Below are 56,558 nucleotides of genomic sequence, written 5' to 3' on the forward strand. Positions count from 1 at the left end.
TGCCAGCGTGATCGGCTGAGGTAGCCCAGCGGCCACCTCAGCCTCCCAACCACCACGATCAGGCGCCGCTCTGGTGCCGTTGCGACAGATGCTACCCCTGGCTCAAGGTCGTGGCAGGTTGTTCGAGGTGCCCTGAAGTCCCTCCCACATCCTCATGCTCACCGGCGCGGCAGGGGCCGGTGGCCGACTGGCAGCAGCGGATGCCCGGTCGCGGCTGAAGCCGCTCCTGCGACGATAGTCCCAGCTTACTGCGCGTCGGGCTGGTGTTCCGGGCGCGCCGCGTCGAATGCCGGCAGCGCCAGGCAGGCGCGCTCGATCCGCTCCAGGGTCGGGTAGGCCTGCAGATCCACGCCGAAGCGGCGCGCGTTGTAGAGCTGCGGCACCAGGCAGCAGTCGGCCAGGCCCGGCTGCTCGCCGTGGCAGAAGCGTCCGGTGTCGGGCGACTCGGCCAGCAACTGCTCCAGCGCATCGAAGCCGGTCTGCATCCAGTGCCGCATCCACTCTTCGCGCTCGGGTTGCGGCACGTTCCAGGCGCTCTCGAAGAACTGCGTCACGCGCAGGTTGTTGAGCGGGTGGATGTCGCAGGCGATCAGTTGCGCCAGGCCGCGCACGCGGGCGCGATCGATCGGCGCGTCCGGCAGCAGCGGCGGCTCCGGCCAGCGCTCGTCCAGGTACTCCAGGATCGCCAGCGATTGGCGGATCGGCTGGCCCTCGTGGCACAGGGTCGGCACCAGTTCCTGCGGGTTCAACCGCGCATATTCCGGCGAGTGCTGCTGTCCACCGTCGCGCACCAGGTGCACCGGCAGCGACTGGTAGGCCAGACGCTTGAGCTCCAGCCCGATGCGCACCCGGTACGCGGCGCTGGAGCGCCAGTAGGTGTAGAGCTGCAGTGCCTCGTCCATGCCCGCCTCCGTCTGCGCAATCGACAACGATACCGGTGGACACCCGGGCTGCGGCGCCGCCGGTCGCCCCGGCACCGCCGCCGGCCGGGTCAGGGCAGCGGCGCCTGCTCGATGCGCTGCTCGATCGCACCGAAGATGCTCACTCCGTCACGGTCCAGCATCTCGATCCGCACCACGTCGCCGAAGGACATGTACGGCGTGCTCGGCTTGCCGTCGCGCAGGGTTTCCACGGTGCGCTGTTCGGCGAAGCAGGAGGCACCGCGCGTGGTGTCCTGGTTGGCGATGGTGCCCGAGCCGACCACCGCGCCCGCCGCCAGCGGCCGGGTCTTGGCCGCGTGCGCGACCAGTTGCGCGAAATCGAACTGCATGTCCTCGCCCGCCTCGGGCGCGCCGAACCAGGCGCCGTTGATATGGGTCAGCAGCGGCAGGTGCACCTTGTTGCCCTGCCAGGCCTCGCCCAGTTCGTCGGGAGTGACGAACACCGGCGACAGCGCCGAACGCGGCTTGGACTGCACGAAGCCGAAGCCCTTGGCCAGTTCCGGCGGAATCAGGTTGCGCAGCGACACGTCGTTGACCAGGCCGATCAACTGGATGTGCGCGGCGGCCTGCGCCGGGCTGACCGCCATCGGCACGTCGTCGGTGACCACCACGATCTCGGCTTCCAGGTCGATGCCGTAGTCCTCGCTGACCACCTTGACCGCATCGCGCGGGCCGTAGAAGCCGGCGCTGACCGCCTGGTACATCAGCGGGTCGGTGTAGAAGCTCTCCGGCACCTCGGCGCCGCGCGCGCGGCGCACGCGCTCGACGTGCGGCAGGTAGGCGCTGCCGTCGAGGAACTCGTAGGCGCGCGGCAGCGGTGCCGCCAGCGCGGCCATGTCCAGGTCGAACTGGCCGTCGGCGCTGCCGTCGTTGAGCGACTCGGACAGCGCGTTCAGGCGCGGGGCGAGGTTGCTCCAGTCCTCCAGCGCGCGCTGCAGGGTCGGCGCGATGCCGGTGGCGCGCACGGCGCGGGTCAGATCGCGGGACACGACGATCAGGGTGCCGTCGCGACCGCCTTCCTTCAGAGAACCTAGCTTCATGTCCGTCCAGTGCTGGGGGCTGAGCCGGCGATTGTACGGCCAGACGCCGGCTTGGTTTCAACTGAAACGGACCCGGATTTTGTGCAGCGCGCCAATTCAGGTACACTGCGCCGGTCTGCATGCGGCCGTCCGTTTCCCTCAGGGATCGCCGGCGAGGCCAGGATCGCAACGATCCGACTCGCCCGCCCCGCCCGACGCCTTTCGTGGTGCCGACGAACCCCAGCCTCGCGCTGCGGGTTGATCCACCCTCTCGCAGCGCGGTTCACGGGAACGCTCCGAGCCTCACCTACTTGCGTCTGCGCGCCGGGTCCGTCCCGGCGTCGGCGCGTTATCCGGAGCATTCTCATGTCGTTCGAATCCCTGGGCCTTGCGCCCTTCCTGCTGCGCGCGTTGGCCGAGCAGGGCTACGAAACCCCCACCCCGATCCAGGCGCAGGCCATTCCCGTCGCCCTGGAAGGCCATGACCTGATGGCCGGCGCGCAGACCGGCACCGGCAAGACCGCCGCGTTCGGCCTGCCGCTGCTGCAGCACCTGGGCACTTCGCCGCAGTCGGTGGGCCCCGGCCCGCGCAAGCCGCGCGCGCTGATCCTGACACCGACCCGCGAACTGGCCACCCAGGTCCACGACAGCCTGCGCGGCTACAGCAAGTACCTGCGCATCCCCAGCACCACCATCTACGGCGGCGTGGGCATGGGCAACCAGCTCGACGCGCTGCGCCGCGGCGTGGACCTGCTGATCGCCTGCCCGGGCCGCCTGCTCGACCACCTCGAGCGCCGCAGCGTGGACCTGTCGGGCATCGAGATCCTGGTGCTGGACGAAGCCGACCGCATGCTCGACATGGGCTTCCTGCCGTCGATCAAGCGCATCCTCGCCAAGCTGCCCAAGCAGAACCGGCAGACCCTGCTGTTCTCGGCCACCTTCGAGGAAGGCATCAAGCAGCTGGCCCGCGAGTTCATGCACGACCCGCAGGAAATCCAGGCCACCCCGAGCAACACCGTGGCCGACACCATCACCCACCGCGTGCATCCGGTGGACGGTGCGCGCAAGCGCGAACTGCTGCTGCACCTGCTGGCCGCCGACTCGCGCAAGCAGACCCTGGTGTTCGCCCGCACCAAGCACGGCGCCGACAAGCTGACCATGTTCCTGGACAAGTCCGGGCTGAAGACCGCGGCGATCCACGGCAACAAGAGCCAGGGCCAGCGCCTGCGCGCATTGAGCGACTTCAAGGCCGGCCGCATCACCGTGCTGGTGGCGACCGACATCGCCGCGCGCGGCATCGACATCGACCAGTTGCCCAAGGTCATCAACTACGACCTGCCGATGGTCGCCGAGGACTACGTGCACCGCATCGGCCGCACCGGCCGCAACGGCTCGACCGGCGAGGCGATCTCGCTGGTGGCGCAGGACGAGGCCAAGCTGCTGCGCGCGATCGCACGCATGCTCAAGCGCGAGATGGACATCCGCGACGTGCCGGGCTTCGAGCCGGTCACGCCGATCCGCTGGGGCAACAACAACCCGCCGGACGAGCGTCCGGGCGGCCAGCGCCCGCCGCGTCGCGGCAGCCACGCCCGTCGCGGCCATGGCGATGCACCGGCGCACGCGCATGCGCACGCCGGCAGCAAGAAGCCCGGCGGCAGCCACGCCGACGGCGCGCGCCGCCAGGGCCAGGGCCGCCGCCACGGCAACGGCGGCGGCAACCGCCCCGCGGCGCCGCGCTGATCCGTCCGCGGCCACGCGCTGCGCACGCACTCAGGCCGCCCTTCGGGGCGGCCTTTTTTGTCCGCTCCACCCGGCATCGCGCATGTCGCGACGCCCTGCCGCACGACGGCGCCGTTGTCGTCGCGCGGCACCGGCAGCCCGCCATGCCGCTCCACCCCTGACCGTACAATGCTCCCCATGGATATCTTCAAAGTCTTCACCCTGGAAGCCGCGCACCGCCTGCCCAACGTGCCGCCCGGCCACAAGTGCGCGCGCCTGCACGGGCATTCGTTCCGCATCGAGCTGCACGTCAGCGGCGAACCCGGCGCCGAGAGCGGCTGGGTGATGGATTTCGGCGACATCAAGGCAGCGTTCCGCCCGCTCTACGACCAGCTCGACCACCATTACCTCAACGACATCGAGGGCCTGGACAATCCCACCAGCGAGCGTCTGGCGGTGTGGATCTGGGACCGGCTCAAGCCGGCGTTGCCGCTGCTGAGCGAAGTGGTGGTGCACGAGACCTGCACCTCCGGCTGTCGCTATCGCGGGCCGGGTTGAAGAAGGCCGGGAATGGGGAATGGGGATTCGGGAATCGTAAGAGCGGCACCGCGCCGGCTGAGGGTTTGCGTGCTGCCCACGTTGCGTCGTTGCGCGCATCTGGCGCTTTCCAGGCCAGCAGAGGCGTCCGGCAAGGGCTGGCGGAATTGCGCCAAGTAATTGATCAGAAAAGCAGTTTGAACGAATCCTGAGCGGCTTCAGAAAATTTTGTTGCATCGCAGCAGAATGAGCGTATGTTGCACTGCAACAGCAGTCGGCATTCCAACGGAGTTGCATGATGTCCGCTCAATTCAACGATCAGTTCAGCAGCTACACCCAGCAGTTCGCCGCCGCCGCGGCGCGTGCCAACCGCCTGGCGCTGGAGAGCGCCGAGAGCGTGTTCGGCGTGCAGTTGAAGACCTTCGAGAAGAACGTGTCGGCCACCACCGGCTTCCTCGGCGAACTGACCGAGGCGCGCGATCTGGGCACCGTGCAGGCGCTGTGGCCGAAGGGCCTGCAGATCGCCCGCGACAACTTCGAGCGGCTGGCCACGGCCAACCAGGAAGTGTTCGGCCTGGGCCTGAAGGCCTCCGAAGCCATCGGCCAGCTCGCCAAGCACCAGTTCGAAGCGGCGACCGAACAGGCCGCGCCGAAGGCCAAGCCCGCCGCCAAGTAACACTAGTTTTCGACGTCGCTGCGGTTCGCCGCCCGACGCACGCTCGGTCTGCATGGGTCCCTCCCCCCGTGCAACCCAAGGCCCGGTAGATCCCTCCCTCTACCGGGCCTTTTTTATGGGCGGGATTCGGGAGTGGGGATTGGGGATTGGTCGATCGCGTGCGTCTTGGCGTTCCTGCCTTTCCTGATGAGAGAGGCTTCAGCTCCGGTGCTTTGCCAGGAGCCGGTAGATCGCCTCTTCGACCGGGCTTCTCCATGCGCTTGCTTCGGGAGTGAAACCCGGCATTCGGGATCAGCCCATCTTGCGGATCCTGGACGTCGTGATCTTGTGGGAGGGGCTTCAGCCCCGACGCGGCATCGGTCAGGCGTCGGGACTGAAGTCCCTCCCACAAAAGCCGGCAGCGCAGTGCCACCGGCAGTTGCTCAGCCGGGCGACATGCCCGCCCACGGCTGCAGTTCCGCCGCCAACTGCTCGGCCTGCGGTTGCTGCCGGTACGGCAGGCGCCCCCAGCACGGCATCGGCAACCGCGCGCGCAGCATCGCCATGTTGTCGTCGATGCGCTCCATCGCCGGGTCGATCTCGTTGCCGATCCAGCCGATGCACTGCAGGCCGTCGGCGGCGATCGCCGCGGCGCTGAGCCGGGCGTGGTTGAGGCAGCCCAGGCGCAGGCCGACCACCAGCACCACCGGCAGCCGCAGCGCGCGCGCCAGATCGGCCTGGTCCAGCGTCGCCGACAGCGGCGCCGCCCAGCCGCCGACGCCTTCCACCACCACCACGTCGGCCTGCGCGCGCAGGCGTTCGAACGCGGCCGCGATCGGCGCCAGCTCCAGCTGCACGCCGGCATCGGCGGCGGCCAGTTCCGGCGCCAGCGGCAGCGGCAGCGCGTAGGGATTGAGATCGTCATAGGCCGGCCGCGGCGCGCTCGCATCCTGCAGCGCCAGCGCGTCCTCGTTGCGCCAGCCGTCGGCCTCGCGCGCGCAGCCGCTGGCCACCGGCTTCATGCCCACCGCGCGCTGGCCGCGCGCGCGCAGGGCGTGCAGCAGCGCGGTGCTGGCGATGGTCTTGCCGATGCCGGTATCGGTGCCGGTGACGTAGAAGGCGGGAACAGCCATGCGAAACCCTGTCGGTTGGCCGGCGGGACGCGCGGCGGCGCGCAGGATAGCCGGGTGCGTCGCGCGCGTCAGCCGCCGCGGTGCCGGCGGACGCAGCGCGCTGCTAGACTCGCGCGATGTTCGCCTCGTCCTCGCTCACCGGCAGCAAGCCGGAACAGTACGCCCAGTTGCTCGACCAGGCCCGTGCCCTGGTCGCCGGGGAGCCCGACCGCATCGCCAATGCCGCCAACCTGGCTGCGCTGGTGTATCACGCGCTGCCGCGGCTGAACTGGGTCGGTTTCTACTTCTACGACGGCAAGGAACTGGTGGTCGGCCCGTTCCAGGGCCTGCCCGCCTGCGTGCGCATTCCGCTGCACAAGGGCGTGTGCGGCGCGGCCGCCAGCAGCGGCCAAACCCAGCGCATCGACGACGTGGAGGCGTTCCCCGGGCACATCGCCTGCGATGCGGCCTCGCGGTCGGAACTGGTGGTGCCGCTGCTGCGCGACAGTGCGCTGGTCGGCGTGTTCGACCTGGACAGCCCCGACCTCGCCCGCTTCGACGCCGACGACCAGCGCGGCCTGGAAGCGATCGCCCAGGTCTTCGTCGACAGCCTGCGATGAGTACCACCAAGCTGCGCAACATCGGCCCCAAGAGCGCGGCCTGGCTGCGCCAGGTCGGTGTGCGCACGCAACAGGACCTGGAGGCGGCCGGTGCGGTCGGCGCCTTCGTCAAGGTCAAGCGCGCCGGCTTCAAGCCCAGCCTCAACCTGCTGTATTCGCTGGAAGGCGCGCTCAGCGGCTGCCACTGGCAGGAACTGTCCGAGGCACGCCGCGCGCAGTTGCTGGGCGAACTGGAGATCGCGACGGCGGCGCTGCCGGCGCAGCGCGGCCTGCCGGTCGCCGGGCCGGTGGCGACCACGCACTTCGACCGCGACGACACGCGCGACGACGACGCTGCCGACGGCGCCTACGCGCAGGACACGCACGACACGCCGATGGGCGACCACTACGGCGACGACGAGGGCCACGGCACTCACGCCGACTGAGCCGCGCAGCCAGCGGCGATCGCGTACAATCGCGCCGCTTCAAGGTGACCCGCCGGCTCCGGCCAGCGGGTTGAAACGGGAAGCCGGTGCGTCTTGCGACAAGGCCGGCGCTGCCCCCGCAACGGTAAGCGATCCGCGCTGACGACCTGCGCCACTGTGCCCTGGGCATGGGAAGGCGTCGCAGCCGGGAGGTCCGCCTCCCTGATCGCGAGCCCGGAGACCGGCCTTGCAGTTCACTGGTTGCGATGCGGAGGGCGTCGCGGCGTGCCGCGCCGTGTCCGGCGCCGTCCGCTTGCACCTTCCGTTCGCGACTCCCTTGCCGTCACAGCGCGCAGCCGCGCGCCGGAGTTGCCACCCATGTCGTCCCGCCTGCTTTCGGTCGCGATCGCGTCCGCCCTGTCCCTGCCCGCGCTGGCCCACGCCGCCGATGCCGCCACCGACCTCGACCAGGTCCTGGTCACCGCCACCCGCACCCAGATCTCGGTGGAGGACAGCGTGGTCCCAGCGCAGGTCATCGACCGTGCCGAGATCGAGCGCAGCCAGGCCACCTCGCTGGCGCAGCTGCTGCAGGGCCGCGCCGGCATCGGCTTCTCCAACCAGGGCGGCCTGGGCAAGCTGACCACGCTGAACCTGCGCGGCAGCGAGTCGGACCACGTGCTGGTGCTGGTGGACGGCGTGCGCATCGGCTCGGCCAGCGCCGGCCTGGCCGCGTTCCAGGACCTGCCGCTGAGCCAGATCGAGCGCATCGAGATCGTGCGCGGCCCGCGCTCGAGCCTGTACGGCTCCGACGCGATCGGCGGCGTCATCCAGATCTTCACCCGCCGCGGCGGCCAGGGCTTCCAGCAGAACCTGAGCCTGGGCGGCGGCAGCCACGGCCTGCGCGAGGCCGGCGCCGGCTTCAGCAACCGCGGCGAGCGCGGCTGGCTGGCCGTGCAGGGCGGCTACCAGAAGACCGACGGCATCAATGCCTGCAACGGCTCGGCCACGCTGTTCGCCGGCTGCTTCGTCGACCAGCCCGACCGCGACGGCTACCGCAACGTCTCGCTGAGCGCGCGCGGCGGCTACGCGCTGACCGACACGCTGCGCATCGAAGGCCAGGCGCTGAACATCGACAGCCGCAACGAGTACGACGGCGACGCGCTGTTCGCCGGCAACGAGGCCGACAACACCCAGCAGGTGTTCAGCGGCAAGCTCGACTGGACGCCCTCCGATCGCCTGCACCTGGCCGCGCAACTGGGCCGCAACGTCGACGACGCGGACAGCTACTACCGTGCGCCGGGCGCACGCACCCGCAGCTTCGTCAGCACCTTCGACAGCCGCCGCGACACCGCCGCGCTGCAAGGCGACATCACCCTGGCCGAAGGCCATCTGCTCAGCGTCGGCAGCGACTGGCAGCGCGAGCACGTTGCCAGCAGCACCGCCTTCGACGTCGACAGCCGCGACAACACCGGCGTGTTCGCCGAGTACCAGGGCCGCTTCGGCGCGCAGCAGGTGCAGGCCAGCGTGCGCAGCGACGACAACGAACAGTTCGGCGAGCACACCACCGGCAGCCTCGGCTGGGGCCTGGCGTTGGCGCATGGCCTCAAGCTCACCGCCAGCGTCGGCACCGGCTTCAAGGCACCGACCTTCAACGACCTGTACTACCCGTTCGCCGGCAATCCGGAACTGAAGCCGGAGCGCTCCAAGAGCGGCAACCTCGGCATTGCGCAGTATGCCGACAGCTGGAACTGGACCTTCAACGCCTACGAGACCCGGGTGAAGGACCTGATCTCCTACGACGCGGTCAGCTTCCTGCCGGTCAACGTGGACGAGGCGCGCATCCGCGGCGCCGAACTGACCGGCTATGCATTGCTGGCCGGCTGGGAACTGTCGGCGCAGCTGAGCCACACCGACCCGCGCAACCGCAGCGACGGCGGCAACCGCGACAACTGGCTGGCGCGCCGCGCGCAGAACACCGCGCGCCTGGACGTGGACCGCGGCATCGGCCCAGTCAAGCTCGGCGTCAGCGTGTTCGGCAGCGGCCACCGCTTCGACGACGCGGCCAACCGCGTGCGCCTGGCGGGCTACGGCACCGTCGACCTGCGCGCGGAGTACGCGTTCACCCCGGACTGGACGCTGCAGGCCAAGGCCAGCAACGTGTTCGACCGCGACTACCAGACGGTGAACTGGTACAACCAGCCGGGCCGCGAGTACGCGCTGACCCTGCGCTACGCGCCGGCGGCGCGCTGAGTCGGCGTCCCGCGCTGCGCCGATGGCGTAGCGCGGGACGAAAGCGCAGAAACCACGCGTCCTTTTTTGTATGGGCGGCTTCAGCCGTGATCGGCTTTCCCGGGAAAGCCTGTCGCGGCTGAAGCCGTTCCTACAAGAGGCGGCATGTGCGACCACACCGGATGTAGATGCGTGCAGTCTCAAAGCAGGCATGCGCGACGCATCGCGCACGTGGTCGCTCGCGATCAGGCTGCTGGCCGCCGAACGCAAACGGCCTCCCTCGTGCTCATGCACCGCGGCACAAACCTGACAGTTCAGCGACCGCTACGCGCCCGGACCCTCACCCCAACCCCTCTCCCGGGGGGAGAGGGGCTTACTGCGTCCTGCGCTGTAGGCGCGGCCTCAGCCGCGACGGGCTTTCCCAGGAAAGCCTGGCGCGGCTGAAGCCGCGCCTACACCACATTTCCAGGATCTTCGCGCTATACCGAAGCGCTACGCGGCATCGCGTCAGGGCAACTGCAGCAGCTCGCGCAAATCATCCATCAGCAACACCACGTCGGCCGTGGCCAGATCCAGATCGCGCGGATAGCCGTAACGCACCAGCGCCACCGGCATGCCGGCGGCGTGGCCGGCCTGCAGGTCGGTCCCCGAATCGCCGACCATCAGGCAGCGCGCCGGCGGCTGCGCGAACTGCTGCGCCAGGTGCAGCAGCGGCGCCGGGCTGGGCTTGCGCTCGGGCAGGCTGTCGCCGCCGAGCACCGCAGAGAACAGATCGGCCACGCCCAGATGGCGCAACAGCGGCGGCACCATCGCCGACGGCTTGTTGGTGCACAGCGCCAGCGTCACGCCATCCGCATGCAACTGCGTCAGCGCCTCGGCCGCACCCGGATACAGCCGCGGACTGCGCAACAGGCATTCGGCGTAGTGACGCATGAAGGTCGGCATCACCGTCTCGAGCGGCGTGGCGTCGCCGGCATGCCGCCAGGCGCTCTCGACGAGTTTGCGCACGCCCTCGCCGATCCAGCCCAGCACGGTCGCCTCCGGCACGCGCGGCAGGCCGAAGTCGGCCAGGGTGCGGTTCAGCGCCTCGGCGATGTCGGCGCCGCTGTCGACCAGGGTGCCGTCCAGGTCGAACACCACCAATGCATAAGGAAATGTCATGTCGTGCCAACACAGGGAAACAAGTGCGCATTGTAGGTGGCGCAATGTCGGACGCGGTTGCGACGCGCGCGGCGCGGCGCGGCGCGGAAGCTGCCTTCGCTGACACGCGATTGCGACCACGCCACGACCGCTGCGGCGGCGCCGTGACGGCGACCGAGCGCGCGAACCGCGCTCACGCGATCCATCCCGGCCCGAGTCAACCGCTCGATCCCTGCGCTCGCGCGCACGACACCCGAGAACATCACCGGTTGGCGATCCCCACCCATGTTTCAATCCACGCATCCGTGAGGACGCGACCAGGTCGATCCGCGTGCCGGAGGATGAAGTCGCTGTTTCAACCCGAGCAGCATGCCCCTGTGGGAGGGACTCCAGTCCCGACGCGGGAGCGACGGCCAGGTTCTCGGCCTGCACCCACATCCCATGGTTGTTTCAACACACGCACGCGAGAGTGTGCGACCGCTTACGCTGTGCTTGCTGACCGACTCGATGTGCTTTCAATCCACGCCCCCGCAAGGGCGCGACACAGACCCGCCGTCGCCGCACCGTAACCCCAGGTGTTTCAATCCACGCACCGCTCAGGGCGCGACGATAGAGGGTACGACAGTCTCCCGTGGCACACGTTCCCATGCAATCAGCCGGGAAGGCAGTATCCCAGGCGACGCCACCGCCTCAACCGAACAAGCGCCCCTGCGCCTGCCCCGGCTCGCGCTCGTGGAAGCCGGACAGGCCGATGCCGACCAGGCGGTAGCGGGTGGATGCCGGCAGGTCTACCCGCTCGCGCAGCGCCAGGGCGATGTCGATCAAGGCCTGCAGCGAGTCCGGCGGCTGCTCCGGGGTGAAACTGCGGGTGAGGATGCGGAACTGCGCGGTCTTCAGCTTCAGCACCACGGTGCGCGCGATGCGCTCGGTGCGGCGGGTGGCGTTCCAGGTCTTCTCGGCCAGTTGCCGGATCGCCGGCTCCAGCGCCTCCAGCGCCAGGTCTTCGGCGAAGGTGTCCTCGGAGGAGATCGACTGCACCGGCTGGTCCGACTCCACCGGGCGTTCGTCGATGCCGCGCGCGCGCTGGTACAGGCGCAGGCCGAAGCTGCCGAAGCGCGCCTCCAGTTCCGCCTCGCTGCGCGCGCGCAGGTCGCCGACGGTGGCGATGCCCAGTTCCGCCAGCTTGGCCTCCATCACCTTGCCCACGCCGGGCACCTTGTTTACCGGCAACGGGGTCAGGAAGGCTTCCACGCGATGCGGGCGGATCACGAACTGGCCGTCGGGCTTGCGCCAGTCCGAGGCGATCTTGGCCAGGAACTTGTTCGGCGCGATCCCGGCCGAGGCGGTCAGTTCGGTTTCGGCGCGGATCTGCGCGCGGATGGTCTGGGCGATCTCGGTGGCGGTGCGCAATTCGCCCTTGGGCTCGGTGACGTCCAGGTAGGCCTCGTCCAGCGACAGCGGCTCGATCAGGTCGGTATGACGCTGGAAGATCTCGCGCACCTGCCGCGACACCGCCTTGTAGCGGGCGAAATCCGGCGGCACGAAGATCGCGTCCGGGCACAGCCGCTCGGCACGCAGCGCCGGCATCGCCGAGCGCACGCCGAACACGCGCGCCTCGTAGGAGGCGGCGCACACCACCGAGCGCATGCCGCGCCAGGCCACCACCACCGGCTTGCCGCGCAGCGCAGGATCGTCACGCTGCTCCACGGACGCGTAGAACGCGTCCATGTCGACGTGAATGATCTTGCGCATCGACCCCATACCCTACGCCTGCGAACGGTGTGCGCATGATAAGCCCCACGCTGCGCACGGACTGAGAATGCGCGCCTTGATCCGGCGCAGTGCGCGCGCCACCGCCGCTGCCGACACTACGCGTGCGTACGGATAAAACGTTTGATTGAACGCGCGAAGCTCATGCACTCTTGCGCGCCTCGACTGTCTCGCCTGGGAATGTTCCGCTCATGAGTCGTCTGTCCTCCTATTCGCGCGAGCAATTGCTCGCCAGCGCACGCGGCGAGTTGTTCGGCGCCGACGCCGCGCGCCTGCCCAACGATCCGATGCTGATGTTCGACCGCATCGTCGCCATCGACGAGACCGGCGGCGCGCACGGCAAGGGCGTGATCCGCGCCGAACTGGATATCCGCCCGGACCTGTGGTTCTTCGGCTGCCATTTCATCGGCGATCCGGTGATGCCCGGCTGCCTGGGCCTGGATGCGATGTGGCAGTTGACCGGCTTCTTCCTGACCTGGCTGGGCGCGCCCGGCCGCGGCCGCGCGCTGGGCGTGGGCGAAGTGAAGTTCACCGGGCAGGTGCTGCCCACCGCCAGGCAGGTGGTGTACGAGATCGACATCAGCCGGGTGATCAACCGCAAGCTGGCGATGGCGGTGGCCGACGGCCGCATGTCGGTGGATGGGCGCGAGATCTATACCGCCAAGGACCTGCGCGTGGGCCTGTTCACGTCGACGGAGGCGTTCTGATGCGGCGCGTGGTCATTACCGGAATGGGCATCACGTCGTGCCTGGGCAACGATCTGGACAGCGTGTCGCGCGCCTTGCGCGAAGGCCGCGCCGGCATCCGCCATAACCCGCAGGCGGTCGAGGCCGGCCTGCGCAGCCAGATCGGCGGCGATGTGCAGCTGGACCTGGACGCGGCGATCGACCGCAAGCTCAAGCGCTTCATGGGCGACGCCTCGGCCTACGCCTACCTGGCGCTGCGCGATGCGCTGGCTGATGCCGGCCTGGACGAGGCGGCGATCAGCGACCCGCGGATCGGCCTGATCGCCGGCTCCGGTGGCGGCTCCAGCCATTGGCAGGTGGAAGCGGCGGATCTGCTGCGCAACCGCGGCGTGCGCAAGGTCGGCCCGTACATGGTGCCGCGCACGATGTGTTCGGCGGTGTCGGCGAGCCTGGCCACCGCGTTCAAGATCAAGGGCGTGAGCTACTCGCTGTCGGCCGCGTGCGCGACCTCGGCGCACTGCATCGGCGCGGCGGCGGACCTGATCCGCCACGGCCAGCAGGACGTGATGTTCGCCGGCGGTGGCGAAGAGCTGGACTGGACCATGAGCCTGATGTTCGACGCCATGGGCGCGCTGTCCACCGGCTTCAACGACACACCGGCGGTGGCCTCGCGGCCCTACGACGCCGCGCGCGACGGCTTCGTCATCGCCGGCGGCGGCGGCATGCTGGTGCTGGAGGACTACGACCATGCGATGGCGCGCGGCGCGCGCATCCACGCCGAACTGGTCGGCTACGGCGTGACCTCCGACGGCGCCGACATGGTGGCCCCGTCCGGCGAAGGCGCGGTGCGCTGCATGCGCATGGCGCTGCAGGGCGTGGACGCGCCGATCGACTACCTCAACACCCACGGCACCTCGACGCCGCTGGGCGACGTCACCGAGCTGGACGCGGTGCGTGCGGTGTTCGGCGACGCGGTGCCGCCGCTGTCCTCGACCAAGGCGCTGTCCGGGCATTCGCTGGGCGCAGCCAGCGTGCACGAGGCGATCTACTGCCTGCTGATGCTGCGCGACGGCTTCATCGCCGGCTCGGCCAATATCGACACGCTGGATCCGCGCGCCGAGGGCTTCCCGATCGTGCGCGAGAGCCGCGACGCGGACTTGCGCACGGTGATGTCCAACAGCTTCGGCTTCGGCGGCACCAACGCCGCGCTGGTGTTCGCCAAGGCCTGAGTGAGGCCATGCTCCGCCACTGCCGGCAACGGCAGCGTGCCGCGCGTCAACGCTCCAATTGCCGGACGTCGCGACGTCCGGCGTCGTCGTCCTTGTGCGCTTCCGGCTTGGTTGGTGGCGCTGAAGGCGGAGGCGGTGGCGGTGGCGGTGGAGGCGGTGGTGAACTCGGCTTCGGCGGATGCCGCTCGACCCACTGGATCGTCGCCGGCGACGGCGGCCAGGATGGCGATGCCGACGGCGCGGAGGCAGACGGCGGCACCGGTTGCAGTCCCATCGATTCGCGCTGGCGGCGGTCGCTGTCCTGGCGTTGCAGTTCCTTCGCCAGTTCCTTGTTGTAGCGGGGATTGAGCGCGTCCGGTGGCGGGATCCGATGCATCCGCTCGCCCGGCGGCGTCCATGGCGGCGTGGCGCTCACGGCCTCGGACGCGGACGCCTGCGGTGGAGGGGGCGCCCGCCATTGCGGCGCCAACTGCCGCTGCAGCGGTGCCGGGATCTGCGCTGGACCAGCGGCAGTCGCCGCGCTTTCCAGCGGGCGGTAACGCGCGCGTTCGCGTGCCCACGGCTGGCCGCGATAGTGCGTGTCCCAGTAGCGGTCCAGCGCGAAGCCGACCGTGGGCACACCGAGCGAGGCGCCGGGCGCGACGCCCTGCCCCTGTTCGTGAAAGTCGATCGCACCAGCCGGCAGCCAGCCACGTTTCTCGCGCCAGCTGACATCGCACCAGGCCCAATCCCGTGTGCAGCCATGCACCTGCAACGCGTCGTCGGTGGCCGGCGTAGCCACGCGCGGATACTCCGGCGCCGGGCCGGCGCGCAGACTGGCGCCGATGCGCACCGTGCCGCTGCCGTCCTGCGCCAATGCCGGCGCGGCCATGCCCAACAGCAACGGCGTCCACCACCCTGCTCGCTTCATGCGGTCCTCCTTGTGCAGTGCGGCAGTGCCCTGCGCCGCGATCGCGGCGGCGAAGATCGCCGTGCCGCTGTGCTGTGTTCTAGCACAGAGGAGCTGGGATTCGGGATTGGGGATTCGGGATGACCAGCCTGCGGCTGTTGAAAGCCGGGAATCGGGAATCGGGACGGCAGCGTAGTCCGCGGAGTACAACCGCTGCAAAGCGATCCAGTGCGCCGATAAAAAACAGCTGCTTTTGTGGGAGGGGCTTCAGCCCCGACGGGCTTTCCCGGGAAAGCCCGTCGGGACTGAAGTCCCTCCCACAGTGCAATCGCAACCACTACGCCTGCGCAGGAAAATCTCGAATCCCGGCTTTCAACAGCCGCAGGCTGTCATCCCGAATCCCCAATCCCGGCTTATCCGGCCATGCCGCTGTGCCGCAGCAACGCCTCCAGTTCCGGCACGCGACCGCGGAAGGCAGTGAAGTTCTCCAGCGCCGGGCGGCTGCCGCCGCGCGAGAGGATCTCGCGCAGGAAGCGCGCGCCGGTGTCCGCCAACTGGTCAGGCGCTTCCTCGAATGCGGCATACGCGTCGGCGCTGAGCACCTCGGCCCACTTGTAGCTGTAATAGCCGGCCGCATAGCCGCCAGCGAAGATGTGGTTGAACTGGTGCGGGAAGCGGTTCCACGCCGGCGGCCGGTTCACCGCCACGGCGTCGCGTACGCGCTCGAGCAACTGCAGCACGCTGTCGGCCTGCGCATCGAAGTCGTGGTGCAGCTGCATGTCGAACAGCGCGAACTCGAGCTGGCGCACGGTGAACATGCCGCTCTGGTAGTTCTTCGCCGCCAGCATCTTGTCGAACAGCGCGCGCGGCAACGGTTCGCCGCTGTCCACGTGCGCGGTCATCGCCTGCAGGCGCGGCCATTCCCAGCAGAAGTTCTCCATGAACTGGCTGGGCAGTTCCACCGCGTCCCATTCCACGCCGTTGATGCCGGCCACGCCCAGTTCGCCGACCTGGGTCAGCAACTGGTGCAGGCCATGGCCCATCTCGTGGAACAGGGTGGTCACCTCGTTGTGGGTGAAGGTGGCCGGCTTGCCGTCGCTGCCGCGGCCGAAGTTGCACACCAGGTACACCAGCGGGGTCTGCACGCCGTCGGCGCGTTCGCGGCGGTTGCGGCAGTCGTCCATCCAGGCGCCGCCGCGCTTGCCTTCGCGCGCGTACAGGTCCAGGTAGAACTGCCCGACCAGGCGCCCCTGCGCATCGCTGAGGCGGAAGAAGCGCACGTCCGGATGCCACACCGGCGCGCTGTCGGCCTCCACCCGCAGGCCGTACAGGTCGTGGATCAGGCCGAACAGGCCCTCCAGCACCTTGGGCTCGGTGAAGTAGCGCTTCACCTCCTGCTCGGAGAAGCTGTAGCGCGCCTGCTTCAGTTTTTCGCTGACGTAGGCCAGATCCCAGGCTTCCAGCGTGTCCAGGCCCAGGTGCTCGCGCGCGAATGCCTCCAGTTCGGCGCGATCGCGCTGCGCGTAGGGCTTGGCGCGTGCGGCCAGATCGTGCAGGAAGTCCAGCACCTGCGCCGGATCCTGCGCCATCTTCGTCGCCAGCGAATACTCGGCGTAGCTGGCGAAGCCGAGCAGCGCCGCCAGTTCGCCGCGCAGGGCGAGGATGCGCCCGATCGCCGCGCTGTTGTCCAGCGCCGCATCGCCGAACTCCGAAGCGCGGATCGCGTTGGCGCGGTACAGCGTCTCGCGCAACGTACGGTCTTCGGCATACATCTGCACCGGCAGGTAGCATGGCATCTGCAGGGTCAGCTTCCAGCCCGCCTGGCCGTCGCGCTCGGCCGCCGCACGCGCGGCGGCGATGCTGTCCTCGGGCAGGCCGGCCAGGCGCGCCGGGTCGTCGACCAGCAGCGACCACGCGTCGGTGGCATCGAGCACGTTCTGCGAGAACTTAGCCGACAGCGCCGACAGTTCTTCCTGGATCGCGGCGAAGCGCTGCTTGTCGGCCTCGCCCAGTTCGGCGCCGCCCAGGCGGAAATCGCGCAGCGCGTTGTCCAGCACCTTGCGCTGCGCCGGCGTCAGCGTGGCCGCCTCCGGCGATTGCGCCAGCGTGCGGTACTGCGCGAACAGCGCCAGGTTCTGCCCGAGCGCGCTGGAGAAGCGCGTCACCTTGGGCAGGTTGGCGTTGTAGGCCTCGCGCAGCGCCGGCGTGTTGACCACCGCCTGCAGGTGGCTCACCTGGCCCCAGGCGCGCCACAGGCGCTCGGTGGCATCGTCCAGCGGCGCCACGAAGCTGTCCCAGCGCACCGGCGCCACCGTCTCGGCGGCGGCCACGGCGGCCTCGGCCTGCGCCAGCAGCGTGTCGATCGCCGGGCCGATGTGCTCGGGCTGGATCGCATCGAAGCGCGGCAGGCCGGAAAAATCGAGCAGGGGATTGGTCATCGCGGAAGTCTCGGTAGCGGGGGAAGGACCGGCGCGGCCGGCCACGAAAAGCAGATGGCGGTCAGTCCAGCGCAGCACAAGGCAGCGGCGGCAGGCCGGCGCCGGCCACCGCCGCGGCCAGCTGCGCATCGGCCTGCTCCACGTCGATGCCGTGCTCGGCGTACCACTGCGGCCGGTAGTAGCTGTGCCCGTAGCGCTCGCCGCTGTCGCACAGGATGGTGACGATGGCGCCGCTGCGGCCCTGCTCGCGCATGCGCGTGGCCGCCTGCAGCACGCCGACGAAGTTGGTGCCGGTGGAGCCGCCCACGCGCCGGCCCAGGCGCGCGCTGACGTAGCGCATCGCCGCCAGGCTCAGCGCGTCGGGCACCTTGACCATCGCATCCACGCAGCTGGGGATGAAGCTCGGCTCCACCCGCGGCCGGCCGATGCCTTCGATGCGCGAGCCGCCGGTGCTTTCCAGGCCGGCGTAGTCGCGTCCGGCCAGGGCCTCGCGGTAGCCGTCGAAGAACAGCGACACCTCCGGGTCCGCGCACAGGATGCGGGTGGGATGGCGCCGGTAGCGCACGTAGCGCCCGAGCGTGGCCGCGGTGCCGCCGGTGCCGGGGCTGCACACGATCCAGGCCGGAATCGGATGCGGCTCCTCCTGCATCTGCCGGAAGATCGACTCGGCGATGTTGTTGTTGGCGCGCCAGTCGGTGGCGCGTTCGGCGTACAGGAACTGGTCCATGAAGTGGCCGCCGGTCTCGCGCGCCAGCTGCACCGAATCGGCATGCAGGTCGCAGGCGCGCCCGACCAGGTGGCAGCGCCCGCCCTGGAACTCGATCGCGGCGATCTTCTCCGGCGAGGTGGTGGCCGGCATCACCGCGATGAACGGCAGCCCCAGCAGGCGCGCGAAATACGCCTCGGAGACCGCGGTGGAACCGCTGGAGGCCTCGATCACCGGCCGCCCCTCGCGCAGCCAGCCGTTGGCCAGCGCGTACAGGAACAGCGAGCGCGCCAGGCGGTGCTTGAGGCTGCCGGTGGGATGGCTGGACTCGTCCTTGAAGTACAGGTCGATGCCGGGGAAACCGGGCAGGTCCAGCGGGATCAGGTGGGTGTCGGCCGAGCGGTTGAAGTCGGCTTCGATCTTCTGGATGGCGGCGGCCACCCAAGCGCGATGGGTCATGGCGGTGCGGGAGCGGAGAAATCGCGCCCACGATACACGCCCGGCCACGCGCCCGGGCCATGCGCGGCAGCGGCCGCCACGCCGGCGTTCACCTGGCGTGGCGCGGCGTCGGAGCGGCGTCGGAGCGGCGCTCAGCCAGCGGCCACGCTGAAGCCGGCGTCGGCGATCGCCTGCTCCAGCGCGGCCACGTCGATGCGCGCGGGGTCGTAGTCGATGCCGACGCGCCCGCCTTCCAGCACCACCGTGCTGGCGGCCACGCCCGGGCAGGCGTCGAGCACGCGCTGCAGCCGCGCGCTGCAGCCACCGCAGCTCATGCCATGGACGACGAGATCCAGATGGTGCATGTCATGCTCCAAAGTGAAGAAATCGCACGCGTGCTCACTGCGCACGCCAGCGATTCAGCAGCAGCGCGTTGCCCAGCACCGAGACCGAACTCAGCGCCATCGCCGCGCCGGCGATCACCGGGTTGAGCAGGCCGAACGCGGCCAGCGGGATGCCCAGGCCGTTGAAGACGAAGGCGAAGAACAGGTTCTGGCGGATCTTGCGCACCGTCGCCGCGGACAGGTCGATGGCGGCGGCGACGCCGGCCAGGTCGCCGTGCATCAGCACCACGTCGGCCGCCTCGATGGCGATGTCCGAACCGCTGCCGATGGCGAAACTGACGTCGGCCGCGGCCAGTGCCGGGGCATCGTTGATGCCGTCGCCGACCATGCCCACGCGTGCGCCCGGCACCGCCTGCAACTGGCGCACATGCGCGGCCTTGTCCTGCGGCAGCACCTCGGCCTGCACCTGCTCGATGCCGAGCCGCGCGGCCACCGCCTGCGCCGCGTGGCGGTTGTCGCCGCTGAGCATGGTCACCGCGATGCCACGTGCCTGCAGCAGGGCCACCGCCTCGGCGGCATCCTCGCGCAGCGGATCGGCGATGGCGATGTAGCCGGCCACCGCGCCATCCACCGCCACCCCGACCACGCTGTGGCCCTGCGCCTGTGCCGCCTCGGCCTGGCGGCGCAGCGCAGGGTCGGCCGGCGCGGCGACCAGGCCGTCGAGCCATGCCAGCGCACCCAGCGCCACCTCGCGCCCGTCCACGCGGCCGCGCACACCCTGCCCCGGCAACGTCTGCACCGCCTCGGCCGACGGTGCCGGCACGGCCGCGCGCACGCCCAACTCGGCGGCGCGCTGCACGATGGCGCGCGCCAGCGGATGCGCCGAGCCGGTCTCCAGCGCCGCGGCCAGGCGCAACAGCGGCGCGGTCTCGGCCGCGTCGGCAACCAGCACCGCGGTCACCTGCGGCTGGCCCAGGGTCAGGGTGCCGGTCTTGTCGACCACCAGCGCGGTCAGCGCGCGGGCGCGTTCCAGCACCTCGGCGTCGCGGATCAGGATGCCGGCGCGCGCGCCGACACCGGTGCCGACCATGATCGCGGTCGGCGTGGCCAGGCCCAGCGCGCATGGGCAGGCGATCACCAACACCGCCACCGCATGCACCAGCGCCTCGGCGAAGCTGCCGCGCAGCGCCCAGGTCGCGCCAAGGGTGATGGCGGCGATCGCCAGCACCGCCGGCACGAACACCGCGGCGATGCGGTCGACCAGGCGCTGGATCGGCGCGCGCGAGCCTTGCGCGGCGTCGACCATGCGCACGATCTGCGCCAGCAGGGTGTCGGCGCCGACACCGGTGGCGCGCGCGCGCAACAGGCCGAGCTGGTTGACCGTGGCCGCGTGCAGGCGACTGCCCGGCGCCTTGGCCACCGGCATGGCCTCGCCGGACAGCATCGCCTCGTCCACGCTGGAATGGCCCTCGAGCACCTCGCCGTCGACCGGCACGCGCTCGCCGGCAGCGACCACGAACACGTCGCCGACCGCCAGTTCCACCGCGTCCACCTCTACGATGTCGCCGTCGCGCTCGACCCGCGCAGTGGTCGGCGCCAGGTCGAGCAGCGCGCGCACCGCCGCGGTGGTGCGGCGCTTGGCGCGGGCCTCGAGCAGGCGCCCGAGCAGCACCAGGGTGATGACGCTGGTGCTGGCCTCGAAGTACACGTGCTGGCCGTGCAGGCCGGCCACGGTGACCACGGCGCTGTACAGATAGGCCATGCCGGTGCCCAGCGCGACCAGCACGTCCATGTTGGCGCTGCCGTTGCGCAGCGCGCGGTAGCCGGCGCGGTAAAAGCGCGCACCGATCCAGCACTGCACCGGCGTGGCGAGCAGCAACTGCAGCCAGCGCGGCAGCGGTTCGACGTGCGCGCCGCGCAGGGCGTCGCCATCCAGCATGCCGAGCATCTGCCCCCAGAACGGCAGGGTGAGCAACACCGCCGCAGCGAACAGGCCCAGCTCGCGTCGCCAGGCGCACCGCTCGCTGCGCTCGCGCTCGGCCAGCTGCGCCGGGTCCATGGCCTGGGCGACGCGCGCGCCGAACCCGGCGCGTTCGATCCGTGCGACCAGCTCCGCCGGCTCGACCGCACCAGGCACGATCTCCACCCGCGCCTTGGCCGAGGCCAGGTTGGCGTGGCCGGCGAGGACACCAGGGATTTTCGCCAGCACCGCGTCGATCGTCGCCACGCAGGAGGCGCAGTGCAGGCCGCTGAGCTCCAGGGTCAGGGTCTCGGTGGGCACGCTGTAGCCGGCCTGCTGGATGCGCTGCAGCAGCGTCGGCAGATCCACCTGCTGCGGGTCGTAGTCCACCTGCACGCGCGCGCCGGCATAGCTGGCCTGCGCCGCCACGCCGGGCAGGCGCTGCAGCGCCTTCTCCACGCCCGCCGCGCAGGCGGCGCAGGTCATGCCCTGCACCGGCAAGGTCAGCGAGGCGGTGGTGCGACCCGTGCTCATCGCGACGGCTCGCCGGCGGCATCGCCGCGGATGTCGCCCAGGATCGGGCAGGCGTCCGGCGCGCCGTGGCCGGGGCACTCCTCGACCAGGGCCGCCAGGGTCTCGCGCATCTCGGTCAGCTCGGCGATGCGCCGATCCAGCGCCTGCAGGCGCGCGCTGGCGCGCTGCTTGATGCCCTCCACGCCGTGCACGCGATCGTCCTGCAACGCCAGCAACTCGCCGATCTCCTCCAGCGAAAAGCCCAGTTCCTTGGCGCGGCGGATGAAGCGCACCCGCTGCACCGCCGCGGTGTCGTACTCGCGGTAGCCGGAGGCACGGCGCGGGGCGGGTGGCAGCAGGCCCTGGCGTTCGTAGTAGCGCACGGTGTCGATGGCGACGTCGGCCTGGCGGGCGAGCGCGCCGATGGTGAAGCGGGCGGTGGGGGGGTCGGATCGCATGCGCACACCCTACTCCCTGGAGTCGGGTCCAGAGTCAAGCCTTGCCGGATGGCGGTCGCTTGCCGCGCACGCCGGCTTCGGTATCCTCTTCCGTTCCCGACGCCACGCTGCCGCCTGTGCCGACTTCCGCCGTCCTGCTGCGCCTGCTGCTGTGCCTGAGCCTGCTGCTCAACGGCACCGCGGCCGCCATGGCGATGCCTGGCATGGCGACGCACGGCACTTCGACGCACGACACCGCTGCCACGGTCGCCAGCGCGGCGCCGGTGCATGCGGCGATGCCCTGTCACGACGCACCGCCACCGCCGCCGGCGGATCACGACGGCCACTGCCACGACCATGCCGGCAAGCACGGTGGCTGCGGCGGCATGGCCGGCTGCCAATGCCCGCACGCGCAGCCGCTGCCGGCCCTGCTGGCGATGCCGCTGGCGCTGCCACGCTTGCCCCGCACCCTGATTGCCGCCGCTCCCCAGGCCGCGCACGGCGCGCCCGGCCTGCCGCGGCTGGAACGCCCTCCCAGCGCCTGAGCGCGCGCGGCCGCCTGCTGGGCGGTCTCCCGGTGGCAGCGCACAGGCGCTGCCGCGTCCGTGCCTGCAGCGCCCATCGGCACTGCGCGGCGCATCGCATCCGCTGACGGACATCGCACATGAACCCATCTTCCTCCGGCCTGCCGGCGCTGCCGTCGCGGCGCCGCTTCGTCACCGGGCTGGCGCTGGGCGCCGCCGCCGGCCTCACCGGGCTGCCGCTGCGCAGCGCCCACGCCAGCGCACTGGCCCGCAACGGCGCCGCGCCCTACGTGCTGCACGGCACAGACCTGGACCTGAGCATCGGCAGTACGCGGGTCAACTTCACCGGGCGCGAGCGCCCCGCCATCGCGGTCAACGGCAGCGTGCCGGCACCGCTGCTGCGCTGGCGCGAAGGCGACACCGTGACCATCCGCGTGGCCAACCGCCTGCCCGGCCACACCCAGACCTCGGTGCACTGGCACGGCCTGCTGCTGCCGGCCAACATGGACGGCGTGCCGGGCATGAGCTTCGACGGCATCTACCCGGGCGAGACCTACCAGTACCGCTTCGCCCTGCGCCAATCCGGCACCTACTGGTACCACAGCCATTCGCTGCACCAGGAGCAGGCCGGGCTGTACGGCGCCATCGTGATCGACCCGCGCGAGCCGCCGCCGTACCGCCACGACCGCGAGCACGTGCTACTGCTGTCGGACTGGACCGACCTGGATCCGGCGGCGCTGTTCCGGCGGCTGAAGCAGATGCCGTCCTACGACAACCTGTACCAGCGCACCGTCGGCGATTTCCTGCGCGACGCGCGCGAGGACGGGCTGCGCGCCACCCTCGCCGACCGCGGCATGTGGGGGCGCATGCGCATGACCCCCAGCGACCTGTCCGACGTCAACGGCAACACCTACACCTACCTGCTCAACGGCATGACCCCGGCCGGCAACTGGACCGGGCTGTTCCGCCCCGGCGAGAAGGTGCTGCTGCGCTTCATCAACGCCTCCAGCATGAGCTACTTCGACGTGCGCATCCCCGGGCTGAAGATGACCGTGGTCGCCGCCGACGGCCAGTATGTGCATCCGGTGAGCGTGGACGAATTCCGCATCGCCGCGGCCGAAACCTTTGATGTGCTGGTCGAACCCAGCGGCCAGGACGCCTACACGGTGTTCGCGCAGGACATGGGCCGCACCGGCCACGCGCGCGGCACCCTGGCCGTGCGCGAAGGCCTGCAGGCGCCGGTGCCGGCGAACGATCCGCGTCCGCTGCTGCGCATGCAGGACATGGGCCACGCGATGGCTGGCCACGCCGGCATGGAGCACAGCGCAGGCATGACCACGCACGGCATGGAGGGCGGCTGCGGCGCGAGCATGCACATGCCGGGCATGTCGGGCATGGAGCACGCCGCGCACGCTGCCACCGCGCCGACGCATCCACGCAGCGAACGCGGCAATCCGCTGGTGGACATGCAGTCCGCCGCCACTGCGCCGCGGCTGGACGACCCTGGCATCGGCCTGCGCGACAACGGCCGCCGCGTGCTGAGTTACGCCGACCTGCACAGCCTGTTCGAGGACCCGGACGGACGCGAGCCGGGACGCGAGATCGAACTGCACCTGACCGGCAACATGGAGAAGTTCGCCTGGTCGTTCGACGGCATTCCCTTCGCCAGCGCCGAGCCGCTGCGGCTGAACTATGGCGAGCGCCTGCGCATCGTGCTGGTCAACGACACGATGATGCAGCACCCGATCCACCTGCACGGCATGTGGAGCGACGTCGAGGATGCCGCCGGCCGCTTCCAGGTGCGCAAGCACACCGTGGACATGCCGCCGGGCACGCGCCGCAGCTACCGCGTGCGCGCCGACGCGCTGGGCCGCTGGGCCTACCACTGCCATCTGCTGTACCACATGGACGGCGGCATGATGCGCGAAGTGCGGGTGGACGCATGAGCCGCCTCCACTTCTCGCCGCTCGCCCAGGCGACCGGCATGGTGCTGCTGTTGGCGCACGCCGTGGCGCAGGCACAGCATGTCCACGTGGCCGACAGCGACGCCGATCTCCCTGCCGCGACCTGCGCCTGCCCGGCAGCCGCTGCCACCACACCCATGGCGGGCGCTGCGGAGGCATCGCAGCCCGACACGGCAATGCACGGCGCCATGGACCACGCAGCCATGGGGCACGCCGCGCACGCGCCGGCCATGCAAGACACGCCTGCCGCACAGCACGCCGACGCCCTGTCGCACGCGCACATGGACCACGCCACGATGGACCACGCGGCCACGCCGTCGCCGCAGGTCGATCACAGCCACCGCGCGCATCACGCATACGACGGCATGCATCACGACGGCATGGACCATGCGATGCCCACCGCGCCCGCGCCGACCGCGAGCGCGAGCGCATGCCAGTGTCCTGCGAGCGCCGACACGTCGCTGCCACGCGAGCCGATCCCGCCGATCACCGACGCCGATCGCGCAGCCGCATTCCCCGTGCTGCGCGACCACGGCATGGCGCACGGCGCGGCGCGCACCGGCTACCTGCTGGTCGATCGCCTGGAAGGCTGGGACAACGCCCACGGCAGCGGCCAGGCCTGGGAAGCGCGCGGCTGGTACGGCGGCGACATCGATCGGCTATGGCTGCGCAGCGATGGCGAGCGCGAGGGCGGCCGCACCACGGCGTCGACGCTGGAACTGGCCTATGGCCGCGCCATCTCGCCCTGGTGGGACATGCTGATCGGCGCCAAGCAGACGTTCGCGCCCGGCCGCGCGCGGACCTCGGCCGCGTTCGGCGTGCAAGGCATGGCGCCGTACAAGTTCGAGGTGTCGGCCATGCTCTACGTCGGCGAGGGCGGCCATGCCAGCCTGCACCTGGAAGGCGAGTACGACGTGCTGCTGACCAATCGCCTGATCCTGCAGCCACGGCTGGAAGCGGAACTGGCCGCACGCGACGATCCGGCGCATCGCACCGGCAGCGGCCTGGCCAGCGTGGAGGGCGGGTTGCGCCTGCGCTACGAAGTCACCCGCCGGTTCGCACCGTATGTCGGCGTGGAGCACGTGCGCAGCTTCGGCGACACCACCGACCTGCGCCGCGCCGATGGCGAGGCGGCGCGCGAGACGCGCTGGGTCGCCGGCCTGCGGTTCTGGTTCTGAGCGGACGGCAACGCGGCGCGGCGCTGTCCGTCGACGGTCGTTCTCCCCATCCAGGGTCGGCCGCAGTTCACCCGGTACATGCGAGGGTTCGGGCGGCCCTGTGCGCACCACGCACGCGGGGCTGTCGCCGTCGATCGCCCAGGAGACCCGCTCGATGCACGAATCCGCCAACGCCGCCGTTCCCGCGGCCCGCCGGTGGCTCGGCCTGGCAGGCATCGCCTGCCTGGCCGTGCTCGCCGCTTGCGCATGTTCGACCGCCATGCAGCAACGCCCTCTGCTGCCGGACGGCACCCACGCGGCTGCCGACGCGCAGGACGCCAACGCGGCCAGGGCAGTGATCGTCTACTTCGATCGCAGCGGCGACGTCGAGCAGACCAAGCGCCGCATCAGCGCGGCGGCGGCGGGCTGGCATGCCCCGCTGCTGTACACGCTCGACCGCGTCGGCGCCATCGTGTTGGGGGTCCCGACCGGGAAGACCGCCGAGCGCCTCAGCGCCGACGTCGGCGCCATCGCGGGCGTGCTGATGGCGGTACCCGATGGCCAACAGCAACTGCAGCAGGACGCGTCGTCGTCCCCTTCGTCGGTGCGGTAGCCAGCGGGCCGATGCCAGGGGCGCCCGCGCCTGCGGGCGAGCGCGCCGGATGGCCTGGACGCGTCCGCGCGCGCCGGTGCGGCAGTCTCCCGCAAGCGCGGCGCTGTCGGTTTCCAGGATCGGCCACGACAGGCGTCATGGCAATGCCCGCCACGGCCGAAGCCGCTGCTACAACACGGCTCCCGCAAGAACGCTTCAGCTAGGCGTGCAGCGCCGCCTGCAACCCCGCCACCTCGTGCCGCGGCGGACGCAGCGCCCCCAGCGTGCCGACCAGTTCGCGGTAGCTGCGCGCGAGCTGTGCGAACAGTCCCGCATCGCTGTCGCGGCTCTCGGCGACTCCGGCATAGGCGCCGCGGCCCAGGTCGATGAAGTAGTCCACGCTGACCCGACGCCGTGCCGCCACGCCGGGGAACAGCCCGGCGATCAGCAGGCAACCGTCGCCGACCTCACGCAAGGCGTCGGCACGCGCACGCCCCACCTGCTCCTGCGCATGCAGCCAGGCCAGCGCCTGGATGCGCGCCAGCAACTGCGCGTCGCGCTGGTAACGCAGCAGTACGAACACCAGATAGTGCTCGCGCGATTCGTCCAGCGGCCGGCCCAGGCGCTGCCCGGCCTCGTGCACCAGCGCCTGCCACAGCTCGGCCGGCGCCCCCTGTCTGAAAGACTCGTACATGCGTCCTCCTGCGTGGTGGGAACCCTCGCAGGAAGCTTATGCATAACCCGGGCCAGTGCGCTGGCAGCCGGCCATGGCGTCTGCCAAGCCAGCGATACCGCGACTTACTCCACCGTCACCGACTTGGCCAGGTTGCGCGGCTTGTCCACGTCGGTGCCGCGCGCCAGCGCGGTGTGGTAGGCCAGCAACTGCACCGGCACGGTGTGCAGCACCGGGCTGAGCACGCCGGCGTGGCGTGGCGTGCGGATCACGTGCACGCCGTCCGATTCATTGAAGTTGCTGTCCTGGTCGGCGAACACGAACAGCTCGCCGCCGCGCGCGCGCACTTCCTGCATGTTCGACTTCACCTTCTCCAGCAAGGTGTCGTTGGGCGCGATCACCACCACCGGCATGTTGGCGTCGACCAGCGCCAGCGGGCCGTGCTTGAGCTCGCCGGCCGGATAGCCCTCGGCGTGGATGTAGGTGATCTCCTTGAGCTTGAGCGCGCCTTCCAGGGCGATCGGGTAATGCAGGCCGCGACCCAGGAACAGCGCGTTGTGCTTGTCGGCGAAGCGCTCGGCCCATACCGCGATCTGCGGTTCCAGGTTGAGCACGTGCTGCACGCTGCCGGGCAGGTAGCGCAGTTGCTCCAGGTACTCGGCCTCCTGTTCGGCGCTCAGCCGCCCGCGGCGCTTGGCCAGCACGCAGGTGAGCTGGAACAGCGCCGCCAGCTGGGTGGTGAAGGCCTTGGTCGAAGCCACGCCGACCTCGGCGCCGGCGCGGGTGTACAGCACCATCGCGCTGGCGCGTGGGATCGCGCTCTCGGGCACGTTGCAGATCGACAGGGTCTTGGTATGGCCCAGCGCCTTGGCGTATTTGAGCGCCTCCATCGTGTCCAGGGTTTCGCCGGACTGGGAGATGGTCACGATCAGTTGCCGCGGATTGGCGCAGGCATCGCGGTAGCGGTACTCGCTGGCGATCTCCACGCTGCACGGCAGCCCGGCGATGCCCTCGATCCAGTAGCGCGCGGTCAGCCCGGCGTAGTAGCTGGTGCCGCAGGCCAGGATCTGCACGCCGTCCACGTCGGCCAGCAGCGCCTCGGCCTTGCTGCCGAACAGCGTGGTGTCGAAGCCGCCGGCGTCGAACAGCGCCTCCAGCGTGTCGGCCAGCGCGCGCGGCTGCTCGTGGATCTCCTTCTGCATGAAGTGGCGGTACGGGCCCAGCTCCAGCGAGGCCAGCGACACGTCGGACACGTGCGGCTCGCGCTGCACCGGCTGGTCCTGCGCGTCGTACACCTGCACGCCGTCGCGGCGCAGTTCGGCGGTGTCGCCTTCTTCCAGGAAGATCACCCGGCGCGTGGCCTGGATCACCGCCGAGACATCCGAGGCGATGAAGTTCTCGCCCTCGCCCAGGCCGATCAGCAGCGGGCAACCCATGCGCGCGCACACCAGCAGGTCCGGGCGCGACTTGCTCACCGCGGCCACGGCATAGGCGCCGGTCAGTTCCTTCACCGCCGCCTGCAGCGCGCCGAGCAGGTCGCGGCCCTGGGCGATGTAGTGGTGGATCAGGTGGGCGATGACCTCGGTATCGGTCTGCGATTCGAACACGTAGCCCAGCGCGGTCAGGCGCTCGCGCTGCTGCTCGTGGTTCTCGATGATGCCGTTGTGAACCAGCGCCAGGTCGCCATGACTGACGTGCGGGTGCGCATTGGCCTCGGTGACGCCGCCATGGGTCGCCCAGCGGGTGTGGCCGATGCCCAGCGGCGCGTGCAGGCCTTCGGCCAGCGCGGCGCTCTCGGTCTCGGACACGCGGCCGGTACGGCGCACGCGGCGGACCTGCCCGTCGGCGATGGCGGCGATGCCGGCCGAGTCGTAGCCCCGGTATTCCAGGCGCTTGAGCCCCTCGATCAGGACCGGAACCACATCGCGATCCGCGATCGCACCGACGATACCGCACATAGCCACGCCCTTCGCCGAAAAGTCCGCCATTCTAGCGAAGTCCGCTGAATGTCTCGCCGCTGTCCGCTGCCGGACACAGGGCGTGTCGCCCATTCCCGAGCATGCCCCCGCCCTGGTGTCCGCGAACGTGTCCGCGGACACCCGGACACCTGTCCGCGCCGTCCGCACCCATGCAATTCAATGACTTGCAGTTGGCACGCATCGTGCTGTGAAGTCCCCATCCTCACCGCTACGACCGTCCGATGATCCGTGACACCTCCGCCCAGGACCAGGTTCTCGCCCGCCCCCGCTCCGCGGCCTGGCGCCGCTGGCTGTGGCCCGGGCTGATCGCCGCGCTGGTGCTGCTGGGCATCGCCTTCGCCGCACGCGGCTGGATCGCCGGCAGCCGCTCGTTCGACGCGCAGCGGGTGCGCATCGCCACGGTGACCCGCGGCGACCTGGTCCGCGACATCTCCGCCGACGGCCGCCTGATCGCCGCCAACAGCCCGACCCTGTACGCGATCTCCGGCGGCACCGTGACCCTGAAGGTGGTCGCCGGCGACGTGGTCAAGCAGGGCCAGGAGCTGGCCGAGATCGACAGCCCGGAACTGCGCAGCAAGCTGGCCCAGGAAGAAGCCACCCTGGCCGGCCTGCAGGCCGAGGCCGGCCGTGCCGACCTGGACGCGACCCTGGCCCGTGCCAACGCCAGCAAGCTGATCGACCAGGCGCAGATCGAACGGCAGGCGGCCAGCCGCGACCTGGAGCGCTACCAGCGCGGCTATGAAGGCGGCGCGGTGCCGGCAGTGGAACTGGCCAAGGCCCAGGACACCCTGAAGAAGGCCGACATCGCGATGAGCCACGCGCAGAAGGATTCGGGCCTGCAGGCGCAGGGCGCCTCGCTGGACGCGCGCAACAAGCGCCTGCTCGCCGAGCGCCAGCGCGCGGTGGTGGCCGAGGTGCAGCGCCAGGTCGACCTGCTGACCCTGCGCTCGCCGTTCGACGGCCAGGTCGGCCAGGTGCAGGTCTCGCAGCACACCAACGTCGCCGCCAACGCACCGGTGCTGAGCGTGGTCGACCTCTCCAAGTTCGAACTGGAGATCAAGGTGCCGGAAAGCTTCGCCCGCGACCTGGCGATCGGCATGCCGGCGCAGTTGACCAGCGGTGCCGGCGAACCCTTCGCCGGCGCGATCTCGGCGGTGTCGCCGGAAGTGGTCAACGGCGAGGTCAACGCGCGCATCCGCTTCACCGACAAGCAGCCGCCGGGCCTGCGCCAGAGCCAGCGCATGAGTGCGCGGGTGCTGCTGGATACCCGCAAGAACGTGCTCAAGCTCGAGCGCGGCCCGTTCGTCGAACAGTCCGGCGGCCGCTACGCCTACGTCATGGACGGCGACTCGGCGGTGCGCCGCCCGGTCGAACTGGGCGTCACCAGCCTGGGCGAGGTCGAAGTGCGCTCGGGCCTGCAGCCGGGCGACCGGGTCGTGGTCTCCGGCAGTGACCTGTTCGGCGATGCGCCGCAGGTGACGGTGCATTAGAAGCCGGGATTGGGGAATCGGGATTGGGGATTCGCAAGCCTCTCTCGTTTTCCTTTCCTGGCCACTGATTCCGAATCCCGACATCCCTAATCCCCAATCCCCGCTCCACCACCACAGGAACTCACGCCATGCTCGAAATGCGCTCCGTCTCCAAGGTCTTCCGCACCGAACAGGTCGAGACGCATGCGTTGCGCTCGCTGGACCTGCATGTCCGCGAGGGCGAGTTCGTCGCCGTCACCGGGCCGTCGGGGTCGGGCAAGACCACCTTCCTCAACATCGCCGGGTTGCTGGAAACCTTCACCAGCGGCCAGTACCTGCTCGACGGCCAGGACGTCAGCAACCTCAACGACGATGCGCGCTCGCGCATGCGCAACCAGAAGATCGGCTTCATCTTCCAGGGCTTCAACCTGATCCCCGACCTCAACCTGTTCGACAACGTCGACGTGCCGCTGCGCTACCGCGGCATGGGCGCGGCCGAGCGCAAGCAGCGCATCGAAGAGGCGCTGAGCCGGGTCGGGCTGGGCTCGCGCATGAAGCACTATCCGTCCGAACTGTCCGGCGGCCAGCAGCAGCGCGCGGCGATCGCCCGCGCCCTGGCCGGTAGCCCGCGCCTGCTGCTGGCCGACGAACCGACCGGCAACCTCGACTCGCAGATGGCGCGCGGGGTGATGGAACTGCTGGAGGAGATCAACGCGCAGGGCTCGACCATCGTCATGGTCACCCACGACCCGGAACTGGCCGCGCGCGCGCAGCGCAACGTGCACATCGTCGACGGCCAGGCCACCGACCTGCAGCGCGAACCGGTGCTGGTGCAGGGCGGCGCGGCGGCGGCGTCCGCCAACGATCACCGCTGAGACAGGCCCTGCCATGTCGCTGCCGTATGCCGTGGAACTGGGATTGCGTGGAATGCGTCGGCATCCGCGCACGGTATTGCTCGCCGTGCTCACGCTCGCCCTGGGCCTGGCATCGGTGATGACGATGCTGACCTTGCAGGCGATGCTGTCCGCCGATCCACTGCCCGGCCTCAGCCAGCAGCTGTACCTGGGCTGGGTGGACTCGCGGCAGATCGCCCGCCAGGACGACCCCGACGCTGGCGAGCCGCCTCAGGCGCTGTGGAAGCTGGACGATGCCACGGCATTCATGGCTACGCTGCCGCAGGTGCGGCAGGCGGCGCTGACGCTGAGCACGTTCGACGTGAGCGACCAGGCACGCACGCGCCACCAGCAGGCCTACGCGATCAGCGCGCTGGGACCGATGCCGGCGCTGTTCGGCCTGCCGCTGCGGTCCGGCCGCTACTGGACGGACGCAGAAGAACGCAACCGTGCGCCGGTGGCCATCATCAGCCACGCGCTCAGCCTGAAGCTGCTGGGCAGCGAGAACGGCGTCGGCCGGCAGATCCGACTGGGCAAGCAGCTGTTCCAGGTCGTCGGCATCAGCGACGACTGGAGACCGCGCCCGGCCTTCTACTTCCTCAATGGGCCGGAAGCGGCCTGGCAGCAGTATCCGCTGGAGGTGTTCGTTCCGGCACGGGCGGCCCTGGACGCGGACGCCAAGCCGGGATTCGTCCAGGACTGCGACGACACCGGCCACGCCGGCGTGCGCTTCAACGAACTCGACCTCGGTGCCTGCCGCTGGCTGATGCTCTGGGCGCAGTTGTCCACCCCCGTGCAGGTAAACGCCTACCGCGATGCGCTGTCCGCGTTCGCACAAGCGCGCCATGCCGATGGGGTTTTCCAGCGCGCGCCGCAGGTCGCCTTGTACGGCGTGGCCGAGTGGCTTGCGCGCAACCGCGTGGTCCCGGACAGCGTGCGCCTGAACGTCTGGCTGGCGCTCGCGCTGCTCGGGCTGTGCATCGTCAATGTCGCCGGCCTGCTGGCCGCACGTTTCCTGCGCCGCTCCGCCGAAATCGGCGTGCACCGGGTCCTGGGCGCCCCGCGCGCGGCGGTGTTCGTCCGCTGCCTGACCGAAGCCGGCGCGATCGGCCTGTTGGGCGGCGTGCTGGCATTGCCGGCCACGCTGTTCGCCCTGTGGATCGTGCGCATGCAGGCGGAGGCCTACAGCGACCTGGCACGCTTCCAGCCCAGCCTGTTCCTGGCGATGGTGGCGCTGGCGATCGGCACCGGCCTGCTGGTCGGCCTGCTCCCGGCGTGGCGTGCAGCGTTGCTGCAACCGGCGCTGCAAGTGAAAAGCCTCTGAGGGCCCGTCGATGCCACTGCGCCCCTATCTCTCACCCCTGTTGCGGCATCCGCTGATGCCGCTGCTGGTGATCGTGCAGACCGTCCTGGCCTGCGCGATCCTGACCAACGTGCTGTTCCTGCTGTGGCAGAAGCTGGCGCCGATGCTGGTCCCGGACGGCATCGCCCGCGATGAGGTCATTTTGGTCGACCAGGTGATCAATGGCCAAGGCGGCTGGAAAGCGCCGCAGATCCGCGCCGGCACCGACACGCTGCGCCGCATCCCCGGAGTCACCGCGGTCTCGCCGACGATCGGCCTGCCAATGAGTTCCTCCATGGTCATGGTCGGCCGCGTCGCCGGCCCTGCGGCGACCGAGCGCGTGAGCCTGCTGGTCGGCGACGACCTGATCGATGCGTTGGGCCTGGACCTGGTGGCCGGACGCAACTTCAGCGCCGACGAAATGCGGGTCGGCGACCTGCCCGCCGCGACCGCGTCCGACCGCACCACCGCGGTCATCCTCACCCAGGCGCTGGCGCAGCGGCTGTTCGGCTCGCGCCCGGCGCTGGGCGGCGTGCTCACCAACGGACAGGCGAACGCGACCAAGCGTTTCGTCGTGGTCGGCATCGTCCGCCACCTGCTGCGCTACCAGCTCGACGCGCTGGACGACGGCAAGGCCGAGTACACGATGCTGACGGCGGGCACAGTCACCGGGACGCCGATCCTGACCTACGCGGTGAGGACCGCGCCGGAGCGGCGCGCGGCCGTGATGGCCGAGATCCCGCAACGTCTGCAGCAGTTGTTCGGCGACGCGCTGCTGCGCGGGATCACGATCCGTGCGAACGACTACGAATCCCAGCGCAACGAACGGCTCCAGCCGCGCCGCGCCGCAGTGTGGCTGTTCGGCACCGCCAGTGCGGTGGTCACCCTCATCACCCTGATCGGCATCGCCAGTCTCAGCGGTTTCTGGATCCAGCAGCGGACCCGGCAGATCGGCATCCGCCGCGCCCTGGGCGCCAGCCGCGGCCAGATCCTGCGGCATTTCCTGCTGGAAAACCTGGTGGTCATCGGCAGCGGCGTGGTCCTGGGCATGCCATTGGCCTACATCGCCAATCTCTGGTTGATGCAGCACTACGAGCTGCCGCGGCTGCCCGCCGCCTGCCTGCCGATCGGCTTGCTCGCCCTGTTGCTGCTAGGCCAATGCGCGGTGTTGTCGCCGGCGCGGCGCGCCGCCGCGATCCCGCCCGCCACCGCCACCCGCAGCGCCTGAGCCAAGGACCCCATGTTCCGTTACTACATCCAACTGGCAGTACGCAGCCTGCGCCGCAGCCCGGTGCTCACCGCGCTGATGGTGCTGTCCATCGCCGTGGGCATCGGCGCGGCGATGACCACGCTGACGGTGATGCGGTTGCTGTCCGGCGATCCCTTGCCCGGGCGCAGCCAGCAGATCTTCTTCGCGCAACTCGATCCGCGCCCCAGCAACGGCGCCAACCAGAAGCCGTACGACAAGCTCGACTACCCCTCGGCCATGGACCTGTGGACGCGCGGGCGCGCCGATCGCCAGGCCATGGTCGCCGAGAGCGAGATCAAGGTGCACGCGGCGGACGGCGCCACCCCGCCGTTCATGACCCAGTTGCTGATGACCCAGGCCGATTTCTTCCCGATGTTCCAGGTGCCGTTCGCCTACGGCAGCGGCTGGCGCGCGCGCGACGACCAGGACCGGGCGCGGGTGGCGGTGATCTCGTCCGACCTCAACGCCAAGCTGTTCCAGGGCCGCAACAGCGTCGGCCGCAGCCTGCTGGTGCGCGGCACGGCGGTGCGCATCGTCGGCGTGCTGGCGCCGTGGCGGCCGTCGCCGCTGTTCTACACGCTGGCCGGCGGCAGCTTCGCCCATGGCGATACCGCCAGCTTCTACGGACGGCCGCAGGACGTGTTCATGCCGCTGTCCAGCAGCCTGGAGGTCAACGACGGCCACATCCAGCCGTGGACCTGTTTCAGCAAGCCCGAGGCCAACCTGGACCTGCGCAGCGCGCCGTGCGTGTGGCTGCAGTTGTGGGTGCAGTTGGACACGCCGGCGAAGGTCGCCGACTACCGCCGGCTGCTGGCCGACTACGCCGCGCAGCAGCACGCCGCCGGGCGCATCGGCCGCGCCGACACCGCGCGCCTGCTGTCGCTGCCGCAATGGCTGGACCATAACCGCGTGGTGCCGGGCGACGTGCGCCTGCAGAGTTGGCTGGCGCTGGCGTTTCTGGGCCTGTGCCTGTTCAACAGCGTCGGCCTGCTGCTGGCCAAGTTCCTGCGCCGCGGCGGCGAGATCGGTGTGCGTCGCGCGCTGGGGGCGTCGCGCCGCGCGATCTTCGCGCAGTGCCTGACCGAGGCCAGCGTGATCGGCCTGCTCGGCGGCGCCGGCGGCTGGCTGCTGACCCTGCTGGGCCTTTGGAGCGTGCGCCAGCAGCCCACCGCCTACGCCGACCTGGCGCATCTGGACCCGACGACGTTCGCCGGCACCTTCGCCCTGGCGATCGCCTGCAGCCTCGCCGCCGGCCTGTTCCCCGCCCTGCGCGCCAGCCGTATCGCGCCGGCCATGCAACTCAAGAGTCTGTAACCGGGGCCCGCGACCATGCAGATCACGCCCATCCTCAGCGCGCTGTCGCGCCATCGCATCGCCGCCGCGCTGATCGCGCTGGAAGTGGCGCTTGCCTGCGCCGTGCTGTGCAACGCCTTCTTCCTGATCGGCAATCGTCTGGAGCTGGTGCACCTGCGCAGCGGCATCGACGAGACCGCGCTGGGCCTGGTGTCGCTGTCCGGCTGCGACGGCTGCAACGCCGCCGACGTCAACGCCCGCGCGCTGGATGCGGTGCGCCGCACGCCCGGCGTGCGCGCGGCAGGTGCCATCAACACCGTCCCGTTCGCGCCGCCGGTGTTCAACAACGGGCTTTGCCTGGACCAGGACTGCACCCGGGTCGGCGGCGTGCCGCACTTCTACATGGTCAGCCCGGGCGCCGTCGCGGCACTGGCGCTGCAGCCGGACAGCGGCCGCGCGTTCGGCGACGCGGACTACCAGCCGCTCGACAACGGCATCCCGACCGCGGCCGGTGTGTGGATCACGCGGGCGCTGGCCGCGCACCTGTGGCCGGGCCAGGATCCGCTGGGCAAGGAATTCTGGTCCGGCGGCCATTTCCGGGTGATCGGCACGCTGGAGCACCTGGCGCGCCCCGATCCGGGCCGCAGCGAGGATGGCGTGATCGGCAGCGACTGGTCGGTGGTGATCCCGGTGCGCGAGGCCGCGCAGTCCGGCACCTATGTGCTGCGTGCCGATCCGCGCGACTTGCCACGGGTGTTGGCGCAGGCGCGCGCCGCAGTGGCACGGGCGGTGCCCGAGGCGGTGCTGGACAACGCCAACAGCAAGCCGCTGGACGACCTGCGCCAGACGTATTTCCAGAGCGACCGGGCGATGACCGGGCTGCTGGTGGCGATCATCGTCGCGATGCTGCTGGTGACCGCGCTGGGCATCGTCGGCCTGGCCAGCTTCTGGGTGCAGCAGCGCACCAAGCAGATCGGCATCCGCCGCGCGCTCGGTGCCACCCGCCGCGACATCCTGCGTTATTTCCAGACCGAGAATCTGCTGCTGGTCGGCGCCGGCGTGGCCCTGGGCATGTTGCTGGCCTACGGCGGCAACGTGCTGCTGATGCGGGTCTTCGAACTGGAACGGTTGCCGGCCAGCTACCTGCCGGTCGGCGCGCTGCTGCTGTGCGCGCTGGGCCAGCTCGCCGTCCTCGGCCCGGCCCTGCGCGCCGCCGCCGTCGCCCCCGCCATCGCCACCCGCAGCGCCTGACCCGGAGCCCGCATGTTCGCTTACTACCTTCGCCTGGCGCTGCGCAGCTTCGGCCGCAACCGCATCCTCACCGGGCTGATGGTGCTGGCCGTGGCGCTGGGCATCGGCGCGTCGATGACCATGCTGACCGTGCTGCACACGCTGTCCGGCGACCCGCTGCCCGGGCGCAGCGCCACGCTGTTCCATCCGCAGCTGGATCCGCGTCCGCGCAACCTGCCCAGCGCCGACCCCGAGCCGCCGGACGAGCTGACCTGGCAGGACGCCACCGCGCTGTACCGGGCGCAGGCGGCGCCGGCGCAGACCATGACCAGCGCGAACTGGCTGCCGGTGCGCCAGACCGTGCCCAACAGCCCCTTGCGCATGCTCACCACCCGCGCCGCCACCGCCGACCTGTTCGGCATGTTCGGCATGCGCTTCCTCTACGGCAGCGGCTGGAGCCATCGCGACGATACCCAGCGCGCGCCGGTGGTGGTGCTGAGCCGCAAGCTCAACGACGCGTTGTTCGGCGGCGCCGACAGCGTCGGCGAGACCCTCACCATCGCCACCCGCCCGTTCCGGGTGATCGGGGTGATCGACGCCTGGGATGCGCAACCGCGCTTCTACGACCTCAACTCCGGCGCGTACACGCCGCCGGAAGCGCTGTACATGCCGTTCGAGACCTGGCTGGACCTGCCGCAGGACTACGGCTACGGGCCGATGCAGTGCTGGGGCAAGGACGGCGAGGCCGGCCTGCACGATCCCAAGGCCGCGCAGTGCACCTGGGTGCAGTACTGGGTGCGGCTGGACACGCCGGAGCAGGCGCGGCGCTATCGCGCGGCGCTGGACGCCTACAGCGCGCAGCAGCGCCAGCTCGGCCGCTTCGAACGCGCCCCCAACACCCGCCTGCGCAGCCTGGTCGACTGGCTGGACTACAAGCGGGTGGTGCCGGCCACGGTGCGCATGCAGACCTGGATCGCCTTCGGCGTGCTGCTGGTATGCCTGCTCAATGCAGTGGGCCTGCTGGTCGCCAAGTTCATGCGCAAGGCCGGCGAGATCGGCGTGCGCCGCGCGCTCGGCGCCAGCCGCCGCGCGGTGTTCGCGCAGTGCCTGGCCGAATCGGCGCTGATCGGCTGCCTGGGCGGCCTGCTCGGCATCCCGCTGACCTGGATCGGCCTGTGGCTGGTGCGCCAGCAACCGGTGGCGTACGCGCAGCAGGCGCATGCCGATCCCGCGATCCTCGGCATCGCCCTGGCCGTGGCCACGCTCTCGGCGCTGGCCGCCGGCCTGTGGCCGGCCTGGCGCGCCTCGCGCATCGCCCCCGCCCTGCAGGTGAAATCGCTATGACCCCGCTGCCTCCCGTGCGTCCCATCCTGTCCGCATTGGGCAGCCATCGCGCCGCGGTGGTGCTGATGGCGCTGCAGATCGCCCTGACCCTGGCAGTGCTGTGCAACCTGGTGTTCATCATCGCCCGCACCTACCAGCGCGTGCAGACCCCGACCGGAGTGATGGAACAGGACATCGGCCTGATCCAGAGCATCAGCGTGGTCGGCGAACCGGGCAGCGTCAGCAGCGTCGGCCGCAGCCTGGACATCCTGCAGGCGGTGCCCGGCGTGGAAGCGGCGGCGTTCGGCACGCCGCCGCTGTGGGGCCCGACGCAGGCGCAACTGTTCCTGCAGCCGCAGGCCACGCAAGCGGTCGCCCGTGCGCGCCTGTTCCTCGGCAGCCAGGGCCTGAACCGCACGCTGGGCATCCGCATCGTCGCCGGTCGCGACCTGCGCGACGCGGAACTGACCGGCGCCTCGGACCTGTTCGGTGCGCCACCGGAGATCGAGCGGCGCCTGCCGGCCCTGATCACGCCCTCGCTGGGCGCCAAACTGTTCCCCGGCACGTCGCCGCTGGGGCGCACCCTCTACACCAGCACCTTCAACCAGCCGGTGCGCCTGGACATCGTCGGGGTGATGGCGCCGGTGCGCGGCGACATCACCGGCCACGACGACGATGCCGATGCACTGCTCACCGAGATCCGCATCGGCAGCGAAGGCTGGGGCGGCGGCTACCTGATCCGCAGCACGCCCGGGCAACTGGCGCAGGTGCTGCCGCGCGCGGCGGCGGCGATGCAGCGCGCCAACCCCACCTATGTGCAGCAGCGCGTGGCCACCATGCAGGAACTGCGGACCGAGTACTTCAAGAGCGACAGCGCGGTGGCGCGGATGCTGCTGGCGATCATCCTGATCCTGCTCACCGTCACCGCGCTGGGCATTGGTGGGCTGGCCAGCTTCTGGGTGCAGCAGCGCACCCGGCAGATCGGCATCCGCCGCGCGCTCGGCGCCACCCGCGGCGACATCCTGCGCTACTTCCAGCTGGAAAACCTGCTGATCGTCGGCGGCGGCGCGTTGCTCGGCGCCGTGCTCGCCTACGTCATGAACCAGTGGTTGATGCAGCGCTTCGAACTGGAGCGGCTGTCTTCGCCGACCGTGCTCACCGGCATCGTCGCGGTGTGGCTGCTCGGCCAGTGCGCCGTGCTCGGCCCCGCCTTGCGCGCCGCCGCCGTCCCGCCCGCCACCGCCACCCGCAGCGCCTGACCCCGGAGTTCCCATGTTCGGCTACTACGTCCGCCTCGCCTTGCGCAGCTTCCGCCGCAACACCGTCCTCACCGCACTGATGGTGCTGGCCATCGCCCTGGGGATCGGCGCCAGCATGACCACGCTGACCGTGTTCTACGTGCTCTCCGGCGACCCGATCCCGCAGAAGAGCGACCGCCTGTTCTACGTGCAGGTGGATGCGCAGCCCAAATCCGGCTACCAGCCGGGCGAGGAACCGGATTCGCAGAACACCCGGTTCGATGCCGAGGCCCTGCTGCGCGAGAAGCGCGCCAAGCGCCAGGCGCTGATGACCGGTGGCAGCGTGGCAATCGAACCGACCAAGAGCGGCCTGAAACCGTTCAAGTCGGAAGTGCGGTTCACCTCCGCGGACTTCTTCCCGATGTTCGACACGCCGTTCCTGTATGGCCACGGCTGGACCGGCACCGAAGACGAGCGCCACGACCGCGTGGTGGTCATCAGCCGGAAGCTCAACGAGAAGCTGTTCGACGGCGCCGACAGCGTGGGCCGCGAACTGCGCATGGACCAGAACACCTTCCGCATCGTCGGCGTGCTCGACGCCTGGGAGGCCAAGCCGCGCTTCTACGACCTCACCAACACATACGGATCGGACGAACAGGCCTACCTGCCGTTCTCGGTGGCGATGGACCTGAAGATGGACCGCAACGGCAGCATGAACTGCTTCGGCGACAGCAACGGCGACCAGACCGCGCTCAATGCGCCCTGCACCTGGGTGCAGTACTGGGTGGAACTGGAAAGCCCGGCGCAGGCCGCCGACTACAAGGCCTACCTGGAGAACTATTCGGCCCAGCAACGCGCCGCCGGCCGCTTCCAGCGCCCCAACAACGTGCGCCTGCGCAACGTCATGCAGTGGCTGGACCACAACGAAGTGGTGCCCGGCGACGTGCGCCTGCAACTGTGGCTGGCGATGGGCTTCCTGCTGGTGTGCCTGCTCAACACCGTCGGCCTGCTGCTGGCCAAGTTCCTGCGCCGCAGCGGCGAGATCGGCGTGCGTCGCGCGCTCGGCGCCTCGCGCGGGGCGATCTTCGCGCAATGCCTGGTGGAGGCCGGCGCCATCGGCCTGGCCGGCGGCGTGGCCGGCCTGGGACTGGCCACGCTCGGGCTGTGGGCCGTGCGCCAGCAGCCGGCCAGCTACGCCAAGCTGGCGCATCTGGATCCCAGCATGCTGGCGCTGACCTTCGCCATGGCGGTGGGCGCCAGCCTGCTCGCCGGCCTGCTGCCGTCGTGGCGCGCCATCCAGGTGGCCCCCGCCCTGCAACTCAAGTCCTGATCCTGCGCGCCCTGCGCCTTCCACGCATTCTCACAAGGTCATCGCCATGGATATCCGCCCCATCCTGTCCACCCTGCGCCGGCACAAGACCGCCGCCGCGCTGATCGTGCTGGAGATCGCCTTGGCCTGCGCGATCGTGTGCAACGCGCTGTTCCTGATCGGCAACCGCATCGAGACCCTGCACCGGCCCAGCGGCATCGCCGAGTCGGAACTGGTGACGATCTCGCTGGGCGGCATCGGCCAGCAGGTCAACGCCGCCGCGCGCACCCGCGAGGACCTGGCCGCGTTGCGCGCCGTACCCGGCGTGCGTAACGCCACCCTGCTCAACCAGGTGCCGTTCGTGCACTACTCCTGGAACACCAGCCTGTCGCTGACCCCGGACCAGGAGCGGCCCACCCTCAACGCGGCGCAGTACATGGCCGAGGAAGGCACGCTGAAGACCCTGGGCCTGAAGCTGGTGGCCGGGCGCGATTTCGCCCCCGACGAGTACATGGATCTGGAAGCGGCGCAGACCGACAAGCGGATCCAGGAGAAAGGCACCGCGATCATCCTCAACCGCGCCACCGCGGAAAAGATGTTCCCGGGGCAGAACGCGCTGGGCAAGACCGTGTACACCGGGCCGGTGGGCGCCCGCGTGGTCGGCATCGTCGAGACCCTGGCGCGGCCCACCGCCGCCAGCGGCCTGGCCGAGATCGACTACGCGATGCTGCTGCCGTTTCGCCTGAGCTACACCGACGGCCTGTACGTGCTGCGCGTCACCGACCCGGCGCGGCGCCAGGAAGTGCTGAACGCGGCGACCGCGGCCTTGATGAAGGTCGACAGCAGCCGGCTGGTGCTCAAGCAGCAGACCTACAGCGAGATCCGCGACGCCTACTTCCAGGGCGACCGCGCGATGGTGTGGCTGCTCGGCGCGGTGTGCGTGGCGCTGCTGGTGGTCACCGCGCTGGGCATCGTCGGCCTGGCCAGCTTCTGGGTGCAGCAGCGCACCAAGCAGATCGGCATCCGCCGCGCGCTCGGCGCCACCCGCGGGCAGATCCTGCGCTACTTCCAGACCGAGAACTTCCTGCTGGCCAGCACCGGCATCGTGCTCGGCATGCTGCTGGCCTACGCCATCAACCAGTGGCTGATGGGCAAGTACGAATTGCCGCGGCTGCCGCTGTCCTACCTGCCGATCGGCGCGGTGGCGCTGTGGCTGCTCGGCCAGCTGGCGGTGTTCGCGCCGGCGCGCCGCGCCGCCGACGTGCCGCCGGCCGTCGCCACCCGCAGCACCTGATCCATCCCCTTGGCCGGCTCCGGCCGGCCTTTTTTCATCGAGCGCGCCATGCCCCGCAACCATCGCCCACTGCCGTCCTCCGGTCTCCTGCGCCACGCGCCTGCGTGGCCGCAGCCGTGCCCGATCGGCCCGGCGGCGTCGGTGCGGCGCGACCGTTGAGCGTCGCCGCCATGGCACTGGGCCCGATGCTCTCGACGCTGTCCCGGCACCGCACCGCGGCGACGCTGATCGTGCTGGAGATCGCGCTGGCCTGCGCGATCGTCTGCAACGCGCTTTTCCTGATCGGCAACCGCATCGCGACCCTGCGCAGCGCCAGCGGCGTCGCCGAAGCGGAACTGGTGACGATCGCCCTCGGCGGCATCGGCCGGCAGGTCGACGCGGCGGCACGCACCCGCGAAGACCTGGCCGCGTTGCGCGCGCTGCCCGGCGTGCGCAACGCCACCGTCGTCAACCAGATTACCTTCGGGGACGCCGCCTGGAACGTCGGCCTGAATCTGACCCCCGACCAGGAATGGCCCACGCTCAATGCCGCGCAGTACAAGGCCGAGGACGCCACGCTGCGCACGCTGGGCCTGCGCCTGATCGCCGGGCGCGATTTCCGCGCCGACGAATACCTGGACCTGGACGCCCTGCGCAACGACGAGCGCCTGCGCAACGCCGGCGGCGCGGTCATCCTCAACCGGGCGGCGGCGGAGAAGATGTTCCCCGGACAGAACGCGCTGGGCAGGACCGTCTACCGCGGCACCGTGCCGGCGCAGGTGGTCGGCATCGTCGACGCCCTGGCCCGCCCCAACCCGGACCTGGTCGGCCCGGCGCAGGCGCCCTACGCATTGCTGATTCCGCTGCGCATGCCCTACACCGACGGGCTGTACGTGCTGCGCGTGCGCGACCCGGCGCAACGCCAGGCCGTGCTCGCCGCGGCGACCGCGGCGCTGATGCAGGTGGACAGCAGCCGGCTGGTGCTCGATCAGCAGACCTACAGCGAGATCCGCGACGCCTACTTCCAGGGCGACCGCACCATGGTGTGGCTGCTCGGCGCGGTGTGCGTGGCGCTGCTGGTGGTCACCGCGCTGGGCATCGTCGGCCTGGCCAGTTTCTGGGTGCAGCAGCGCACCCGGCAGATCGGCATCCGCCGCGCCCTCGGCGCCACCCGCAGCCAGATCCTGCGCGACTTCCAGGCCGAGAATTTCCTGCTGACCAGCGCCGGCATCGCGCTGGGCATGCTGCTGGCGTACGCGATCAACCAGTGGCTGATGGGCCGGTACGAACTGCCGCGGCTGCCGCTGTCCTACCTGCCGCTCGGCGCAGCGACGCTGTGGCTGCTCGGCCAGTGCGCGGTACTCGCGCCGGCGCGGCGCGCGGCGGCGGTGCCGCCGGCCGTGGCCACCCGCAGCCTCTGATCCCGTCCTTCCATCGCCCGCCACCGCCCCCTTCTCCAGGACGCCACGATGTTCGGCTACTACTGCAAACTGGCGCTGCACAGCTTCGGTCGCAACCGCCTGCTGACCGCCCTGATGGTGCTGGCGATCGCGGTCGGCATTGGCGCATCGATGACCACGCTGACCGTGTTCCACGTGCTGGCGGCCGATCCCATTCCCGGCAAGAGCGGGCAGCTGTTCAACGTCGAACTCAACGTCGAACCGGACGACCGTTACGATCCGAACGACACCGACCCGCAGCAACTGACCCGCCGCGATGCCGAGGCGCTGCTGCGCGACCGGCGCGGCGACCGCCAGGCGATGATGTCGGCCGGCAGCGTGACGGTGGTGCCGGCGCAGCCGCAGCTGACCCCGTTCGGCGCCGAAGCGCGCTACACCAGCGCCGACTTCTTCCCGATGTTCGCCGTGCCGATGCGCTACGGCCACGCCTGGACCGCGGACGACGATGCCCGGCGCGCACGTGTGGCGGTGATTTCGCGGCGACTCAATACCCAGCTGTTCGACGACGTGGACAGTGTCGGCCGCCAGCTCCAGCTTGGCGATGCCGTGCTGCGGGTGGTCGGGGTGATCGACGTCTGGGACATGAACCCGCGCTTCTACGACCTGACCAACACCGAATATGGCGACAGCGAGGACGTGTTCGTGCCGTTCTCCACCGCGCGCGACCTGGACCTGGACGTCAGCGGCTCGATGTCCTGCTGGGGCGACCATGCCGGCAACAGGACCAGCGCGAACGCCCCCTGCGCCTGGATCCAGTACTGGGTGGAACTGGACAGCCCCGGCAAGCGCGCCGCCTACCTGGACGCGCTGCAGACCTATGCGCGGCAGCAGCGCGACGCGGGACGCTTCCGCCATCCGCCGGACATCCGCCTCAGCGACGTGATGACCTGGCTGGACCGCAACCACGCCGTGCCCTCCGACGTGCGTCTGCAGGTGGGGCTGGCACTGGCGTTCCTGGGCATCTGCCTGCTCAACACCGCCGGGCTGATGCTGGCCAAATTCCTGCGCCACAGCGGCGAGATCGGCGTGCGCCGCGCGCTCGGCGCCTCGCGGCGGACGATCTTCGCCCAGCATCTGATCGAAGCGGCGGCGATCGGCCTGGCCGGCGGTGCCGGCGGCCTGCTGCTGGCCTGGATCGGCACCTGGCTGGTACGGCAGCAGCCGGCCGACTACGCCGCGCTGGCGCACCTGGACAGCCGCATGTTGCTGCTCGCCCTGGCGATGAGCCTGGGCAGCGCGTTGCTCGCCGGCCTGCTGCCGGCCTGGCAGGCGATGCGCGTGTCCACCGCCCTGCAACTCAAGTCGCAATGACGCGCCGCGCGCGCCCTCTCCGCCAGGAACTCCCACCGTGTCCCTCCATCCCATCCTCTCCAGTCTGCGCAAGCACCGCGTCGCCGCCGGCCTGATCGTGCTGGAGATCGCCTTCAGTTGCGCCGTCGTCTGCAACGCGCTGTTCCTGATCGATCAGCGGCTCGAGCGCATGCAGCGGCCCAGCGGCGCCGCCGAGCAGGAACTGGTGCAACTGCGCAGCCGCAGCGTGGTCAGCGACGGCAACAGCGCCGCGCAGACCCGCGCCGACCTGGACGCGCTGCGCCGCATTCCGGGTGTGCGCGAGGCCAGCATCATCAACCAGCCGCTGTTCGGCGATTCGCTCGGCTACAGCGGCGTGTCGCTGCGCCCGGACCAGGAACGCAGCACCTTGCACGCGGTGCAGTACTTCGGCGACGCGCGGCTGCTCGATACACTGGGGCTGCATCTGGTCGCAGGGCGCCGCTTCGCGGACGACGAGTTCATCGACGACGCGCAACTGCGCGATCCGGTGGCCAAGCGCATCCCGCCCTCGGTCATCCTCAGCCAGTCGCTGGCGCAACGCCTGTTCCCCGGCCAGAACGCGGTGGGCCGCACCATCTACGTCTACGGCGAACACCGCATCGTCGGCGTGGTGCAACGCCTGGTGCAACCCCGCGAAGAAGGGAACGTCGGCCAGTACGAGGACACCATGCTGTTCCCGGTGAACGTCGCCTACGATCGCGGCACCTACCTGCTGCGCGTGCGCGATCCGGCGCAGCGCGAGGCAGTGTTGCGGCAAGCCAAGGCGACGCTGTCGCAAAACGGTCCACGGCGCATGGTGAACGGCGCCCGGACCTTGCAGCAGGCACGCGCGGCCTATTACCGCGACGACCAGGCGATGGCCTGGCTGCTGGTCGGCGTGAGCGTGGCGCTGCTGCTGGTCACCGCACTGGGCATCGTCGGCCTGACCAGTTTCTGGGTGCAGCAGCGCACCAAGCAGATCGGCATCCGCCGCGCGCTCGGTGCCACCTGCACGCAGATCCTGCGGCATTTCCAGTTGGAGAATTTCCTGCTCGCCAGTACCGGCATCGTCCTCGGCATGCTGCTGGCCTACGCCGCCAACCTGTACCTGATGAGCGCCTACGAACTGCCGCGGCTGCCGCTGTGGTACCTGCCGGTCGGCGCGGTGGTGCTGTGGCTGCTCGGCCAGCTCGCGGTGCTGCCGCCCGCGCGCCGCGCCGCAGCGGTGCCGCCGGCGGTGGCCACGCGCAGTGTCTGAGCCGCCGATGCACGCAGGCACGACAAGCCGCGCGCGGGCTGCGATGATGCCGCCTGGTCCGTTTTTCTTCGACGGCGCGCCATCCCGCGCCCAAGGTGCACGATGCCCTGCCTGCTGATCATCGACGACAACCCTGCGGTCGCCACCGCGCTGGAAGTGCTGTTCTCCCTGCACGACATCGACACCGTCCATGCCGACAGCCCGCAGGCCGGCCTGCAGCGCCTGGGCGAGGGCGACATCGACCTGGTCCTGCAGGACATGAACTTCACCGCCGACACCACCTCCGGCGAGGAAGGCGTGGCCCTGTTCGAGGCGATCCGCACGCGCCATCCGGACCTGCCGGTGATCCTGCTGACCGCCTGGACCCAGCTCAGCAGTGCGGTGGAGCTGGTCAAGGCCGGCGCCGCCGACTACCTGGCCAAGCCCTGGGACGACCGCAAGCTGCTGACCACCGTCAACAACCTGCTGGAGCTGTCGGAGACACGACGCGAACTGGAACGCCGCCGCGACGGCGAGCGCCGCCATCGCCAGCAATTGGCGCAGCGCTACGACCTGTGCGGCGCAGTGTTCGCCGATCCCGCCAGCGAGCGCGCGATCGCCCTGGCCTGCCAAGTGGCGCGCTCGGAACTGCCGGTGCTGATCACCGGCCCCAACGGCAGCGGCAAGGAGAAGATCGCGCAGATCATCCAGGCCAACTCCTCGGTGCGGCGCGGCCCGTTCGTGGCGCTGAACTGCGGCGCGATCCCGGCCGAACTGATCGAGGCCGAACTGTTCGGCGCCGAGGCCGGCGCCTACACCGGCGCCAACAAGGTGCGCGAGGGCAAGTTCGAGGCCGCCGACGGCGGCACGCTGTTCCTGGACGAGATCGGCAACCTGTCGCTGGCCGGGCAGATGAAGCTGCTGCGGGTGCTGGAGACCGGCCGGTTCGAGCGGCTCGGCTCCAACCGCGAACGGCAGGTCAAGGTGCGGGTGATCAGCGCCACCAATGCCGACCTGACCGCGATGATCCGCGACGGCAGCTTCCGCGAGGACCTGTACTACCGGCTCAACGCGGTGGAACTGTCGCTGCCGGCGCTGGCCGAGCGCCCCGGCGACATCGTGCCGCTGGCCGAACACTTCCTCTCCGGCGACAAGCCGCTGTCGGCCGGCGCCTGTCAGGCGCTGCAGCGCCACGCCTGGCCCGGCAACGTGCGCGAACTGCGCAACGTGGTGCAGCGCGCCGAACTGCTGGCCGGCGGTGCACAGATCGAGTCCGCCGACCTCAACCTGCCCAAGCCCGCCGCCCCGCGCGCGGCCGCCGCCGCCGAACCCGACCGCGAGCGCATCGTGGCCGAGCTGAGCCGTGCGCACGGCGTCATCGCCCAGGCCGCCGCCGAACTGGGCATGAGCCGGCAGGCGCTGTACCGGCGCATGGACCGCTACGGCATCCCGCGCGAATGAAACTGCGCCGCTCCTTCACCGTCATGCTGTTCCTGCGCCTGCTGCCGGTGCTGGCGCTGGCCGCCGCCCTGCCGTGGCTGCTGGCCTACTGGATGGACCGCGGCTGGGAAGTGGTGACCGCCTCGGCGCTGGCCCTGCTGCTGTTGATGTGGTGGACGCTGCGCCGCGCCACCGCGCCGATGCGGTCGCTGTTCCGCGCCCTGGCCGGCACCGTCAGCAGCTACCGCGACGGCGAATACAACTTCGGCGTGCACTGGCGCGGCGACGACGAACTGGGCGAGATGGTCGCCGCGCACGCGCAACTGGGCGAGATCCTGCGCGAACAGCGCCAGGGCCTGGCGCAGCGCGAGCTGATGCTCGACACCATGGTGCAGAACACCCCGGTGGCGATGCTGCTCACCTCCAAGGGCGGCGACGGCCTGCGCCGCGTGGTGTTCTCCAACCTGGCTGCGCGCAAGCTGCTGCACAGCGGCTGGAAGCTGGAAGGACAGCGCCTGGACGACCTGCTGCTGGGTGTGCCAGCGCCGCTGCGCGAAGCGATCTCGCGTGGTGGCGACAGCCTGTTCGCCATCGAAGGCAGCGACGAGGACCCGGAGGAGGAGCAGATTTACCACCTGTCGCAGCGCCGCTTCCATCTCAACGGCCGCCCGCACGAACTGCTGTTGATCCGCCTGCTCACCGCCGAACTGCGCCGCCAGGAAGTGCACACCTGGAAGAAGGTGATCCGGGTGATCAGCCACGAGCTCAACAACTCGCTCGCGCCGATCGCCTCGCTGGCGCACTCCGGCGCCGAGCTGGTACGACGACAGAAGGTGGAGCGGCTGGAAGAGGTGTTCGGCACCATCGAGGAGCGCGCGCGGCACCTGGAAGGCTTCATCCGCGGCTATGCGCGCTTCGCCAAGCTGCCGCAGCCGCAACTGCAGACGGTGCACTGGGCGCAATTCCTGGCCGGGCTGCAGCAGCAGATTCCGTTCGCGCTGGACCTGGAGTCGCCGGACCTGCACAGCCGGGTCGATCCGGCGCAACTGCAGCAGGCCCTGCTCAACCTGGTCAAGAACGCCCACGAATCCCTGCCCGAGGGGCAGACGCCGGCCGATGGCGTGCGCGTGCGCGTGTCCACCCGCCCGGACTGGCTGCGCCTGGAAGTGCTGGACCGCGGCAGCGGCATGAACGAGGCGGTGCTGCACAACGCGTTGATGCCGTTCTACTCGACCAAGCGCAACGGCACCGGCCTGGGCCTGGCCCTGACCCGCGAGATCGTCGAAGCCCACGGCGGCCGCCTGTCGCTGCACAACCGCGACGAAGGCGGGCTGTGCGTGACGGTGCAGTTGCCGCAGGGGGAGCGGGGCTGATTTTTTTCGGGATTGGGGATTGGGGATTGAGCGCCGGGACCCGGGACCCGGGACCCGGGACCCGAAGAGCATGAGCGCACCTAGCCAAGCCGTGACCGTCGCGCTACGTTCCGCTCAAGCAAAAGCGCTGCGGTTCAGCGGCGCGCACACAGGACACGTCGGGCGCAGTGGCTCAGTAGATCGCCATGTGGTCGATCACGGCGCGATCGACGTCGGCGCAGCCCTTGACCACGATCTCGACATTGGCCTTGCTGGTGAACGCAGCCAGGGCGAGCGAATACAGTTCCTTGAAGTGGGGCGTCGCTTCGTCGCGGTAGACCTCATAGAACACACCGCCGCATTGCTGCGGAATGTCGCTATCGGCGACGACGAGGGTGAATCGATTGGATTCCGAATATAACTTGCTGACCTTTGCATGCACGCGCTCAAACGCCGGCGCCTGAAAACTCAGCAGCGTCAGCACTGACGCCACGACAAGTCGCTTCATGATCTCCCCTGGATTGGACCGTCACGGCATCATTGCCGCGCTTCCATCTGTATACAGTATCAGCGCTACCCCGGCAGCATCGACGACCCGGCCGCGAGGCTCAGCGCGACGGCAGCGGACAACGCATCGCCACCCGCAGGTGCATCGGGAAACCGAGTGCGGCTTCCTGTCGCCAGGTCGCGCGCAACTGTGGTCCCCACTGCGCAGGCGGCAGCGCGACGAAGCCCTCGCTGGCGTAGAACGGGGCATTCCACGGCACGTCGCGCAAGGTGGTCAGCAGCATGCATTGGAAACCAGCAACTGCCGCGGCGGCGCGCGCATGCCGCAGCAGGGCACGGCCGTGGCCGCGGCGCCCGGCATCGGGATCCACGTCCATCTGCTGCACGTGGAAGCCGCCGTCCAGGCACCCGCCGAGCAGATAGCCGACGCAACGTTCGTCCTCGTCCAGCGTCACCCATAACTGCTCGCGCGCCAATCCGGCACGTAGGGCGTGCGTCTCCAACGCGTGCGCCGCGAACACGGCCTGCGCCGGATGCCCTTGCAGCAGGGCGCCGGCACGCTGCTCGATCTCCTGCAACCGCGCCAACTCCTGCGCGCGCGCCAGACGAATGCGGCCGGCCATGCCTCAGTCGCGCTTGTCTGGGCGTTTCCAGCCTTCGACGGTTTCCTGCCGCACCCGTGCCACGCTCAGCTTGCCGGCCGGCGCGCTGCGGGTGATCACCGAGCCGGCGCCGATGGTGGCGCCGTCGCCGATCTCCAGCGGCGCCACCAGCGCGCTGTTGGAGCCGACGAACACGCCATCGCCGATCACCGTCTGCGACTTGTTGACGCCGTCGTAGTTGCAGGTGATCACCCCGGCACCGACGTTGACGCCGCTGCCGATGGTCGCGTCGCCGAGGTAGGTCAGGTGATTGGCTTTGCTGCCGACGCCGAGCACCGCCTTCTTGGTCTCGACGAAGTTGCCGATGTGCACGCCGTCGGCCAGCACCGTGCCCGGGCGCAGCCGCGCGAACGGGCCGATCTGCACCGCACCCTCGGCGACCACGCCTTCCAGGTCGCAATGCGCACGCACCTCGGTACCCGGCCCCAGCACCACGTCCTTCAAGCGCACGAACGGGCCGATGCTGACGCCGTCGCCCAGTTCCACCTCGCCTTCCAGGATCACGTTGGCGTCGATGCGCACATCGTGGCCGGCGCGCACGCGGCCGCGCTGGTCCAGGCGGTTCGGGTCGATCAGTTGCACGCCCTGCTCGCACAGCGCACGCGCCGCGCGCAGTTGCCAGGCGCGTTCCAGTTGCGCCAGCTGCCACGGATCGTTGGCGCCCTCGGCCTCGATCGGGTCGGCCACCAGCACCATCTCGGCCGGGGTGAACTCGGCGGCAGCGGCGGCGAACACGTCGGTCAGGTAGTACTCGCCCTGCGCGTTGTCGTTGCGCAACTGCGCCAGCCAGCGCTTCAGCGCGGTGGACTCGGCGGTGACGATGCCGGTGTTGATGGTGCGGATGCGCCGCTGCTCGTCGTCGGCATCCTTCTGCTCGACGATCGCCGCGACCTTGCCGGCGGCATCGCGCACGATGCGGCCGTAGCCGGTGGGATCCTCCGGCTCGGCCACCAGCACCGCGACGCGACCGGGCGCATGCAGCAAGCGGGTCAGGGTCTCGGCGCGGATCAGCGGCACGTCGCCGTACAGCACCAGCACCGTAGCCGCGTCGGGCACGGCCGCCATCGCCTGCTGCACCGCGTGGCCGGTGCCCAGCTGTTGCGCCTGCTCGGCCCACAGCAGGTCCGGCTGGTCGGCGAACGCCGCCAGCACCGCCTCGCCGCCGTGGCCATGGACGATGTGGATCGCATCGGGCTGCAAGTGGCGCGCGGTCTCGATCACATGCGCCAGCATCGGCCGGCCGGCGATCGGCTGCAGCACCTTGGGCTTGGCCGACTTCATCCGCTTGCCCGCGCCGGCGGCGAGGATCACGACGTGCAGGGGCAGACTCATGGGGCGGTTCCGTTGCGGGTGGACGACGAATTCTAGAGGCTGCCGGCCACGCCTGCCGTCACGACCGCGCCACACGCGGCGGGCTGCACATCGGCGCCGCAGGCGCTAGCATGCGCGATCGTCTTCTCCTGTGGATGTTCATGGGTCTCCTGCGCCAGGGCAGCCAGTTCCTGCTGATCGGCCTGCTGCAATTGCTGATCGACTGGAGCGTGTTCGTCGCCGCCACCGCGGCCGGCATGCCGACGGTCCCGGGCAACGTGCTGGGCCGCGTCTGCGGCGCACTGCTCGGGTTCTGGCTCAACGGCCGCATCACCTTCGCCAGCGACGACGCCGCACGCCTGGGCTGGCGCCGCTTCGGCCGCTTCATGGCCATGTGGCTCGTGCTCACCGCACTCAGCACCTGGCTGGTGGCGCTGTGCGCCCACGCCCTGGGCCTGCGCCTGGCTTGGCTGGCCAAGCCGCTGGTCGAGGGCATGCTGGCGGTGGTGTCGTTCTTCCTGGGACGGCAGTTGGTGTATCGCTAGCGCTGGCACGCGTGGCGGCAATCGGGCATGACCGATCTACGCGATCGGCGTCCATCGCGACGGCGGCTGAAGCGGCTCCCACACGGGTCCGGCGGATGCTGGGTGGGTCGCCTGTCATGCGGCGGCGGCGCGCGAAGTGGCTTGCTTTTGATGGCGCAATGCGTCGGGACTGAAGTCCCTCCCACAGTGCATCCGGCGCGTTCGCCGCACGTTCTTGTGGGAGCGACTCTTGTCCTCTTTTGTGGGATGAGTTGCGACGAGCGCAGCCTGGACGGCCAGCATGCTCGGGCCTGCAGAGCGCCCGAACGGCTCCGGTGCCGCTTCGGGCGCCGCCAGCGCGCCGCTGGCGCTGGCGGCTGACAACTCAGTGGCAGAAATCGCCCAGGCTGCGCACCAGCGCCGTGCGGTGCAGTTGGTCGAGCTGCCAGCGCAGCGCATAGGCCTCGGCCGCGCGCGCGGTCGTGGCCGGGCAGTCCGGGGCCTGGCGCACCGCCGCGCTGGCCTGCAACGCGTCCAGCATCTCGCCCTGCAGCTGGTCCAGGCGCGCGCGCAGTCCGGTCAGGTCCGGGCGCGGGCTGTTGGGCGCGCGGCCGCGCAGGTGCCAGCGCGACAGCAATTCGTACTGCACCAGCTTGTTGGATTCGATCTGCATGCCGAAGAAACGCGCCGCATCGTCCGGATCCACGCCGTGGGCCGGCGCCTGATCGCGCACGCTCGCCAGCACCGCGGCCTCGCGCGTGGCATCCAGCACCGGCTTGCCGCTGTCCCACTTGCTCAGCGCCACCTGGTCGCCGATCGCATTGCGCTCGACGATGCGATCCAGCAGCGGCTCCAGTGGGGTGGCGCTGCGTGCGGGCAATGCGCATCCCATCAACAGGGCGCCGGCCAGCACGGCGGTCAGCGCATGCATGCAGGGACGAGGAACGGCAGCGGACAGGCTCATCTCGGTTCTCCGGTAACCGTCTGCGGGTGGGGGATGAACCGCAGATCGGGCGGCCATCTTGCCGCAGTCCACCGACCGCACGATGACCGCACCCGCGTCTTGTCGCATGCCAGCGCGGCCGAGTCAGCGACCAGCAAGCCAGCGCCGTGCGCTGCGTCGCAGTCCAGCTCGATCTCGGGCTGCGCCGCAGGAATGCGATCTTCGCGGCGATCCAATGCGCCTGCGCGTCACAGAGTGCGGCAAGCTGGATCCGCGAGGTGATCCCCCACATGCACGCGGAGGCGGCGTGCGAAGGAGACCCCCATCTCCCAGACACGACAACGCCGGCAAACGCCGGCGTCGTCGTCGCGCATGCGGCCATCAGGCCGCGGGGCGGTGAACTCAGTGCTTGAGGTTCTTGCGCAGACGCTCCAGCGCCTGCAGCTGCGCGGTGACCTCGGCCAGCTTGGCCTGCGCCTCGGCCACGTCCATGCCTTCGCCGCGGTTGGCGAGCAGGCGCTCGGCTTCTTCCTTGGCCTTGCGCACCGACGCCTCGTCGATGTCCTGCGCGCGGATCGCGGTGTCGGCCAGGATCGTCACCACCTGCGGCTGCACCTCGAGGATGCCGCCGGAAATGGCGAAATCCAGCTGCTCGCCGCTCGCGGTGGTCACCACCACCTTGCCGGGCTTGAGCCGGGTGATCAACGGCGCGTGCTTGGGCGCGATGCCCAGCTCGCCCAGCTCGCCGGTCGCGACCACCAGGGTGGCGTCGCCGTGGTAGATCTCATGCTCGGCGCTGACGATGTCGCAACGGATGGTGCTCATGGTGCCTCACTGGGTGAGGCGGGAATCGGGAATCGGGAATCGGGAATGGGGAGAAGCAGTCTGCCTTCTCTCAACCAGTACGCGATGCATCAGATTCCAGTTGTCCCGCCTTGACGATTCTCTATTCCCGATTCCCCATTCCCGGATGCCGGCCGCCTGCGGCCGGCGTCCAGATCAGGCCTTCTCGGCCATCTTCTTGGCCTTCTCGACCGCTTCCTCGATGCCGCCGACCATGTAGAAGGCCTGCTCCGGCAGGTGGTCGTACTCGCCGTCGACGATGGCCTTGAAGCCGCGGATGGTGTCCTTCAGCGACACGTACTTGCCCGGCGAGCCGGTGAACACTTCGGCCACGTGGAACGGCTGGCTGAAGAAGCGCTCGATCTTGCGCGCGCGCGACACGGCCTGCTTGTCCTCTTCGGACAGTTCGTCCATGCCCAGGATCGCGATGATGTCCTTCAGTTCCTTGTACTTCTGCAAGGTGGACTGCACGCGGCGGGCGGTGTCGTAGTGCTCGTGGCCGATCACGTTCGGGTCCAGCTGGCGGCTGGTCGAATCGAGCGGATCCACCGCCGGGTAGATACCCAGCGAAGCGATGTTACGCGACAGCACGACGGTGGCGTCGAGGTGGGCGAAGGTGGTCGCCGGCGACGGGTCGGTCAGGTCGTCCGCGGGCACGTACACGGCCTGGATCGAGGTGATCGAGCCGGACTTGGTCGAGGTGATGCGCTCCTGCAGCACGCCCATTTCCTCGGCCAGGGTCGGCTGGTAGCCCACCGCCGACGGCATGCGGCCCAGCAGCGCCGACACTTCGGTACCGGCCAGGGTGTAGCGGTAGATGTTGTCGACGAACAGCAGCACGTCCTTGCCCTTGCCCGAGGCGTCCTTCTCGTCGCGGAAGTACTCGGCCATGGTCAGGCCGGTCAGCGCGACGCGCAGGCGGTTGCCCGGCGGCTCGTTCATCTGGCCGTACACCATCGCCACCTTGTCCAGGACGTTGGAGTCCTTCATCTCGTGGTAGAAGTCGTTGCCCTCGCGGGTACGCTCGCCCACGCCGGCGAACACGGACAGACCCGAGTGCGCCTTGGCGATGTTGTTGATCAGTTCCATCATGTTGACGGTCTTGCCGACGCCGGCGCCGCCGAACAGGCCGACCTTGCCGCCCTTGGCGAACGGGCACATCAGGTCGATGACCTTGATGCCGGTTTCCAGCAGCTCGGTGGCCGAGGACTGGTCTTCGTAGGTCGGCGCCGCGCGGTGGATTTCCCAGTGATCGCTGGCCTGCACGTCGCCGGCTTCGTCGATCGGACGGCCCAGCACGTCCATGATGCGGCCCAGCGTGCCGGCACCGACCGGCACCGAGATCGCGCGGCCGGTGTTGGTGGCGATCAGGTTGCGCTTGAGGCCGTCGGTGGAACCGAGGGCGATGGTGCGCACGATGCCGTCGCCCAGCTGCTGCTGCACTTCCAGCGTGATGGCGGTGCCTTCGACCTTCAGTGCGTCGTAAATCTTCGGCACATCGGCCCGCGCGAATTCGACGTCGACGACCGCGCCGATGATCTGAACGATCTTGCCCTGACTCATTTGGATAGCTCCACTAATGTCTATGCGAATCTGGTGTCGGGAATGGGGAAAGGGGAATCGGGAGTGGGAAGATCAAGCGCTGCTGCTTCGACCAGTCCCGTTTCTCCACTCCCCATTCCCGGCTACACAGCGGCTGCGCCGCCGACGATTTCGGAAATTTCCTGGGTGATCGCGGCCTGACGCGCCTTGTTGTAGACCAACTGCAAGGTGCTGATCAGCTTGCTGGCGTTGTCGCTGGCCGCCTTCATCGCGACCATGCGCGCCGCATGCTCGGACGCCACGTTCTCCAGCACCGCCTGGTACACCAGCGACTCGATGTAGCGCGTCATCACGTGTTCGAGCACGGTCGCGGCATCGGGTTCGTACAGGTAGTCCCAGTCGTGGTGCGCGACCTGGCTCTCGGCCGCCGGCAGCGGCAGCAGCTGGTCGAAGCTGGCCTTCTGCGTCATCGTGTTGACGAAGCGGTTGTAGACCAGATACACGCGGTCCAGCTTGCCTTCGGTGAACGCGTCCAGCATCACCTTGATCACGCCGATCAACTGCTCCAGCTGCGGCAGGTCGCCGAGGTGGCTGACGCTGCCGACCATGTCCACCTTGATCCGGCGGAAGAACACCGAGGCCTTCTGGCCGATGGTGACCACGTCCACGCCCGCGCCCTGGTCCTGCCACTGGCGCACTTCGCCCAGCATCTTGCGGAACAGGTTGTTGTTCAGGCCGCCGGCCAGGCCGCGATCGGAGGAGATCACGATGTAGCCGACGCGCTTGACCGACTCGCGCTGCACCAGGAACGGATGCGTGTAATCGGTGCTGGCCTGCGCCAGATGCCCGATCACCTGCTTCATCGCCTGCGCGTACGGACGCGAGGTCTTCATCCGATCCTGCGCCTTGCGGATCTTGGAAGCCGAGACCATCTCGAGCGCGCGCGTCACCTTGCGGGTGTTCTGCACGCTCTTGATCTTGGATTTGATTTCGCGTCCGCCTGCCATGCTCTCGCTCGCTTTGCTCGCTTCGTGGGAATGGGGAATGGAGAATCGGGAATGGGCAAGCCCGGATCCCGCTCCTACGATTCCCTATTCTCTATTCCCGATTCCCGGCAACTGATTTACCAGCTGCCCGTGGTCTTGAACTCGCCGATGCCCTTCTTGAACGCGGCCTCGATGTCGCCGTTCCAGTCGCCGGTGTCGTTGACCTTGGCGATCAGCTCGCCCTGGGTGTTGGCGAAGTGGGCGTGCAGGCCCTCTTCGAACGCCAGCAGCTTGTTGACCGGCACGTCGTCGAGGTAGCCCTCGTTGACCGCGTAGATCGACAGCGCCTGGTTGGCGATGGACATCGGCATGTACTGCTTCTGCTTCATCAGCTCGGTGACGCGCTGGCCGCGCTCGAGCTGCTTGCGGGTGGCTTCGTCCAGGTCCGAGGCGAACTGCGCGAACGCCGCCAGCTCGCGGTACTGCGCCAGCGAGATGCGGATGCCGCCGGAGAGCTTCTTGATGATCTTGGTCTGCGCGGCGCCGCCGACGCGCGAGACCGAGATACCGGCGTTCACCGCCGGGCGGATGCCGGCGTTGAACAGGTCGGTTTCCAGGAAGATCTGGCCGTCGGTGATCGAGATCACGTTGGTCGGCACGAACGCGGACACGTCGCCGGCCTGGGTCTCGATGATCGGCAGCGCGGTCAGCGAACCGGTCTTGCCCTTGACCTCGCCCTTGGTGAACTGCTCCACGTACTCCTCGGACACGCGCGCGGCGCGCTCCAGCAGGCGGCTGTGCAGGTAGAACACGTCGCCCGGGTAGGCTTCGCGGCCCGGCGGGCGCTTCAGCAGCAGCGAGATCTGGCGGTAGGCCACGGCCTGCTTGGACAGATCGTCGTACACGATCAGCGCGTCTTCGCCGCGGTCCATGAAGTACTCGCCCATGGTGCAGCCGGCGTAGGCGCTGATGTACTGCATCGCCGCCGATTCGGAAGCGGTCGCGGCGACCACGATGGTGTGCGCCAGCGCGCCGTTCTCTTCCAGCTTGCGCACGATGTTGGCGACGGTCGAGGCCTTCTGCCCGATCGCCACGTACACGCACTTGATGCCGGTGTTCTTCTGGTTGATCACCGCGTCGATGGCC

49 protein-coding genes and 1 riboswitch (1 of these 50 running past the window's edge) are annotated in these 56,558 nt (G+C 69.9%); of the genes, 28 read left to right on the forward strand and 21 right to left on the reverse strand.

Going from position 1 to position 56,558, the window contains the following annotated elements; genetic code table 11:
- Positions 1 to 245: 245 nt before the first annotated feature.
- Positions 246 to 902 carry a maleylacetoacetate isomerase gene (gene maiA / locus SLW55_RS03930; RefSeq protein WP_152182542.1) on the reverse strand — a complete coding sequence of 219 codons (657 nt, stop codon included), beginning with the start codon at positions 900 to 902 and terminating at the stop codon, positions 246 to 248.
- Positions 903 to 991: 89 nt separating this feature from the next.
- Positions 992 to 1,981, reverse strand: coding sequence for a fumarylacetoacetate hydrolase family protein (locus SLW55_RS03935; RefSeq protein WP_017908490.1), 990 nt, complete (start codon positions 1,979 to 1,981; stop codon positions 992 to 994).
- 345 nt (positions 1,982 to 2,326) lie between these two features.
- Between SLW55_RS03935 and SLW55_RS03940 the strand changes: the two genes are divergently transcribed.
- The 3 genes from SLW55_RS03940 (at position 2,327) to SLW55_RS03950 (ending at position 4,892) form a co-directional block, all read left to right on the forward strand.
- Positions 2,327 to 3,700, forward strand: coding sequence for a DEAD/DEAH box helicase (locus SLW55_RS03940; protein WP_043093333.1), 1,374 nt, complete (start codon positions 2,327 to 2,329; stop codon positions 3,698 to 3,700).
- A 177-nt stretch (positions 3,701 to 3,877) separates the two neighbouring features.
- Positions 3,878 to 4,237 (forward strand): 6-carboxytetrahydropterin synthase QueD, encoded by a 360-nt coding sequence (gene queD, locus SLW55_RS03945; RefSeq protein WP_017916250.1) that lies wholly within the window; start codon positions 3,878 to 3,880, stop codon positions 4,235 to 4,237.
- A gap of 277 nt (positions 4,238 to 4,514) precedes the next feature.
- On the forward strand, positions 4,515 to 4,892 hold the full coding sequence (locus SLW55_RS03950) for a phasin family protein (protein ID WP_026143664.1): 378 nt from the start codon (positions 4,515 to 4,517) through the stop codon (positions 4,890 to 4,892).
- 422 nt (positions 4,893 to 5,314) lie between these two features.
- Here SLW55_RS03950 and bioD read toward each other — a convergent pair whose 3' ends face one another.
- The gene (gene bioD, locus SLW55_RS03955; protein ID WP_320744660.1) at positions 5,315 to 6,004 is read right to left on the reverse strand and encodes a dethiobiotin synthase; all 690 of its coding nucleotides are present in this window, start codon (positions 6,002 to 6,004) and stop codon (positions 5,315 to 5,317) included.
- Between the two features lie 116 nt (positions 6,005 to 6,120).
- On the opposite strand from bioD, the gene SLW55_RS03960 reads away from it, so the two are divergent.
- The 3 genes from SLW55_RS03960 to btuB all read left to right on the forward strand — a co-directional run bounded on the left by SLW55_RS03960 (position 6,121) and on the right by btuB (position 9,257).
- The gene (locus SLW55_RS03960; RefSeq protein ID WP_017912553.1) at positions 6,121 to 6,603 is read left to right on the forward strand and encodes a GAF domain-containing protein; all 483 of its coding nucleotides are present in this window, start codon (positions 6,121 to 6,123) and stop codon (positions 6,601 to 6,603) included.
- On the forward strand, positions 6,600 to 7,028 hold the full coding sequence (locus SLW55_RS03965; protein WP_295930639.1) for a TfoX/Sxy family protein: 429 nt from the start codon (positions 6,600 to 6,602) through the stop codon (positions 7,026 to 7,028). Before SLW55_RS03960 ends, SLW55_RS03965 begins: the two co-directional genes overlap by 4 nt.
- Before the next feature lie 25 nt (positions 7,029 to 7,053).
- A riboswitch (cobalamin riboswitch) is annotated at positions 7,054 to 7,272 on the forward strand.
- 113 nt (positions 7,273 to 7,385) lie between these two features.
- Complete coding sequence (gene btuB, locus SLW55_RS03970; RefSeq protein ID WP_295965388.1) at positions 7,386 to 9,257, forward strand: TonB-dependent vitamin B12 receptor; 1,872 nt, start codon at positions 7,386 to 7,388, stop codon at positions 9,255 to 9,257.
- Positions 9,258 to 9,743: 486 nt separating this feature from the next.
- On the opposite strand, the gene gph is transcribed toward btuB, so the two are convergent.
- On the reverse strand, positions 9,744 to 10,397 hold the full coding sequence (gph, locus tag SLW55_RS03975; protein ID WP_267092910.1) for a phosphoglycolate phosphatase: 654 nt from the start codon (positions 10,395 to 10,397) through the stop codon (positions 9,744 to 9,746).
- A gap of 669 nt (positions 10,398 to 11,066) precedes the next feature.
- Positions 11,067 to 12,137, reverse strand: coding sequence for a DNA polymerase IV (dinB, locus tag SLW55_RS03980; protein WP_267100537.1), 1,071 nt, complete (start codon positions 12,135 to 12,137; stop codon positions 11,067 to 11,069).
- A gap of 200 nt (positions 12,138 to 12,337) precedes the next feature.
- Between dinB and fabA the strand changes: the two genes are divergently transcribed.
- On the forward strand, positions 12,338 to 12,853 hold the full coding sequence (gene fabA / locus SLW55_RS03985; RefSeq protein ID WP_150409556.1) for a 3-hydroxyacyl-[acyl-carrier-protein] dehydratase FabA: 516 nt from the start codon (positions 12,338 to 12,340) through the stop codon (positions 12,851 to 12,853).
- A complete protein-coding gene (gene fabB, locus SLW55_RS03990) occupies positions 12,853 to 14,061 on the forward strand; it encodes a beta-ketoacyl-ACP synthase I (protein ID WP_152237869.1) in 1,209 nt (402 codons plus the stop codon). Before fabA ends, fabB begins: the two co-directional genes overlap by 1 nt.
- Positions 14,062 to 14,107: 46 nt before the next feature.
- Here the strand turns inward: fabB and SLW55_RS03995 are convergent, their stop codons facing one another.
- The 6 genes from SLW55_RS03995 to SLW55_RS04020 form a co-directional block, all read right to left on the reverse strand.
- Positions 14,108 to 14,971, reverse strand: coding sequence for a hypothetical protein (locus SLW55_RS03995; RefSeq protein WP_267100538.1), 864 nt, complete (start codon positions 14,969 to 14,971; stop codon positions 14,108 to 14,110).
- 392 nt (positions 14,972 to 15,363) lie between these two features.
- Positions 15,364 to 17,388 carry a M3 family metallopeptidase gene (locus tag SLW55_RS04000; protein WP_267100539.1) on the reverse strand — a complete coding sequence of 675 codons (2,025 nt, stop codon included), beginning with the start codon at positions 17,386 to 17,388 and terminating at the stop codon, positions 15,364 to 15,366.
- 61 nt (positions 17,389 to 17,449) lie between these two features.
- On the reverse strand, positions 17,450 to 18,553 hold the full coding sequence (locus tag SLW55_RS04005) for a PLP-dependent cysteine synthase family protein (RefSeq protein WP_150410562.1): 1,104 nt from the start codon (positions 18,551 to 18,553) through the stop codon (positions 17,450 to 17,452).
- Between the two features lie 131 nt (positions 18,554 to 18,684).
- Positions 18,685 to 18,897 carry a heavy metal-associated domain-containing protein gene (locus SLW55_RS04010; protein ID WP_191091439.1) on the reverse strand — a complete coding sequence of 71 codons (213 nt, stop codon included), beginning with the start codon at positions 18,895 to 18,897 and terminating at the stop codon, positions 18,685 to 18,687.
- 34 nt (positions 18,898 to 18,931) lie between these two features.
- Positions 18,932 to 21,370 (reverse strand): heavy metal translocating P-type ATPase, encoded by a 2,439-nt coding sequence (locus tag SLW55_RS04015; RefSeq protein ID WP_267100540.1) that lies wholly within the window; start codon positions 21,368 to 21,370, stop codon positions 18,932 to 18,934.
- Entirely contained in the window at positions 21,367 to 21,807 is a 441-nt protein-coding gene (locus SLW55_RS04020) for a heavy metal-responsive transcriptional regulator (protein ID WP_267100541.1), read from the reverse strand. Before SLW55_RS04020 ends, SLW55_RS04015 begins: the two co-directional genes overlap by 4 nt.
- 116 nt (positions 21,808 to 21,923) lie before the next feature.
- Between SLW55_RS04020 and SLW55_RS04025 the strand changes: the two genes are divergently transcribed.
- The 4 genes from SLW55_RS04025 (at position 21,924) to SLW55_RS04040 (ending at position 26,044) form a co-directional block, all read left to right on the forward strand.
- Positions 21,924 to 22,331, forward strand: coding sequence for a CopL family metal-binding regulatory protein (locus SLW55_RS04025; RefSeq protein WP_267100542.1), 408 nt, complete (start codon positions 21,924 to 21,926; stop codon positions 22,329 to 22,331).
- Positions 22,332 to 22,450: 119 nt separating this feature from the next.
- Positions 22,451 to 24,256: a copper resistance system multicopper oxidase gene (locus SLW55_RS04030; RefSeq protein WP_267100543.1), complete on the forward strand. Its 1,806-nt coding sequence runs from the start codon at positions 22,451 to 22,453 to the stop codon at positions 24,254 to 24,256.
- The gene (locus tag SLW55_RS04035) at positions 24,253 to 25,452 is read left to right on the forward strand and encodes a copper resistance protein B (RefSeq protein ID WP_267100544.1); all 1,200 of its coding nucleotides are present in this window, start codon (positions 24,253 to 24,255) and stop codon (positions 25,450 to 25,452) included. Before SLW55_RS04030 ends, SLW55_RS04035 begins: the two co-directional genes overlap by 4 nt.
- A 154-nt stretch (positions 25,453 to 25,606) precedes the next feature.
- Positions 25,607 to 26,044, forward strand: coding sequence for a hypothetical protein (locus SLW55_RS04040; RefSeq protein ID WP_267100545.1), 438 nt, complete (start codon positions 25,607 to 25,609; stop codon positions 26,042 to 26,044).
- A gap of 199 nt (positions 26,045 to 26,243) precedes the next feature.
- Here the strand turns inward: SLW55_RS04040 and SLW55_RS04045 are convergent, their stop codons facing one another.
- Positions 26,244 to 26,717, reverse strand: coding sequence for a hypothetical protein (locus tag SLW55_RS04045; protein ID WP_267100546.1), 474 nt, complete (start codon positions 26,715 to 26,717; stop codon positions 26,244 to 26,246).
- 104 nt (positions 26,718 to 26,821) lie between these two features.
- Positions 26,822 to 28,654, reverse strand: coding sequence for a glutamine--fructose-6-phosphate transaminase (isomerizing) (glmS, locus tag SLW55_RS04050; RefSeq protein WP_267094218.1), 1,833 nt, complete (start codon positions 28,652 to 28,654; stop codon positions 26,822 to 26,824).
- A gap of 242 nt (positions 28,655 to 28,896) precedes the next feature.
- Here glmS and SLW55_RS04055 point away from each other — a divergent pair, with 242 nt between their 5' ends.
- From SLW55_RS04055 to SLW55_RS04125, 15 genes are all read left to right on the forward strand, one after another.
- Positions 28,897 to 30,165: an efflux RND transporter periplasmic adaptor subunit gene (locus tag SLW55_RS04055; protein WP_017910318.1), complete on the forward strand. Its 1,269-nt coding sequence runs from the start codon at positions 28,897 to 28,899 to the stop codon at positions 30,163 to 30,165.
- A gap of 128 nt (positions 30,166 to 30,293) precedes the next feature.
- On the forward strand, positions 30,294 to 31,019 hold the full coding sequence (locus tag SLW55_RS04060) for an ABC transporter ATP-binding protein (protein ID WP_017910317.1): 726 nt from the start codon (positions 30,294 to 30,296) through the stop codon (positions 31,017 to 31,019).
- 13 nt (positions 31,020 to 31,032) lie between these two features.
- Positions 31,033 to 32,361, forward strand: a complete 1,329-nt coding sequence (locus SLW55_RS04065) for an ABC transporter permease (protein WP_267102679.1) — start codon at positions 31,033 to 31,035, stop codon at positions 32,359 to 32,361.
- 10 nt (positions 32,362 to 32,371) lie between these two features.
- The gene (locus SLW55_RS04070; protein ID WP_026144633.1) at positions 32,372 to 33,607 is read left to right on the forward strand and encodes an FtsX-like permease family protein; all 1,236 of its coding nucleotides are present in this window, start codon (positions 32,372 to 32,374) and stop codon (positions 33,605 to 33,607) included.
- A gap of 12 nt (positions 33,608 to 33,619) precedes the next feature.
- On the forward strand, positions 33,620 to 34,942 hold the full coding sequence (locus SLW55_RS04075; protein WP_267102368.1) for an ABC transporter permease: 1,323 nt from the start codon (positions 33,620 to 33,622) through the stop codon (positions 34,940 to 34,942).
- A 15-nt stretch (positions 34,943 to 34,957) separates the two neighbouring features.
- The gene (locus SLW55_RS04080) at positions 34,958 to 36,172 is read left to right on the forward strand and encodes an FtsX-like permease family protein (RefSeq protein ID WP_152236489.1); all 1,215 of its coding nucleotides are present in this window, start codon (positions 34,958 to 34,960) and stop codon (positions 36,170 to 36,172) included.
- 12 nt (positions 36,173 to 36,184) lie between these two features.
- A complete protein-coding gene (locus tag SLW55_RS04085; RefSeq protein ID WP_267102678.1) occupies positions 36,185 to 37,495 on the forward strand; it encodes an ABC transporter permease in 1,311 nt (436 codons plus the stop codon).
- Positions 37,492 to 38,733 (forward strand): FtsX-like permease family protein, encoded by a 1,242-nt coding sequence (locus SLW55_RS04090; RefSeq protein ID WP_267102677.1) that lies wholly within the window; start codon positions 37,492 to 37,494, stop codon positions 38,731 to 38,733. Before SLW55_RS04085 ends, SLW55_RS04090 begins: the two co-directional genes overlap by 4 nt.
- A 13-nt stretch (positions 38,734 to 38,746) precedes the next feature.
- Positions 38,747 to 40,042, forward strand: a complete 1,296-nt coding sequence (locus tag SLW55_RS04095) for an ABC transporter permease (RefSeq protein WP_267102676.1) — start codon at positions 38,747 to 38,749, stop codon at positions 40,040 to 40,042.
- Between the two features lie 46 nt (positions 40,043 to 40,088).
- Positions 40,089 to 41,315, forward strand: coding sequence for an FtsX-like permease family protein (locus SLW55_RS04100; protein WP_152236491.1), 1,227 nt, complete (start codon positions 40,089 to 40,091; stop codon positions 41,313 to 41,315).
- Between the two features lie 170 nt (positions 41,316 to 41,485).
- Positions 41,486 to 42,715 carry an FtsX-like permease family protein gene (locus SLW55_RS04105; RefSeq protein ID WP_320744879.1) on the forward strand — a complete coding sequence of 410 codons (1,230 nt, stop codon included), beginning with the start codon at positions 41,486 to 41,488 and terminating at the stop codon, positions 42,713 to 42,715.
- A 48-nt stretch (positions 42,716 to 42,763) separates the two neighbouring features.
- Positions 42,764 to 44,065, forward strand: coding sequence for an ABC transporter permease (locus SLW55_RS04110; protein ID WP_320744662.1), 1,302 nt, complete (start codon positions 42,764 to 42,766; stop codon positions 44,063 to 44,065).
- A 37-nt stretch (positions 44,066 to 44,102) separates the two neighbouring features.
- Positions 44,103 to 45,323 carry an FtsX-like permease family protein gene (locus SLW55_RS04115; RefSeq protein WP_320744663.1) on the forward strand — a complete coding sequence of 407 codons (1,221 nt, stop codon included), beginning with the start codon at positions 44,103 to 44,105 and terminating at the stop codon, positions 45,321 to 45,323.
- 102 nt (positions 45,324 to 45,425) lie between these two features.
- Positions 45,426 to 46,763, forward strand: coding sequence for a sigma-54 dependent transcriptional regulator (locus tag SLW55_RS04120; protein WP_148829592.1), 1,338 nt, complete (start codon positions 45,426 to 45,428; stop codon positions 46,761 to 46,763).
- Positions 46,760 to 48,115, forward strand: coding sequence for a HAMP domain-containing sensor histidine kinase (locus SLW55_RS04125; protein WP_017916671.1), 1,356 nt, complete (start codon positions 46,760 to 46,762; stop codon positions 48,113 to 48,115). The genes SLW55_RS04120 and SLW55_RS04125 overlap by 4 nt, the downstream gene beginning before the upstream one ends.
- 172 nt (positions 48,116 to 48,287) lie before the next feature.
- Here SLW55_RS04125 and SLW55_RS04130 read toward each other — a convergent pair whose 3' ends face one another.
- From SLW55_RS04130 to glmU, 3 genes are all read right to left on the reverse strand, one after another.
- Positions 48,288 to 48,602 carry a hypothetical protein gene (locus tag SLW55_RS04130; RefSeq protein ID WP_153752204.1) on the reverse strand — a complete coding sequence of 105 codons (315 nt, stop codon included), beginning with the start codon at positions 48,600 to 48,602 and terminating at the stop codon, positions 48,288 to 48,290.
- A 100-nt stretch (positions 48,603 to 48,702) separates the two neighbouring features.
- Positions 48,703 to 49,224, reverse strand: a complete 522-nt coding sequence (locus tag SLW55_RS04135) for a GNAT family N-acetyltransferase (protein WP_267100555.1) — start codon at positions 49,222 to 49,224, stop codon at positions 48,703 to 48,705.
- 3 nt (positions 49,225 to 49,227) lie between these two features.
- Positions 49,228 to 50,595, reverse strand: coding sequence for a bifunctional UDP-N-acetylglucosamine diphosphorylase/glucosamine-1-phosphate N-acetyltransferase GlmU (gene glmU, locus SLW55_RS04140; RefSeq protein WP_267100556.1), 1,368 nt, complete (start codon positions 50,593 to 50,595; stop codon positions 49,228 to 49,230).
- Positions 50,596 to 50,735: 140 nt separating this feature from the next.
- Between glmU and SLW55_RS04145 the strand changes: the two genes are divergently transcribed.
- The gene (locus SLW55_RS04145; RefSeq protein ID WP_026143775.1) at positions 50,736 to 51,119 is read left to right on the forward strand and encodes a GtrA family protein; all 384 of its coding nucleotides are present in this window, start codon (positions 50,736 to 50,738) and stop codon (positions 51,117 to 51,119) included.
- Positions 51,120 to 51,483: 364 nt separating this feature from the next.
- Here SLW55_RS04145 and SLW55_RS04150 read toward each other — a convergent pair whose 3' ends face one another.
- From SLW55_RS04150 to atpA, 5 genes are all read right to left on the reverse strand, one after another.
- Positions 51,484 to 52,029, reverse strand: a complete 546-nt coding sequence (locus SLW55_RS04150) for a chorismate mutase (protein ID WP_320744880.1) — start codon at positions 52,027 to 52,029, stop codon at positions 51,484 to 51,486.
- A gap of 414 nt (positions 52,030 to 52,443) precedes the next feature.
- On the reverse strand, positions 52,444 to 52,866 hold the full coding sequence (locus tag SLW55_RS04155) for a F0F1 ATP synthase subunit epsilon (RefSeq protein WP_017910296.1): 423 nt from the start codon (positions 52,864 to 52,866) through the stop codon (positions 52,444 to 52,446).
- Positions 52,867 to 53,040: 174 nt separating this feature from the next.
- Complete coding sequence (atpD, locus tag SLW55_RS04160; RefSeq protein WP_160969252.1) at positions 53,041 to 54,447, reverse strand: F0F1 ATP synthase subunit beta; 1,407 nt, start codon at positions 54,445 to 54,447, stop codon at positions 53,041 to 53,043.
- Between the two features lie 122 nt (positions 54,448 to 54,569).
- Complete coding sequence (gene atpG, locus SLW55_RS04165; RefSeq protein ID WP_320744664.1) at positions 54,570 to 55,433, reverse strand: F0F1 ATP synthase subunit gamma; 864 nt, start codon at positions 55,431 to 55,433, stop codon at positions 54,570 to 54,572.
- Positions 55,434 to 55,549: 116 nt separating this feature from the next.
- Positions 55,550 to 56,558, reverse strand: partial view of a F0F1 ATP synthase subunit alpha gene (gene atpA / locus SLW55_RS04170; RefSeq protein ID WP_026143773.1) — the 3' portion only. Its footprint extends 539 nt past the window's final position; the window shows 1,009 of its 1,548 coding nt (coding positions 540-1,548); its start codon lies beyond the right edge, outside the window; it ends in the stop codon at positions 55,550 to 55,552.

It is taken from the genome of Xanthomonas sp. LF06-19, from assembly GCF_034105425.1.
GTDB lineage: Bacteria > Pseudomonadota > Gammaproteobacteria > Xanthomonadales > Xanthomonadaceae > Xanthomonas_A > Xanthomonas_A sontii.

Excerpts from the sequence above, each read along its gene's own strand:
- SLW55_RS04130 (WP_153752204.1), bottom strand. The coding sequence starts at position 48,602 with ATGAAGCGACTTGTCGTGGCGTCAGTGCTGACGCTGCTGAGTTTTCAG.
- btuB (WP_295965388.1), top strand. The coding sequence starts at position 7,386 with ATGTCGTCCCGCCTGCTTTCGGTCGCGATCGCGTCCGCCCTGTCCCTG.
- SLW55_RS04035 (WP_267100544.1), top strand. The coding sequence starts at position 24,253 with ATGAGCCGCCTCCACTTCTCGCCGCTCGCCCAGGCGACCGGCATGGTG.
- SLW55_RS04015 (WP_267100540.1), bottom strand. The coding sequence starts at position 21,370 with ATGAGCACGGGTCGCACCACCGCCTCGCTGACCTTGCCGGTGCAGGGC.
- SLW55_RS04070 (WP_026144633.1), top strand. The coding sequence starts at position 32,372 with ATGCCACTGCGCCCCTATCTCTCACCCCTGTTGCGGCATCCGCTGATG.
- fabB (WP_152237869.1), top strand. The coding sequence starts at position 12,853 with ATGCGGCGCGTGGTCATTACCGGAATGGGCATCACGTCGTGCCTGGGC.
- SLW55_RS04065 (WP_267102679.1), top strand. The coding sequence starts at position 31,033 with ATGTCGCTGCCGTATGCCGTGGAACTGGGATTGCGTGGAATGCGTCGG.
- SLW55_RS04110 (WP_320744662.1), top strand. The coding sequence starts at position 42,764 with ATGTTCGGCTACTACTGCAAACTGGCGCTGCACAGCTTCGGTCGCAAC.
- SLW55_RS04020 (WP_267100541.1), bottom strand. The coding sequence starts at position 21,807 with ATGCGATCCGACCCCCCCACCGCCCGCTTCACCATCGGCGCGCTCGCC.
- maiA (WP_152182542.1), bottom strand. The coding sequence starts at position 902 with ATGGACGAGGCACTGCAGCTCTACACCTACTGGCGCTCCAGCGCCGCG.
- SLW55_RS04055 (WP_017910318.1), top strand. The coding sequence starts at position 28,897 with ATGATCCGTGACACCTCCGCCCAGGACCAGGTTCTCGCCCGCCCCCGC.
- dinB (WP_267100537.1), bottom strand. The coding sequence starts at position 12,137 with ATGGGGTCGATGCGCAAGATCATTCACGTCGACATGGACGCGTTCTAC.
- atpG (WP_320744664.1), bottom strand. The coding sequence starts at position 55,433 with ATGGCAGGCGGACGCGAAATCAAATCCAAGATCAAGAGCGTGCAGAAC.
- SLW55_RS04045 (WP_267100546.1), bottom strand. The coding sequence starts at position 26,717 with ATGTACGAGTCTTTCAGACAGGGGGCGCCGGCCGAGCTGTGGCAGGCG.
- fabA (WP_150409556.1), top strand. The coding sequence starts at position 12,338 with ATGAGTCGTCTGTCCTCCTATTCGCGCGAGCAATTGCTCGCCAGCGCA.
- bioD (WP_320744660.1), bottom strand. The coding sequence starts at position 6,004 with ATGGCTGTTCCCGCCTTCTACGTCACCGGCACCGATACCGGCATCGGC.
- gph (WP_267092910.1), bottom strand. The coding sequence starts at position 10,397 with ATGACATTTCCTTATGCATTGGTGGTGTTCGACCTGGACGGCACCCTG.
- SLW55_RS04010 (WP_191091439.1), bottom strand. The coding sequence starts at position 18,897 with ATGCACCATCTGGATCTCGTCGTCCATGGCATGAGCTGCGGTGGCTGC.
- SLW55_RS03950 (WP_026143664.1), top strand. The coding sequence starts at position 4,515 with ATGTCCGCTCAATTCAACGATCAGTTCAGCAGCTACACCCAGCAGTTC.
- SLW55_RS04040 (WP_267100545.1), top strand. The coding sequence starts at position 25,607 with ATGCACGAATCCGCCAACGCCGCCGTTCCCGCGGCCCGCCGGTGGCTC.
- SLW55_RS04155 (WP_017910296.1), bottom strand. The coding sequence starts at position 52,866 with ATGAGCACCATCCGTTGCGACATCGTCAGCGCCGAGCATGAGATCTAC.
- queD (WP_017916250.1), top strand. The coding sequence starts at position 3,878 with ATGGATATCTTCAAAGTCTTCACCCTGGAAGCCGCGCACCGCCTGCCC.
- SLW55_RS04135 (WP_267100555.1), bottom strand. The coding sequence starts at position 49,224 with ATGGCCGGCCGCATTCGTCTGGCGCGCGCGCAGGAGTTGGCGCGGTTG.
- SLW55_RS04125 (WP_017916671.1), top strand. The coding sequence starts at position 46,760 with ATGAAACTGCGCCGCTCCTTCACCGTCATGCTGTTCCTGCGCCTGCTG.
- SLW55_RS04030 (WP_267100543.1), top strand. The coding sequence starts at position 22,451 with ATGAACCCATCTTCCTCCGGCCTGCCGGCGCTGCCGTCGCGGCGCCGC.
- SLW55_RS04120 (WP_148829592.1), top strand. The coding sequence starts at position 45,426 with ATGCCCTGCCTGCTGATCATCGACGACAACCCTGCGGTCGCCACCGCG.
- SLW55_RS04080 (WP_152236489.1), top strand. The coding sequence starts at position 34,958 with ATGCAGATCACGCCCATCCTCAGCGCGCTGTCGCGCCATCGCATCGCC.
- SLW55_RS04075 (WP_267102368.1), top strand. The coding sequence starts at position 33,620 with ATGTTCCGTTACTACATCCAACTGGCAGTACGCAGCCTGCGCCGCAGC.
- SLW55_RS04105 (WP_320744879.1), top strand. The coding sequence starts at position 41,486 with ATGGCACTGGGCCCGATGCTCTCGACGCTGTCCCGGCACCGCACCGCG.
- SLW55_RS04005 (WP_150410562.1), bottom strand. The coding sequence starts at position 18,553 with ATGACCCATCGCGCTTGGGTGGCCGCCGCCATCCAGAAGATCGAAGCC.
- SLW55_RS04095 (WP_267102676.1), top strand. The coding sequence starts at position 38,747 with ATGTTCGGCTACTACGTCCGCCTCGCCTTGCGCAGCTTCCGCCGCAAC.
- SLW55_RS03995 (WP_267100538.1), bottom strand. The coding sequence starts at position 14,971 with ATGAAGCGAGCAGGGTGGTGGACGCCGTTGCTGTTGGGCATGGCCGCG.
- SLW55_RS03940 (WP_043093333.1), top strand. The coding sequence starts at position 2,327 with ATGTCGTTCGAATCCCTGGGCCTTGCGCCCTTCCTGCTGCGCGCGTTG.
- SLW55_RS04060 (WP_017910317.1), top strand. The coding sequence starts at position 30,294 with ATGCTCGAAATGCGCTCCGTCTCCAAGGTCTTCCGCACCGAACAGGTC.
- atpD (WP_160969252.1), bottom strand. The coding sequence starts at position 54,447 with ATGAGTCAGGGCAAGATCGTTCAGATCATCGGCGCGGTCGTCGACGTC.
- glmU (WP_267100556.1), bottom strand. The coding sequence starts at position 50,595 with ATGAGTCTGCCCCTGCACGTCGTGATCCTCGCCGCCGGCGCGGGCAAG.
- SLW55_RS04150 (WP_320744880.1), bottom strand. The coding sequence starts at position 52,029 with ATGCATGCGCTGACCGCCGTGCTGGCCGGCGCCCTGTTGATGGGATGC.
- SLW55_RS04145 (WP_026143775.1), top strand. The coding sequence starts at position 50,736 with ATGGGTCTCCTGCGCCAGGGCAGCCAGTTCCTGCTGATCGGCCTGCTG.
- SLW55_RS04085 (WP_267102678.1), top strand. The coding sequence starts at position 36,185 with ATGTTCGCTTACTACCTTCGCCTGGCGCTGCGCAGCTTCGGCCGCAAC.
- SLW55_RS04100 (WP_152236491.1), top strand. The coding sequence starts at position 40,089 with ATGGATATCCGCCCCATCCTGTCCACCCTGCGCCGGCACAAGACCGCC.
- SLW55_RS03935 (WP_017908490.1), bottom strand. The coding sequence starts at position 1,981 with ATGAAGCTAGGTTCTCTGAAGGAAGGCGGTCGCGACGGCACCCTGATC.
- SLW55_RS04090 (WP_267102677.1), top strand. The coding sequence starts at position 37,492 with ATGACCCCGCTGCCTCCCGTGCGTCCCATCCTGTCCGCATTGGGCAGC.
- SLW55_RS03965 (WP_295930639.1), top strand. The coding sequence starts at position 6,600 with ATGAGTACCACCAAGCTGCGCAACATCGGCCCCAAGAGCGCGGCCTGG.
- glmS (WP_267094218.1), bottom strand. The coding sequence starts at position 28,654 with ATGTGCGGTATCGTCGGTGCGATCGCGGATCGCGATGTGGTTCCGGTC.
- SLW55_RS04000 (WP_267100539.1), bottom strand. The coding sequence starts at position 17,388 with ATGACCAATCCCCTGCTCGATTTTTCCGGCCTGCCGCGCTTCGATGCG.
- SLW55_RS03960 (WP_017912553.1), top strand. The coding sequence starts at position 6,121 with ATGTTCGCCTCGTCCTCGCTCACCGGCAGCAAGCCGGAACAGTACGCC.